Here is a 56387-nt window from a genome sequence, read left to right as displayed (position 1 = left end):
CCATTTCACGAAAGCGACATGCAATCAGCTTAATCGCCGGACCATGCGCCCCGACAGGACCGGGGCCGGGGCCGGTCCGGGGGGATCGGCCTCGACGCCGACCAGAACCGCCGGAGGGGCTAGCATGGTCACCGAAACCGACACCGAGATCCGCCGCTATCGCTCGATCTTCATCAGCGACGTCCACCTGGGCACGCGCGGCTGCCAGGCCGAACTGCTGCTGGACTTCATCCGCCACATCGAGTGCGACAAGCTGTACCTGGTGGGCGACATCATCGACGGCTGGAAGCTGCGCAGCGGCTGGTACTGGCCCCAGAGCCACAACGACGTGGTGCAGAAGATTCTGCGCCTGGCGCGCAAGGGCGTCGAGGTGATCTACGTGCCCGGCAACCACGACGACCGGGTCCGCGACTTCTGCGGCGTGCACTTCGGCGGGGTGGTGGTGGCCCGCGACATGATCCACGAGGCGGCCGACGGCAAGCGCTACTTGGTGGTGCACGGCGACGAGTTCGACGGGGTGGTGCAGCACGCCAAGTGGCTCGCCTTCCTGGGCGATTGGTCCTATAGGACCATCCTGATGCTGAACACCTTGCTCAACCGCGCGCGCCGCAAGCTGGGGTTCGGCTACTGGAGTCTTTCGGCCTATCTGAAGGTCAAGGTGAAGAACGCGCTGCAGTTCATCGAGAATTTCGAGGCCGCGGTCGCCGACGAGGCCCGCCGGCGCGGCGTCGACGGCGTGATCTGCGGCCATATCCACAAGGCCGAGATGCGCGAGATCGACGGCGTGCTCTATGTGAACGACGGCGATTGGGTGGAAAGCTGCACCGCGCTGGTGGAACATATGGACGGACGGCTCGAAATCCTGGAATGGTCCAAGCTTAGGTCCTGGTCGGTGATCGACCGGGCGCGGGCGCTCATCGTCGAGCCCCCCATTGCGGAGCCTGCCGCCGCCTGATGCGGATACTACTCGCCACAGATGCATGGGAACCGCAGGTCAATGGCGTGGTTCGGACCCTCACCAAGGTGATGGCCGAGCTGAAGGCCATGGACCACGAGGTCGACGTCGTCAGCCCCGACCAGTTCCCCACCTTCCCGCTGCCGACCTATCCGGAGATCAAGCTGGCCATCGGCGCCTACGAGCCGGTGATGGAGCGCTTCAAGTCGTTCGAGCCCGAGGCGATCCACATCGCCACCGAGGGCCCGATCGGCCTGGCCGCCCGCCGCATCTGCCTGGAATGGAAGCTGCCGTTCACCACCAGCTACCACACGCGCTTTCCGGAATACGTCTCGGCCCGCCTGCCGCTGCCGCTGTCGGCCGGCTACACCTACATGCGCTGGTTCCACAAGCCGTCGGGCCGGCTGATGGTCGCCACCCCGACCATGCGCGACGAGCTGATCCGCCACGGCTTCCGCAACATCTCGCCCTGGACGCGCGGCGTCGACACCGACGTGTTCCGGCCCCGCCAGGACGGCGAGCCGGACGTGTTCGAGGGCCTGGCCCGGCCGATCTTCCTCAATGTCGGCCGCGTGGCCGTCGAGAAGAACATCGAGGCCTTCGCCAGCCTGGACCTGCCCGGCACCAAGGTGATCGTCGGCGACGGCCCCCAGCGCGAGGAGCTGGCCGAGAAATATCCCGACGTGGTGTTCGCCGGTGCCAAGTTCGGCGAGGAGCTGGCCCGCTACTTCGCCTGCGCCGACGTGTTCTGCTTCCCGTCCCTGACCGACACCTTCGGCCTGGTGATCCTGGAGGCCATGGCCGCCGGCGTGCCGGTGGCGGCGTTCTCGGCCCCGGGGCCGATCGACATCATCCCGGGCTCCGGGGCCGGCGTCCTGGCCCCGGGCCAGACCGACGGCCTGCGCGAGGCCTGCCTGGCCTGCCTGGACATCGACCACGGCGCGGTCCGCAAGTTCGCCGAGGGCTTCTCGTGGCGCGCCTGCGCCGAGGAGTTCTACAAGAACCTGCAGCCCTATCCCGAACCGGAAAAGACCCGCTTCTGGCGGCGGCTGCGGCGGCTGGCGCGGCTGCGCAGGAAGCCGGCGGCTTAGGACTTCACTCTTCCCTCCCGTTTATGGCGGGGTGATCGCTATGGGTTCACAGCCAAAGAAGCTGTCATCCCGGACAAGCCCGGCGTAGCCGGGCGCAGATCCGGGACCGCCGCAAGCTCTGAGTTCACGCCCCGATCCCGGATCTTCGCGCTGCGCGCTCGTCCGGGATGACAGTCGTATTTGGGCATACGCGATAGTTCCCCATGCAAGGAGAGGGAAAACACCTCTGCTAATCCCTCACGGACGATGCATGTCGATGATCCGGCAACGCACGCTCCAGCCCTCGCCGCCGCGGTCGGTGAAGTCGGTGACCACCAGTTCGTAGACCTCGCCGTCCTGGCTGAGCGTGCACAGGTCGCCCACCCGCATCGGCCGGGCGTGGCGCGAGCGGATATGGGCCTCGCGCAGGGTGATCAGGTTGTCGCACGACAGCTCGTAGTCCTGCGACCCGAACGGCGAGACCGGAACCGGCGCGCGCTTAGCCATCGGATTGGGCCATCAGGTTTGAGCCATCAGAGGCGCGACTTGCGGGCCGCGTACTTGGCGTCGCGCTTGTCCTTGGCCTCGGCCGCGGTCGGGGCCTTGGCCCGCTTGCGCGCGGCCTTCAGCTCGGCCAGGGCCAGGGCGCCGGCGGCGGCGGCGTCGACCGCCGCCTTCCGGACCGCCCGCACCGCCTGGCGCTCGGCGCGCACGGCCTTCAGTTCGGCGGCGGCCTCGACGCCGCGCTCGGCGAACAGCGGGTCGGCCGCCGCCGGCCGAGGCTTGAACTTGGCGAGCAGCGCCTGCTTGGCCTCGGCGGCCGTCTTCAGGCGGTCGGCCAGCCTGGCGCCCTTGGTCTCGTTCATGGCGGTCAGGTCTTGGTGCCGCGCAGGGCGTCGGGATCGATCGGCCGGGGCCGCGAGGGCTGGCTTCCGGTCGAGCGCGGATCGTTCAGGCCCTTGGGGCCGCCGGGCCGGGTTCCGGGATAGGTCTTCATGGGGCTACTTCCTCTTGGCGGCCAGCGGGGCCAGCAGGGTCGGCGGCGCGGCGGCGATCACCTTGGGCTTGACGGTCTTGGGCTTGCGGACTTCGCGATTGCCTTTGGACAAGGGGCGTTCCTTTTCGAGGGAGGGGACGCGCGCGATCGGGCGCCCGAGCCGGACGGCTCGACGCGACACGCGCGGCGGAGGGCGGTGTCAGGGCCGCGAAGGGCGCTGGTCGTGGCGATTGACGGTCATGCGACCCCTTCCCGGGGTGCGTCGAGACGGTCCGCCAAGCGGACCGGAACTCGCCGGCGGCGCGTCCTAGCGCCTTGGGAGCACCTTAGCACGTTCGCGGGGGCGGCCGGTGGAAATACGTCGCCCCCCAACGCCTGTCATCCCCGCCGGAACAGCGCCGAGCGCTTGGCCATGAACGCCGCCACGGCCTCGCGATGGTCGGCGCTGGCCACCAGGGCCGGCAGCTCCTCCTCGACATAGGACCGGCCGTCGACCACCCGCTTGGCGGCCTCCACCGCCAGGGGCGCGCGCGAGGCGATCCATTCGGCCAGGTGGAAGGCCTCCGGCAGCAGGCGCTCGGGCGGGTGGACGGCGGTGACGATCCCGTCGGCCAGGGCCCGCTCCGGCCCGAACTGGGCGCCGGTCAGCAGGTGGGCCTTGGCCCGCGCCGCGCCGATCAGCCGGGGCAGGCGGACGACCGAGGCCAGCAGCCCGATATTGACCCCCGAGGCGGCGAACGCCGCGCGGTCGCTGGCCAGGCGGATGTCGCAGGCCAGGGCCAGCTCCAGCCCGCCGCCGAAGCACCAGCCGTCGATCGCGGCGATCAGCGGCACGCGCAGGGCCTCGATCCAGTCCATCAGCCGGTTGAAGTTCTCGACCGCCGCCAGGGCGTCCGGCGCGGTGCGGCCATGGGCCTCGCGCAGGTCATCGCCGGCGCAGAACACCCCGCCCCGGCCGGTCAGCACCACCGCGCGGACGTCGTCGTCGGTAGCGATCTCGTCGAGGATCTTCACCAGCTGGGCCCGCACGGTCAGCCCCAGGGCGTTGGCCGGCGGGGCGTCCAGCTCCAGCAGCAGGATCGAGCCGGTGGGGCGGCTGACGTGGATCATCGCGCTCATCGGGCGAACGTGGCCGATGGGGGAGGATTTGGAAAGCTGAGCCATTCCTTCCTCCGCTCATCCCGGTGAATGCCGGGACCCGGATCCCAAAGCTGGGAGGCTGATTGGGGAAGCGCGCCGAGCGCTTGGCGACCACCATACCGGCTTTCCATCTGGGTCCCGGCATTCGCCGGAATGAGCGGAATGAAAAGAACGGTCGTTTCACGTGCAACCATGCTGCGCCGCAGCAGATTCCCCCTTGCCAGAGTCAAACGCTTGTCACAGCCTAGGCCGGCTGCGGGACGAAAGACCACCGCCCCGGAGCGCAGAACGATGGATCGACGCCGGGTTTTCACCCCCCGGCGGAACGAGCCACGGAGCGCAGGAAGCCGTTCGGGCGTTTGTGTTGCAGCGCCGAAGAGACCGGGGAGCGAGATGAGCACCGACACGCCGGACACGGCCGGGGACAGGCCCGAGCTGAAGGACCTTTACGAGATCGGCGAGATCCCGCCGGCCTTCCACGTGCCCAAGACCATGTACGCCTGGGCCATCCGCCAGGACCGCCACGGCAAGCCGTCCGACGCCATGCAGGTCGAGGTGGTGCCCACCTGGGAGATCGGCGAGGACGAGGTTCTGGTCCTGGTGATGGCCGCCGGCGTCAACTACAACGGCGTCTGGGCCGCCTTGGGCGAGCCGGTCAGCGTGCTGGACGTCCACAAGCAGCCCTACCACGTGGCCGGGTCCGACGCGTCCGGGATCGTCTGGAAGGTGGGCGCCAAGGTCAAGCGCTGGAAGCTGGGCGACGAGGTGGTCATCCACTGCAACCAGGATGACGGCGACGACGAGGAGTGCAACGGCGGCGACCCGATGTTCTCGGCCAGCCAGCGGATCTGGGGCTACGAAACCCCGGACGGCAGCTTCGCCCAGTTCTGCCGGGTGCAGTCGCGCCAGCTGATGTCGCGCCCCCGCCACCTGACCTGGGAAGAGGCCGCCTGCTACACCCTGACCCTGGCCACCGCCTACCGCATGCTGTTCGGCCACAAGCCGCACGAGCTGAAGCCCGGCCAGAACGTGCTGGTCTGGGGCGCCTCGGGGGGCCTCGGCGTCTTCGCCGTGCAGCTGGCCGCCGTGGTCGGGGCCAACGCCATCGGCGTGGTCAGCGACGACGACAAGATCGACTTCGTGCGGAGCATGGGCGCCAAGGCGGTGCTGAACCGCAAGGAATTCAACTGCTGGGGCCAGCTGCCCAAGGTCAACGGCCCCGAGTTCGCCGACTACATGAAGGAAAGCCGCAAGTTCGGCAAAGCCATCTGGCAGGTCACCGGCAACCGCGACGTCGACCTGGTGTTCGAGCATCCGGGCGAGTCGACCTTCCCGGTCAGCGTGTTCGTGGTCAAGCGCGGCGGCATGGTCGCCATCTGCGCCGGCACCAGCGGCTTCAACCTGACGATGGACGCCCGCTTCCTGTGGATGCGTCAGAAGCGCGTCCAGGGCAGCCACTTCGCCAACCTGATGCAGGCCAGCGCCGCCAACCAGCTGGTCATCGACCGCCGGGTGGACCCCTGTCTGTCGGAGGTCTTCCCCTGGACCGACATCCCCGCCGCCCACGAGAAGATGCTGGCCAACCAGCACCTGCCGGGGAACATGGCGGTGCTAGTCAGCGCCCAGCGGCCGGGCCTGCGGACGTTCGACCAGGTGGTGGAGCTCAGCGAGGGGCGGTAGGGGCGGCCGTGGTCCGCGGCCCTGTTCCTGGTCCACGCGGCTTGGCGTCGGCAGGCTTGCCGGCGGTCACCTTGGCCGTGGGCGCCTGGCTCTTGATCGCCGCCACGGCCTCGCCCAGCCCGCCATAGAAGGTGAGCGGGATGGAGCCGTTGGCCCGGAACAGGGGCTCGACCTGCCTCCACGTCTTGGCCGAGCAATGGCGGCGGAGCGTGGCCATCAGGTCTTCGCTGGTCGCATAGGGCGCGCCCTTGAAGCGGTGGGCGGCGAGAAACTCGCGCAGGGCCTCGTGCAAGGCCGCCTCGCCCATCATGTCGCGCACGCTCTCCAGCACCAGGGCCGAACGGTAGTAGGCGACGAAATTCTGGTCCGTGACCCGCGCCAGCGACTGCTCGGGGCCGGTGCGCTGGGCGACGCCCTGCTGATAGAGCCTGTACTCGTTCCACAGGCCCTTGTTGGCCATAAGCTCCCCCTGCAGCCGACTTTGGGCCATGAAGGCGCTGTACTCGGCCAGGCCCTCCGACAGCAGCCGCGCGCCCTTGGCGTCGGCCCCGATCACCTGGTGCGCCCACCACTGGTGGGCCAGCTCGTGCAGGGTGACGTTGGTCACATAGTCGAAGTGGCTGGGATCGCGCATGTCGGCGACGAAGCCGATGTTCTCGGAAAATGGGATCGTGCCCGCGAAGGCCTGGGCGTAGTCGCCATAGGCCGGGAACTCGACGATCCGCAGATAGTCGAACTGATAGGGTCCGAACTGCGCCTGGTAGACGTCCAGGCCGCCCTCGACCGCCTTGATCATCCGCTCGACATTGGTCTGGTGGCCCGGGTGATAATAGACCGCGACGGCCACCCCGCCGTGCTGGACGCGGCGCACGGCGTAGCGCGCCGACTGGATCGAGAAGGCCGTCAGGATCGGCCGGTCCGAGACGAACCGGGCCGTGCGCCGCCCGCCCGCCACGCTGGTGGACACCAGGCGCCCCGGCGCGATCGGCGTCTGGTCGGCGTCGGTGACGACGGTGATGTCCGCCGTCGCCCAGTCGGCGTGGACGTCGTTGCGGCGGGGGGCGCGCGGGTCGGAAGGCTCGAACTCGGCGCGTTCGGCCGGAAGGCGTTGACGGCGACGGGCGTCCGCGTCGGTCAGGAATCCCTGGGTCCGCACGCCCAGGCTGGGGGCGAAGAGCCAGCTCTGCAGAAAGGTCCCGTTCTCGACGATGGCGGTCTGGCCGCCGTCGTCGCCGAAGCCGCGCGGCGTGATCTCCGACCGGAACCGCAGACGCCGCCGCTCGCCCGGCGCCATGGGCCGGTCCAGGCGCAGCACCGCCAGGTCGTAGGGGTTGGACACCTGGGTCGCGCCGTCGACATCGAGGGTCCACCGATCCAGCCCTCCCGGCATGTCGACATGGATCGTCTTCAGCGCCTGGCCCGTACGGTTCTCGATCAGATAGGTCCCGGTGGCGATCAGGCTGGGGCGACGCGGCCGAATGTCCACGCGCAGGTTCACCGCGACGATCACGGGCTCGGGCAGGCCGATATAGGGCCGCGCCGCGCGTTCCCAATCGGCCCTGTCGGCCTCGGCCTGTTGCTTGGTGGTGTAGTGATTCCAGACATTGACGTTCAGGAAGACAAACCCGCCGACCGCCAGCAGGGCCGCCGCCAGGCCGCCCGCGATCCAGCCGCCCGGGCCGCGCAGACGGCGCAGGGCCTGGTCGCGGCGCGCCCGCCACGGCGCTGGCCGGCCGCGCGGCCAGATCAGCCAGGCGGCCAGCAGCGCCAGGCCCATCCACAGCGACCAGTAGAGATTGATCCAGTCGCCGGCGTGGGTCCCGTCGCCGGCCGTGTTCATCTCGGACAGGCTGTTCGAAGGCCCCGCCAGGAGCACCAGCAACGGATGATCGACGCCGTAGCTGGATGTGACGAACGCGGCGCCGATCACCACGCCCGCCACGCCCCAGGCGACATAGCGATTGGGCGAGAGCGCCGCCGCCGCCACCGAACCGGCGACCAGCACCATCAAGGCTCCGCCGATCGGCAGCACCATCATCGACAAATAGAGACCGGGATGGCCGTCAAAATAGCCCTTGGCCACCTGCACGGCGATCGCCGACAGCACGCCCGTCGCGCCGAGCAGCAGCACCACCACGCCCATGGCCAGCAGCTTGGCCGCCATCAGCCAGGCGTCGGGAACCGGCGACACGTCGATCATCTCGCCGGCCTGAAGGTCCCGGTCGCGCCAGACGAGCTCGCCGGCATAGAAGGTGCAGGTGATCAGCCCCATCATGGTGAACCACTTGCTCAGATCGGCCGCCAGGATGCGGGTGGCCGGCAAGGCCGGGACCTCGTTGATCTCACCCGCGCTCCACAGGCTCCAGACCGACAGCGCGGCCGACAGCGCCAACAGGATCAGCAGGGATGGACTGCGCAGCAGCATCCGCAGCTCCCAGGCGAGACGGGCGCGGAGCTGGATCAGCCGCGCTCCCGCGTCGAACCGAGGCGCGACCCGCGGCCAAGCCAGCGGCGCGGTCATTGGCGAGGTCGCGGCGGGCGAGCGCCGCAGCCGGGCGATGTCGTCGACGCGCTCGAACAACAGGGCCAAGCCGACCAGCCCGGCCGACAGTGCGGCCCAGGCCAGACGGTTGCCGATCAGGTAGCCGCCCGATCTCACGGCCGCCATGGCCTGCACGACGGGATCCAGGTCGCCGAGATCGGCGCGCAGGGCGATCAGGCCGAACGGCTCGAACAGGGCGACGGCGGTGAACGGCCATCCGTGCAGTTGCTGCGACAGGCTGACGGCCTGCAGGGCGAGCACCCACAGCACGATCACCGTCACATAGACCGCCGCGACCGAACGCAAGCCGGCCGCCAGGGCGAAGCACAGCGAGGTCAGGGCCGTCACGGTCGGAATCGCCACGACGACGACCACCACCAGGGTCTGGACCCCATTGAACGGACCGACGGCGGCCTTGTCGACCCAGGGCGCGAACACGCCGGCCGCCAGGCCGGACAGACCGATCAGGAAGGCCAGGTTGGCCGCGACCTGCGCGCCGATCCAGCGGCCCAGCAGGTGTTCGAACCGCCGCACCGGCGTGGCGCGCAGGATGGGCTCGAAGCCGCTGCGGGCGTCGCGCAAGGCGGCGTCGCCCGCCATGGCCACGATCACCGCCAGGTAGAAGATGCTGAGGATGACGACGGCCTTGGACAGCTCCGACGGGGCGTTGCGCGAGGTGACGGCCGAGCCCAGGAGCCCGTGCATCGACATCAGCATCAGGGCGAAGGCGAAGAACAGCGCTCCGGCCGCCCAGAACAGGGGCTGGCGGGTCTGCCGGCCGATCTCGAACAGGGCGACGTGGATCACGCGCCATGCGCTGGTCCGCGCCGCGCGCGCCCCGGACCTCGCGGCCTCTCGCAAACCAGACGGATCGACGCGCCCCACACGCTCAACCTAAGGGCGGGAGACCCTCGCCGCAACTGAATTGACCCTGACCATCGGACCGATCAGGCTGGCGCCGCACAGGGCGTCACCGCCCCATCTCGTCCGCCACCGTCCGGGCCAGGGCTTCCTCGAAGTCGGTGACCTCGGCATAGCCCAGGCGCCGGCGGATCCGGGCGTTGTCGACGAACAGCGGGTAGCCGAGGTCCAGGCCCGAGACCGCCTTGGCCAGAGCGCCGCGCGCCACGTCGGGGTGGGCCAGCTGGACGTCGCCGGGCCAGTTCAGGTGCTCGGCGAAGGTCGCCGCCCAGGCCAGGTTGGTCGGGGTGTTGGCGCGGCCCAGGTTGAAAGTCTCGCCGCCGGCCCGGGGGTGGACGGCGGCCAGGGCGATCCCCGCCGCCACGTCCTCGACATAGCCGAAGGTCGCCCGCCAGCTGGCCCATGGATGGGGGATCACCAGGCGCGGCCGGCCCTGGGCCATCGGCCGGATCGCCCACGAGAACCGCCGCTGGCGGTCGCCGGGCCCGAAGACCATCGGCAGGCGCAGGATGGTCGCCTCGAACCCACGGGCGGCCCGCGCCGCCTCTTCAAGAGGGATCTTGTCGTAGTCGTCCATCCAGGCCTGCGGGTCGCCGGCTGGGCGGGGCCGGGCCAGGCGGTAGGGGAAGCGGCTGGCGCGCAGTTCCGCGTCCTCGGTCAGCCGGTCCCAGATCGGCGTCGGCCGGCCCTTGCGGTGCAGGCCCTCGTAGTTGCGGTAGACGTCGACCGAGCTGACCAGCACGTAGCGGGCGATCCGGCCGGACAGGGCGTCGAGCAGCGGCAGGGTGTCGGCCTGGGTGTAGGCGATCAGATCGACCACCGTGTCGGCGCCCAGCGCGCGCACGGCGGCCAGCACCGCCGCCGGGTCGCGGCGGTCCAGCACCACCGACCTCGCCCCGGCCGCGACCGGGCGCGTCCCGTGATGGGCGACCGCCGTCTCGACGCCGCCGGCCAGCAGCCGCGCGGCCAGGGGGCCGCCGATGAAACCCGTCCCCCCAAGAACCAGGACGCTCATGCCGCTTCTCGAAACTCCGCACTCGTCCGGCCAGCCTATGCGCGAGCCGGGGTCGCAAGGCAAACGGGCGATGCGCGGCGCTCCCCCGAACTTGCCGGTTGGCACGGCCCGCGACCCGTCGCACAGTCGCGCCCAAACAAACGTTCGGGGGAATGGCTATGGGCTGGAAGAGCAAGGCGGCGCTGACCGCCGCGGGCCTGGTGCTGGCGGTGGGCGCCGTGGTCGCGGCGCGGACGGCGACGTTCAAGGCCCCGGCGGTGGTCGACGTCGCCAGCGTCCGCCTGGCCCCCGCCCGGCCGTTCGACGCCGGCCTGGCCGCCCGCCACCTGGGCGAGGCCGTGCGCTTCCGGACCGTCAGCCACCAGGATCCCGCCGAGGACCAGCCGGCCGAGTGGGACAGGCTGCACGCCTGGCTGCAAGCGACCTATCCCGACGCCCACCGGGTGATGGCCCGCGAGGTCGTGGCCGGCCACGCCCTGGTCTACACCTGGCGAGGAACCGATCAGACCCTGGCCCCGATCGTGCTGATGGCCCACCAGGACGTGGTGCCGGTCACCCCCGGCAGCGAGGGCGCCTGGACCCACCCGCCGTTCGACGGCGTGATCGCCGACGGCGCGGTCTGGGGCCGCGGCTCGATCGACGACAAGGGCAGCCTGGTCGCCCTGTTCGAGGCCCTGGACGGCCTGGCCAGGGCTGGCTTCGTCCCCAAGCGCACGGTGATCCTGGTCAGCGGCCACGACGAGGAGGTGCGCGGCGGCGGTGCGCGCGCGGCGGCGGCCCTGCTGAAGGCGCGCGGCGTCGAGGCCCAGTTCGTGCTCGACGAAGGCATGGTGGTGGTCGAGGACCATCCGGTGACCAAGAAGCCGGTGGCGCTGATCGCCACGGCCGAGAAGGGCTACGCCACCCTGACGGTGACCGCCCCCGCCGTCGGCGGCCATTCCTCGGCCCCGCCGGCCCAGACCGGGGTGACCACCCTGGCCAAGGCCGTGCTGGCCATCGCCGACCATCCGTTCCCGATGAAGTTCTCCGGCCCCGGCGCCGACATGCTGAAGAGCCTGGCCCCGCACAGCTCGACCACGATCAGGATGGCGGCGGCCAACACCTGGCTGTTCTCGCCGCTGCTGGTCAGCCAGACCGCCAAGACCCCGGCCGGGGCGGCCATGCTGCACACCACCATCGCCCCGACCATGCTGAAGGGCTCGCCCAAGGAGAACGTGCTGCCGCAGGACGCCACGGCCTGGATCAACTACCGCATCGCGCCCGGCGACACCTCGGCCGCGGTGATGGCGCGGGCCAGGGACGCGGTCGGCGAGCTGCCGGTCAAGTTGGCCTGGGTGAAGACCCCGGACGAGCCCAGCAAGGTCTCGTCGACCACCTCGGAGGGCTGGAGGACCCTGGCCGCCCTGGCCGGCGACGAGAGCCGCGCGCCGGTCGCGCCGGCCCTGATGACCGCCGCCAGCGACAGCCGCTACATGGGTCCGATCGCCGACGACATCTACCGCTTCCAGCCCCTGGTGCTGTCGGTCGACGCGACCAAGATGATCCACGGCACCGACGAGCACGTCTCGGTGGCCAATGTCGAGCGCATGGTGCGGTTCTACCAGCGGCTGGTGGAGACGGCGGCGAGCCGGTGACGCACCCTTTCCCAGCCAGAGACAGGGCGATCGCATATGCCCAAATACGACTGTCATCCCGGACGTAGCGCGTAGCGCGAAGATCCGGGACCGGGGCGTGCGCTCAGCGCTTGCGGCGGTCCCGGATCGGCGCCCGGCTTCGCCGGGCTTGTCCGGGATGACAGCTTTTTGACAGTGCGCCCATATGCGCTCCTCCTGCAGCGGGAGGGGTTCTCGGCCGACACAAACTTTTCACGGGACCGCGGCCTCGCGATCGGGCCTACTGCCGTTCTGGGACGGCGCGCGGGGGCGTGCTGAGGGGCGAACGGCGAACATGGCGGACGACGCGCAAGGGCTGGCCGCGCGGCCGGCTTCGAAAGCCGTGAAATTCGGCGAAGGCTTCGTGCTGGACGCCTGGTACGTGGCGGCCCTGTCGCCCGAGCTCAAGCCGGGCAGGATGGAGAGCCGCGAATATCTGGGCGAGCCGGTCGTGATCGGCCGCACCAAGGCCGGGGCGGTCTATGCCCTGCGCGACGTCTGCCCGCACCGAGCCGCCAAGCTGTCGGCGGGCAAGGTCCGCGCCGAGGCCCCCAATGGCGAGACGGGCGGCGGCGAGACCCTCGAATGCCCCTATCACGGTTGGCGGTTCCGCACCGACGGGGCCTGCGCCAGGATCCCGTCCCTGACCGCCGACAACCCGCTAGACATCTCCAAGGTCCGGGTCCGGACCTATCCGCTGGTCGAGGCCCAGGGCCTGGTGTGGATCTGGATGTCGGCCGACCCGCGCTTCGAGGGCCCGCCGCCCGAGCCGCCGCCGACCATCCCCGGCGTGGTCGGCGGCAAACCCAAGCTGGTCGACCACCTGGACTACGACATCCATATCGACCACGCGGTGCTGGGCCTGATCGACCCGGCCCACGGCCCGTTCGTCCACCAGCAGTGGTGGTGGCGCACCAGCGCCAGCCAGCACGAGAAGAAGAAGGCCTTCGCCCCGTCCGAGGCCGGCTTCACCATGACGCGGCACGAGCCAAGCAAGAACTCCAAGGCCTACGCCATCCTCGGCGGCGAGCCCCTGACCGAGATCACCTTCCGCCTGCCGGGCCTGCGCTGGGAGCATGTGAAGGTCGGCGACAAGCAGGTGCTGGCCCTGTCGGCCATGACCCCGATCAACGCGAACAAGACCCGGATGAACCAGATCATCTGGTCCGACCACCCGGCCTTCACCGCCCTCTATCCCGTGATCCGCCTGGCGGCGCGGGCTTTCCTGCGCCAGGACGGCAGGATCGTCGAGGCCCAGACCCGGGGCCTGCGGGACAACCCGGCCCTGATGTGGGTGGGCGACGCCGACCAGCAGGGCCGCTGGTACCACCAGCTCAAGCGCGAATGGCACGCCAGCCGCCGCGAGCGCCGGCCGTTCAGCAACCCGGTGGAGGCGACGACGCTGAGGTGGCGGACCTAGGGGGGTGGTGAGGAGCGTCGCAGGCGCCGTCTTATCCGTTCGCCCCGTCCGGGATCACGACCGTCTCCATCCGCCCCTCGAAGCGCCAGCCCAGAACCTCATACAGCGCCCGCCCTTCCGGCGTGGCGACCAGCACGCCCTGGTCAGCGCCCAGCGCCCGGGCCTGTTCGCCCAGGACGCCCATCACGACCCGTCCAAGTCCACGCCGCTGGTGCGCCGGGTCGGTGATGATCTTGTCGAACACGGCGCAGCTTCCGGTCAGGGCGGCGCGGCCCGAGGCGGCCAGTTCACCATTCGCGTCATGGATCTCGACGACCAGCACCGCCCCCTCGGCGCGGAACCGCTGAACATAGCCGGCGGCCGGCGCGGCCGGCGACGGAACGGCGGCGAGATCGACGGCCATCAGGTCGCCGGACGCCTGCGGGCTCCAGCGCGCATCGACGGCCGCCAGCAGCGCTTCGGGCGCGCAGAAGGCCTTCAGGAAGATCCCGGGCGCGGTGATCCTCGCCGCCAGAGTCGACAGGGCCGCCGCGTTCAGGGTCGGGAAGACAAAGCGCTCGGCGTGTCCGGGCTCTCCCACCACCAGCCGGTGCCCCCCCGCCACCGGGATCGGCGCGGCGACGCTTCGCGACAGCGCCCAGCCGTTCACCCAGGCCTCGACCAGCGCCGCATCGGCCGATCCGCTCATGCGCCCCTCGATCCGCCTATTTGCGATCGGACAGTCTGGTGATCGCCAGGAGACATAGCCCGCCAATGAGGAAGACGGCTGCAAGCTGAAGCCAAGTCGAAAGATCGACTCCAGCTTCCTGCGCCCACTCCCGCGCGGTCTGATGTCGATTGCCGAAGGCCCATAGAAACATGCCGACGCCGGTGAGCACCAAGATGGACGCCACCCAATCGCCGATCTTTCTCGTCAGGCTCTTCATCGACGCGGGGCGCCTTCATCCAACAGGCTCACCCCTACTCCCCCTTCGGCACGCACCGCAGGATCACCTTGTCGATCCGCGAGCCATCCATGTCGACGACCTCCGCGTCGAAGCCGCCCAGCTCGACGATCTCGCCCTCGCGGGGGATCCTCCCCAGCCGATCCAGCAACAGCCCCGCCACGGTGTGGTAGCCGCCCTCGGCCTCGAAGGCCTCGCCCAGGGCGTCGTTCAGCTCCTGGATGTCGAGACGGGCGTCGACCAGCCAGCTGCCGTCCTCGCGGCGCAGGATGCGGCTGTCGCTCTCGTCGTGGTCCTCGGGGAAGTCGCCGGCGATCATTTCCAGCAGGTCCAGCGGGGTGATCGCCCCCTGGATCGAGCCGAACTCGTCGACCACCAGGGCCATGTGCAGCGGCGTCTGCTTGAACACCGCCATGGCCCGCAGCAGCGACATGGTCTCGGGGATGGCGATCGGCTGCTGGACGTGGCTGCGGATGTCGATCGTCTCGCCGCCCAGGCAGGCGTCCAGCAGGTCCTTCTTCAGGATCACGCCGATGTCGCCGTCCAGGTCGCCCTCGCTGGCCACCACGATGCGCGAATAGGGGCAGTCGCGGATCTCTTTCAGGATCTCGTCCTGGCTGTCGGTCAGCGAGATCCAGAACAGGTCGCGGCGCGGGGTCATCGCGACTCGCACAGGACGGTCGCCCAGGCGCAGCACCTCCTGGATCATCGAGCGCTCCTCGGGCTCGATCAGGCCCGCGTCGGCGCCCTCGGCCAGGACGGTCTCGACCTCCTCGGCGGTGATGTCGTTGGTCCGCTCGTCGCGCACGCCCAGCAGCTTGAGGATGCCGGCGGTCGAGACGGTCAGCAGGGTGACGAACGGGCGCAGGATCGTGGCCACCACCGCCAGGAACGGCGACATGCGGCGGGCGATCACGTCGGGGAACAGCAGGGCCAGGCGCTTGGGCACCAGCTCGCCCAGGATCACCGAGACATAGGTCAAGCCGATGACGACGATGGTGGTGGCGATCGCCTCGGAATGGGCGCCGATCACCGGGAACGGCTTGAGATAGGCGTCCAGCGCGCCGGCGATCGTCGCCTGGCCGTAGGCGCCGGCCAGGATGCCGATCAGGGTGATGCCCACCTGCACCGCCGACAGGAACCGCGTGGGGTGCTCGGCCATGGCCAGGGCCAGCTTGGCGCCCTTGTCGCCCCGGTCGGCATAGGTCTGGAGCCGGGCGCGGCGGGCCGAGACCACCGCCAGTTCGGACATGGAAAACACCCCGTTCAGCAGAACGAGGAGCAAGACGACGGCGAGCGCGAGGAGGATCATGGCCCTTCAGGGTTGGCGCGACCCAGGCGGGCGCGGTTCGCCCACTATACAAAAGAAAACGCCGCGGCCCACTGGGGACCGCGGCGTCGTCCTTTTTCGACGGGGTGTCGGGCTTATTGGGCCGGACGCGGCATCGTCGTCTTGTTGGCCGCGACTTGCTTCTGGGCGTCGTGCTGGCCGGGGGGCAGCGGGATCAGGCCGCGGCCTTGCAGATAGCCGCCACGCCCGCTGGCCGCGTCGGAGGTGAACTCCTGCACGAACTCGGCCAGGCCCGGCGTCACGCCGATATTGGCCTTCTTGACGTAGATGAACAGCGAGCGCGACAGCGGATAGGAGCCGTCGGCGATCGTCTGGGCCGAGGGACGCACGCCGTTGACCGAGGCGCCCTTGATCTTGTCCATGTTCTCTTCGAGGTAGGACCAGCCGAAGACGCCCAGCGAGCCGGGGGTCTTGGTCAGGGTGCCGACGATGGCGTTGTCGTTCTCGCCGGCGTCGATCCAGCCGTCGTTGCGCAGCGGGTCGACCAGCGACTTGAACTTCTTCTCGTTGTCCGAGCGGATGGCGTCGGCGGTCGGGAACTTGCGGGCGCCGGCCTCGATGGCCAGTTCCACGAAGGCGTCGCGGGTGCCCGAGGTGGGCGGCGGGCCGTAGACGTTGATGCGGTTGCCCGGCAGGCCCGAACCGATTTCGTCCCAGGTCTTGTACGGGTTGGCGACGAACTGGCCGCCCTTCAGCACTTGCTTGGCCAGGCCCAGGTACAGGTGCTCGGTCTTGAAGTTGTAGTCGGCGCCGTCCTTGTCGGTGGCCACGACGATGCCGTCGAAGCCGATCTTGATCTGGACGATGTCCTTGACGCCCTTGGCGGCGCAGGCGTCGAATTCCGACTTCTTCATCGGACGCGAGGCGTTGGCGATGTCGGGGAAGCCTTCGCCGGCGCCCGAGCAGAACAGCTTGATGCCGCCGCCGGTGCCGAGGCTTTCGACCTTCGGAGCCTTCTTGCCGGTCTTCTTGGCGAAGTTTTCGGCGGTGCGGGTGGCGAACGGGAACACGGTCGAGGAGCCGGCGGCCCAGACGTAGTCGCGGGCGGCGTGGGCGGGGGCGGCGGCGAGGCCCGAGAGGGCGACGGCGGCGGCCGCGCAGGAAAGCAGCTTCTTCATGGAGGACTCCTGGAGTCTCTGGAGCGTTGCGAGAAGGTCGGGCCGCCTCGGCAGGGGCGGCCCGCGGGTCTTAGAAGTCCAGCTGGGCGCGCAGCTGGAATTGCTTGATGTCCGTGCCGCGGCCGACGACGACCGGGTCGACCGAGCCGTCGGTGTAGTTGGCCTGGAAGCGGACGTAGGCGGTCGGGTAGTAGTTCACGCCCAGGGTCCAGGCGGTGTACTTGCCGGCGTCCTGCGACAGGGTCTTGCTGGCCGGGGTCGAGGCGGTCTTGTAGGCCTCGGTCAGGTCGGCGTAGTCGTAGCGCAGGGCCAGTTCGACGCCGCCGAAGCCGCCGGCGGTGATTGGGTTCAGGATCTTCGGACGCTTCATCTCGCCGGCGACCGGATCGTAGTTGCGGGTCTCGCCCGTCGGCCAGAAGCTGACGAAGGCGTAGCCGACCTTGACGTCCGGGTTCGAACCCGGAGCCGTGGTGGCCAGGCGCTCGACCGAGATGTTCGAATATTCGCCCTGGACCGAGAACGGACCATGGATCCAGGCGCCTTCGGCGGCCAGGGTGGTGTCGCGGTCGGCGATGGCGCCGGTCTTGTAGTACAGGCCGTTGGTGCCGTAATTGGTGTCCGGACGGCCTTGATAGTTGAAGGCGCCTTCGTTGCCGTGGTTGCGGTAGCGGGCCGAGACGGCCAGGTGGACCTTGTCGGTGTCGCTCAGCAGCGGCGCATAGTGGACGCGGCCGGTGAAGCCCAGACGCTCCTGGGAGTTCTGGTTGGTGTTGGCGGCCGACGAGGTGTTGTTGATGTCGGCGTTGTTGATGCTGTCGCCCTGGACGGCGCCGGTGACGCTCCAGTTCGGACCCTGCACCTTGCCCACGACGCTCAGCAGATAGCTGTCGACGCCGAAGTCACCGTACGGACCGCGGTCCATGAAGGTGGTGAAGCGGGTCGAGGTCAGGTTTTCCAGGCCGGTGGCCTTGACGTTGCCGATCAGGATCGAGGTGGTCTCGGTCGGCTTGATCTCGATGACCACGTCGTCCCAGGTCGGGTTGCCGCCGTTCACCCAGCCGCCTTCGGCCTTGTAGGCGATGTAGTTGTTCAGCTTGCCCTCGATGCCGAGGAACACCTGGCGGCCGCGGATGTTGCTGGTCTTGTAGTCGGTGGCCGCGCCTTCGCGGTCGACGTCCTGGAACACGCCGTCCACCAGGATCCGGCCGCGGACCTTGAAGTAGACGTCGTCGTTCGTCCACTGCGGAGCGCCCTTCCAGGCGATCGTGTTGTCTTGCGCGTGAGCCGCGACGCCGAGGCCGCAGGCCAGCATGGCGCCCAGCGCCGCGCCGCAGACCAGCGAGGTCTTGTTCCGCATGTGAGAATTCCCCTTAAGGCTTTGCCCCCTGCCCGTTGGTCCGGATCAGGTAGGAGCGCTTTACGGGGGACCCGTGACGGTTCCGCCACTCTTTGATGACAGACCGATGACAAGCCTTTTCAAGGCGTTAATTGTGGCCCGAAGGTCACAGAAACGGTCCTTAAAGCAGACGTGTGCGGATGATCTGGGACAACAGGTCAATCAGAGATACGGCCACCACGATCACCAGGACGATGCAGCCGGTCTGGTCGTACTGGAAGCCGTTGATGGAATCGAGCAGCACCTGGCCCACGCCGCCGGCCCCGATCAGACCCAGGACGGTGGCCGACCGGCTGGACGACTCGAAGCGGTAGAGCGCGTAGCTGGTCCACAGCGGCGCGACCTGCGGGATCACCCCCCAGACCACTTCGGCCAGCTTGACCGCGCCGGTGGCCCGCACGCCCTCGACCGGGCCCTTGTCGATCGACTCGACCGCCTCGGCGAACAGCTTGGCCAGCACCCCGCCGGTGTTGAACATCAGGGCCATGACCCCGGCGAACGGGCCCAGGCCCACGGCGGTGATGAAGATCAGCGCCACCACCAGGTCGGGGATCGAGCGGATCAGGTCCAGCAGGCGGCGGACCGGCTGCTGGATCCACCACGGGCTGATGTTGCGCGCGCCCAGCAGGCCCAGCGGGATAGCCACGACGATGGCCAGGGCCGTGCCCCACAGGGCCATCTGGATCGTCTGCCACATCTTGCCGACGTACAGCCCCCAGTCGGCGGCCATGAACGCCTTGGGGTCGCCGAACGGCGAGAAGAAGCCGCTGGCGAAGCCCTGCATCTTGCTGGCGTCGGTGAACAGCTGCGGGAACTTGTCGATCTCGGCCGGCTTGAAGCTGACCACCAGCAGGGCGATCACCCCGCCCCACAGCAACAGATCGAAGGCGCGGGCCGAGATCGGCTTGCTGGGCGGGGGCGGGATGACGTCGCTCATGAGAGACTCGGGCGTCGTCAGTTGGCCGGCGCGGCGAGGCCGGCCTTGCCCTCGGCGGCGACGCGTTCGGCCTTGATGCCGGCGAGGTTCTTCTCGGCCGCGGCCAGCTTGGCCTGGTCGCCGGACTCGCGGGCCAGGCCCACCTGCTCCAGGGCCTCCATCTCGCGCACCACCAGCAGGTGGGTGTCGTCGGCGGCCTTGAAGCCGCCCATCGACAGCCGGGCCAGGTTCTTGCGCTGCTGGGCCGCCACCGGCGTGTCGCCTTGGCCGTAGGTCAGGAAGAACTGGCGCACCTTCTCCTTCACGACGGGGTCGAGGTCCTTGCGCCAGACGATCGGATCCTCCGGCAGGGTCGGCGACTCCCAGATCACCTTGACCTTCTTGGCCTGGGCGCCGCCCTTGGCGTACTCGTTCAGGCGCAGGGCCGTGGTGTTGTTGGTCGCCGCGTCCAGCTTGTGGTTGGCCACCGCGAACAGGTTGGCGTCATGGCTGGCGCTGAGCACGGTCTTGAAGCAGGTCTCGGGCTTCTTGTCGGCCGGGATGAACAGATAGGTCATCGGGGCCAGGGTGCCCGAGGTCGACTTCTTGTCGCCGATGCCGAAGTTCAGTGTCCTGTCGCACTTCAGCAGCCCCTCGACCGTCAGCTTGCTGTCGGCCGGGACGATGATCACCGACTTGTAGCCGTCGACCCCCGAGGGGTCGAAGGTGCGGGCGAAGACCTCGCCGCCCGAGCGGCGCACGGCCTCCAGGCCCGAGGCGTTGGAGAACCAGCCCACGTCGGTCTGCTTGGCGCCCATGGCCACGATCAGCGACGAATAGTTGGACGAGAAGAACGGCTTCACCTTCAGGCCGGTCGACGCCTCCATGTCGGCCAGGATGGGCTTCCAGTAGCTCTCCATGTTCTGGGCCGACTCGGTCGACAGGATCGAGAACACGATCGTGTCCTTGGGCGCGGCCGGGCCGGCGGCCTTGTTTTCCGAGCACCCGGCCAGGGCCAGGACCACGGCCAGACCGGCGGCGGCGACAGCGAAACGACGGCGGATCATTGCGGGGCTCCTTCCCAGAATACGTCCTCGAATTCCGGGCCGTAGATGTCGATGAGTTTGTCGCGGCCCAGGCCGCTGGTCGGGCCGTCATAGACCTTCCTGCCGGCCTTCAACGCCACCACCCGGTCGCAGTAGCGCAGGGCGTAGTCGACCTGGTGCAGGGTGACGACCACGGTCAGGCCGTCGGTCTTGTTCAGATCACGGAGGATCTCCATGACCTTGCGCGCCGAGACCGGGTCGAGCGAGGCGACCGGCTCGTCGGCGAGGATGATCTTGGCCTTCTGGACCAGGGCCCGGGCGATGGCGCCACGCTGCTGCTGGCCGCCCGACAGGGTGTTGGCGCGCTGGGCGGCGTAGTCGGCCACGCCGACCCGGTGCAGGGCGGCCATGGTCGCGGCCTTGGTCTCGGCCGGCCAGGCCCCGAACAGGCCCCGCATCGTGCCGATCCGCCCCAGCGAGCCGAGGGCGACATTGGTGAACAGGGTCAGGCGGCCAACCAGGTTGAACTGCTGGGCGATGAAGCCGATGCGGATGCGCGCCTTGCGCACCTGGTCGCTGACCCGCCCCTTGGCCTGGACAGGGCCGCCGAAGGCGGTGATCACGCCCTCCCCCTCGTCCACGGTCTGCAGGCCGTCGATCGAGCGCAGCAGGGTGGACTTGCCCGAGCCCGACGGGCCGATGAGCGCGATCATCTCGCCGCGCCCCACGTCGAGCGAAACGGCGTCCAGCGCCCGGCGCGACCCGAAAGTCTTGGAGGCGGCGCGGATCGAGAGAACAGGGTCCGACGTCATGGTCGGGGCGAATCCTTACCGAGGTTTCAGGCGCTGGGGAATGCGTTCAACGGTTTGGGGCACGGACGCAACGGATTTGTGACGGACTGTGGATCGTTTCTCCCGCCCGCCCCGGCCGACGCGGAACGCAAACTGCGCCGGAAGCTTGGCCGGAATGCGGCTTGCCCCCATGGGAACCCCGCGTCCAAAAGACTCTTTACATCGCCGGGGTATGACCCTATTTCGCTCGCTCCGGCGGACCCGAAGTCCTCATAAGCGCTGCTAACGCCGGCCTGGGTTTAACTTCTGCAGGGGTCTACGTGAATTGCACACGTACCATACTCCCCTGGACCTGGTCCGTGAGCGGTCACCGGAACGTCCCGTCGCACTCGTGCGGCCCGACGCGGTTTCCGTAGCGGCGCGCTGGTTCCAGGCTGAATTCAAAGGCGACGTCTTTTACGCGGTGAAGGCCAACCCTTCGCCGTGGGTGATCCGCGAGCTGGCGGACGCCGGCGTCCGGTCCTTTGACGTCGCCTCGCTGAACGAGGTCGAGCTGGTTTCCCAGCACGCCCCCGGTTCGCGCATGGCCTTCATGCACCCGGTGAAGAGCCGCGTGGCGATCTCGGCCGCCTATTTCGATCACGGCGTGCGGACCTTCTCGTTCGACACCCACGAAGAGCTGGCCAAGATCCTGGACGCCACCGGCCAGGCCAAGGACCTGAACCTGATCGTCCGCATGGGCGTGCAGGCCGAGGGCGCGGCCTACAGCCTGTCGGGCAAGTTCGGCGTCGAGCCGCACAACGCCCCGGCCCTGCTGCTGGCGGCCCGCCGCTCGACCCAGGACCTGATGGGCGTGTCGTTCCACGTCGGCAGCCAGTGCATGCGCCCCACCGCCTACCAGGCGGCGATGGCCCAGGCCAGCCGCGCCCTGGTGCGCGCCGGCGTGCTGGCCGACGTCGTCGACGTGGGCGGCGGCTTTCCGTCGATCTATCCCGGCATGGTCCCGCCCGACATGTCCGAATACCTGGCCGCCATCGACCGGGGCTTCTCGGACATGATGGTCCACGAGACCACCGAGCTGTGGTGCGAACCCGGCCGGGCCCTGGTGGCCGAGGCCTCGTCCCTGCTGGTCAAGGTCGAGCTGAAGAAGGGCGACGCACTGTATCTGAACGACGGTTCGTACGGCTCGCTGTTTGACGCCGCGCACATGAAGTGGCCCTTCCCGGTCAAGCTGTACCGCAAGAACGGCGAAGTAGTGGAGGAAGGCCTCAAGCCGTTCCGCTTCTACGGCCCCACCTGCGACAGCGTCGACCACATGCCCGGCCCGTTCTACCTGCCGGAAAGCGTCGACGAGGGCGACTATATCGAGATCGGCATGCTGGGCGCCTATGGCGTGGCCATGTCGACCCGGTTCAACGGCTTTGGGGAGACCGACATCGCCCAGGTCTCGGACGCCCCGATGGCCTCGATGTACGGCCTGGCCAAGCGCTCGATCCCGACCCCGCGGCCCGAGGCCGAGGAACGCAAGATCGTCCGCTTCTCGCGTCCCAAGGGCGCGGCCGGCAAGAAGCGCCGCCGTCGTTGATACGCAGTGCGCCCTTCGAGGCTCGCCTTCGGCTCGCACCTCAGGATGAGGACCGTTTTCTGAGTCCCTCATCCTGAGGCGCCCGCGCAGCGGGCCTCGAAGGACGCACGACGCGAAATCGTCACTAAGCGTCACGACAAATCTGAGTTAAACCGCGCGCCGCATCCAACGCTCGAGCGTTTGGATACGAACCGCATTTCACGTTTGCCCCCACCGGTCGCTCCGTCCCGGTGGACGGCCCCTATCAACGACGGGCGTCCAAAGTCAGGGAAACCGAAGCGATGAACGCTCCCGTTCCGAACAACCAGAAGGCCGAGCTCCTCCAGACCGTCGTCGAGCACATCGACATCACGTCGTTCGACGCCCGTCCGATCATCGACTCCATGCGCAAGATGTCGTTCAGCTCGCGCGACACCGCCCGCGCCGCCGACATCCTCAACATGGCCCTGGCCGACAAGGGCTGCTCGCCCTGGCTGATCCTGGCCGGCTCGACCTCGGCCGGCGGCTGCATGCACGTCTACCGCGACATGGTGAAGAACGGCATGATCGACGCCGTGGTCGCCACCGGCGCCAGCATCGTCGACATGGACTTCTTCGAGGCCCTGGGCTTCAAGCACTACCAGGCCGCCGGCCCGGTCGACGACAACGTGCTGCGCGACAACTACATCGACCGCATCTACGACACCTATATCGACGAGGAAGAGCTCCAGAACTGCGACCACACGATCCTGGAGATCTGCAACCGCCTGGAGCCGCGCGCCTATTCCTCGCGCGAGTTCATCTGGGAAATGGGCAAGTGGTTGTCGGAAGGCAACGCCAAGAAGCCCGGCTCGCTGATCCAGACCGCCTACGAGGAAGGCGTGCCGATCTTCTGCCCGGCCTTCGTCGACAGCTCGGCGGGCTTTGGCCTGGTCAAGCACCAGAAGGAGCGCATCGCCGCCAAGCAGCCCTATCTGATGATCGACGCGGTCGCGGACTTCCGTGAACTGACCGACATCAAGATCGCGGCCGGCACCACCGGCCTGTTCATGGTCGGCGGCGGCGTGCCCAAGAACTTCGCCCAGGACACCGTGGTCTGCGCCGAGATCCTCGGCGTCGAGGCCGACATGCACAAGTACGCGATCCAGATCACCGTGGCCGACGTGCGCGACGGCGCCTGCAGCTCCTCGACGCTGAAGGAAGCCGCCTCGTGGGGCAAGGTCTCGACCACCTACGAGCAGATGGTGTTCGCCGAAGCCACCACCGTGGTGCCGCTGATCGCCTCGGACGCCTATCACCGCGAGCACTGGAAGGGCCGCGAGAAGCCGCGCTGGAACAAGCTGTTCGGCAAGTAGGCTTGATACGGACGAACTGAGACTGCAGGGTCCCCGAAGTTGCTTCGGGGACCCTTTTTCATGCGCGTCTGGTTGATGATCGGGATGACGGGCCTGGTGCTGGCGGGCTGCGCCAGCCTGACGGGATCGCAGGCCGTTCCGTACCTCGCCAGGGGCACCTATGACGCGCGCCAAGCCGTGCCGCCGCCCCCGCCGCCCGGCTCGGCGACCGCCGAACAGGATCGCGCCGTCTTCCTGGCCACGCGCCGGTTGAAGGACACGCCGCGCTGGTCGCTGGCCAAGCAGGACGCCCGCGAGGCCAGGATCATGGACGCCTACGCCTGCGCCCTGGGCGTGACGCCCAGCCGCCAGGCCACGCCCCGGCTGGCGGCCATGCTGCAGCGGCTCGGTCGCGACGCGCGTCCGGCCATCTCGGCCCCCAAGCGGCTCTACGACCGCAAGCGCCCTTACCAGACGGCGCCCGGCGCGATCTGCGTGCGCAGCGGCCTGATCACCGCCCTGACCCCGGACTATCCGTCCGGCCACGCCACCTGGGGCTGGACCATCGGCCTGGTCCTGGCCAAGGCCCAGCCGCAACGGGCCCAGGCCATCCTGGCCCGGGCCAGGGCCTATGGCGAAAGCCGCGTGGTCTGCGGCGTGCACAACGCCTCCTCGGTCGAGGCCGGGCGGATCAACGCGACCGCCCTGGTCGCGGCCCTGGACGCCTCGCCGGCCTTCGCGACCGACCTGGCCGCCGTCGGCCGCGAGCTGGACGCCGCCCGGGCGGCGGGGCCGGCCCCCGACCCGGCCCGGTGCGAGGTCGAGAGGGCGACGCTGGCCCAGCCGCCGTACTGACGGCCCTCCCCCATGGGGGAGGACCGGGTTGCGTGCGGCCGCTCGGCCCTCTACCTGTTGGCCATGGCCCATCATGCCGCGTGCGACCACGATCACCACAACCACGGCGTCGCCGGTTCCGCCCTCGAAGCCGAGCTGGCCGCCGCCGAGGCGCGCTGCGCCGCCGCCGACCAGCGCCTGACCGCCCCGCGCCGCCGGGTGCTGGAACTGCTGCTGACCGCCGGCCAGCCGGTGAAGGCCTACGACCTGATCGCCAGCTTCGCCATTGATGGTCCGCCCGCGAAGCCGCCGACCGTCTACCGGGCGCTGGACTTCCTTGAAAAACAGGGCTTCGCCCACCGCATCGAGAGCCTCAACGCCTATGTCGCCTGCCGCAGGGAGGCCGACGGCCACGCCGCCGCCTTCCTGATCTGCGACTGTTGCGGCGCCACGCGCGAGATCGAGCCCAAGGCCAGCGCCGAGATCATCGCCGCCGGCGCCGCCGCCGGCTACGCCCTGACCGGCGTGACGATCGAGGCGCACGGACTGTGCGCGGATTGCCGGGGCTAAGAGACCCCCTCTCTCCAAGAGAGAGGGATTCAAACGTCCCCACGGGTCATTGTCCAACCGCCGCGAACCCCGCTAGGGTTCGAACAATCGTTCACCCCATCCCGGACCTCCGCCCCATGACGCCCACCGAGCCCCTTCCCGGCGTCGAGATCTGGCGCGGCGGGGTCAACACCTGGGACTGCGACGAGATGGGGCACATGAACGTGCGCTTCTACGTCACCCGGGCCATGGAGGGCTTGGCGGGGCTGGCGGCCGAGCTGGGCCTGCCGCACGCCTTCTCGCCCTGGGCCAACGCCACCCTGGTGGTCCGCGAGCAGCACATCCGCTTCCTGCGCGAGGCCCATGCGGGGGCGGCCCTGCACATGCTGGGCGGGGTGATCGCGATCACCGACACCGAGGCGCGGGTGCTGCAGCTCTTGGTCCACACCGCCACCGGCCGGCTGGCGGCGACTTTCCAGACCACGATCGCCCACGTCACCCCGCGCGAGGGCGAGGCCTTCCCCTGGCCGAGGGTCGTTCACGAGCGGGCGGCGGCCCTGAAGGTCGAGGTTCCCGAACAGGCCCGGGCCCGGAGTCTGGACCTGTCGCCGTTCGAACCGACCGCGGGCCTGGCCCGCGCCGACGCCTTGGGCCTCAAGCGGATCGGCCTGGGCGCCCTGTCGCCGGTCGATTGCGACGTGTTCGGACGAATGCGGGCCGAGCAGTTCATCGGCCGGGTCTCGGACGGCATCGGGGCCTTCATCGGCCCGTTCCGCGACGTCGTGGTCGCCCAGGCCGAGCCCAGACCGGCGCGGGTCGGCGGGGCGGTGCTGGAATACCGCCTGGTCCAGCTGGCCTGGCCCCGGGCCGGTGACCGGGTCGAGCTGCGCTCGGGTCTGGTCGGGACCGAGGGCCAGGCGATGCGGGTGGTCCACTGGATGCTCGATCCGACCACCGGCCAGCCCTGGGGCACGTCGGAGGCCATGGCGATCACCTTCGACCTCGACGCGCGCAAGGTCGTGCCGATCAGCGCGGCGGCGCGGGCGGAACTGGGGAAGGCGGCGGTGGCGGGACTGGCGCTTTAAACCCTCTCCTATTGGGGGAGGACGCTCTGCCCCGCCGCCATCTCGAAGATCGCCTCCCGCGCCAAATCCGGTCGCTCCATCGGCAGGAAGTGGCCGGCGCCGGCCACCGTCTCCACACGGATCGACGGATGCCGCCGCATCAGGCCCGCGCCGTCGCCGACATGGGCGGTCGAGCCCTTCTCGGCCTTGAGCAGCCGGGCCGGGCAGCGGATGGCGCCCATGGCCCGCCAGGGGTTATGGGCCTGTGCGCTGTAGTTGGAGGCCTCCCAGGCCGGGGCGCAGGCCAGCTCGACCTTGCCGTCGTCGCGATCCTTGAAGCCGCCGCCGACATAGTCGGCCAGCATCGTCTCGGGCCAGGTCCTGAACGCCCCCCGCCCGCGATAGGCGCTGAAGGCGGCCTCGCGATTGTCGAACACCGCCCGGCGGCGCAGGGCGCCCTGCACGAGCGGCAGATGCCGCCACAGCGCCCCGGAGGTCCAGGGCATGTGGGCGTAGAAGGCCATGATCCGCGGCATGATCACCGGATCCAGCAGGACGAGGCCGCGCACCGCTCCAGGCGCGGCTGCGGCGGCCAGCAGGCTGACCGTGCCGCCCATCGAATGGCCGGCCAGCACCACCGGCCCCTGGTCCAGGGCGGCCAGCAGGGCCAGCAGGTCGTCGCGCAGGTCCAGCCAATTGCGGCGATGGTCGGGATCGGCCGCCAGGCGGCTGGAGCCGTGGCCGCGTTGGTCGACCGCCAGGATCCGCAGGCCGGCCGACAGCGGGGCCAGCAGGGCGCGGTAGGTCTGGCCGTTGAAGCCGTTGGCGTGGACGAAGACCACGTCGACCGGCCGGTCGGCGGGACCGAACTCCAGAACCGCCATCTCGCCGGCCCCGGCGCGGCTGGCGATCGGGATGAAGCGTCGGCGGGGTTCTCGGAAGACGGCCGCGTCCATGGCGATCAGGCTCCTGTTGCGGCTGCTGGCGCCTAACGTAGGCGCGACCGCGGCCGTTTGGGAGTCCGCACTTGCCCCCACCGGACCGCTTCGCGGTCGTCCGCCCCCACAGGGGGCGGAGCCTCGCGCTTCAGACTCTTCCCCCTCTGGGGGAAGACGGCCGAAGGCCCGTAGGGGGCAAGTGGGACGTCGCCTCTACGCCGCCGTCAGCTGCCACTCGCCGCGATCGTCCTTGCAGGCGCTGTAGCGCTCGGTGGTCGGGCGGTCGTTGCGGGTGCTGATCGAGGCGTTGATGACCCGGCAGCTGGCTTCCGGGCCATAGCCGCTCTGGTTCAGCAGCGCGGCCGAGACATAGCCGACGCCGTAGCCGTTGCGGCCCACCAGCAGCCAGTTGCTGTTCGGCGCGCCGCCCAGCACCTCGACCCGCTCGCCGGCCGACAGCTTGCCGACCACCTTGCCGGTGGTCGAGGGGCCCGAACGCAGGTTGGCGGTCCCGCGGGCGGTGTAGTCGCCGCCGACGGCGTCGTAGCTGCGCAGCACCTGGACGCCGCGTTCGAAGCGCAGCTGGTCGCCGCTGATCGGCGGGCCGTAGGACGAGGACACCACGTCGATGCGGCCCGAGGCGCCGGTCCGCGAATTGCTCCAGGTCTCCGAGCGGCCGCTGTCCAGGGCGCGCTTGGTGGCCTGCTGGGCCATGGCCTGGTCGGTCGACTGCATGCGGCAGCCGATATAGGCCCCGGCCGCCGCCCCGGCCGCCGCGCCCAGCACGGTGCCCAGGGTCTTTTCATTCTTGCTGACCGCGCGGCCGACCAGGGCGCCGGCCGCGGCGCCGATCAGGGCCCCGCCTTCCTGCTTCTTGCCCGAGCCCTCGCAGCCGAACAGGCCGCTGATCCCCTTGGACTGGGCCGCCGCCGGCAGCGGCGCGGCGACCAGCGAGGCGAGAACGGCGCCGACCGACAGGGTGGTGGCGATGGAATGTCTGACCATGGGGGAAGGTCTCCTTTGCGAGGCGGCGGGCCTTCGAAGAAAGCCCGTAAAAGCAAGACTTCCGGCCTTCGGATGAAGGCCGGTTGGCGTCCGACGCCCCCGTGATACAAAGTGATCAACGATAAGGGAGAAACGAGCGTGCGGGACAAACCAGACTATAGCTGCTTCGATGTCGAGATCGAGACAGGCGTCGCGCATCTGCGCCTGAAACGCCCCGAAGCTCTCAACACCATGACCCGGGCGTTCTGGAACGAACTGCCGGCCATCGTCCGCGACATCGACGACAACGCCCGCGCCCGCTGCATCGTCATCTCCTCGACCGGCAAGCATTTCTGCGCCGGCATGGACCTGTCGGTGTTCACCGACGGCGAGGGCGTGACCGGGGGCGAGCCCGCCGACCGCTTCGTGGCCGCCGAGAGCTTCCGCCGCCACGTCCACCACCTGCAGGACACGTTCAGCTGCCTGGACGAGGCGCGAATGCCGGTGATCGCCGCCATCCAGGGCGGCTGCATCGGCGGGGCGGTCGACCTCACCAGCGCCTGCGACATCCGCTACGCCAGCGCCGACGCCTTCTTCACGATCCACGAGATCAATATCGGCATGACCGCCGACGTCGGCACCTTCCCGCGCCTGTGCAAGCTGATCCCCGAGGGCTGGGTGCGCGAGCTCGCTTATACGGGCCGGCGGCTTCCAGCCGCGCGGGCGCGTGACATCGGCCTGGTCAACGAGGTGTTCGACACCCACGAAGAGGTCGTCGCCCACGCCCTGGAAACGGCCCGCGAGATCGCCGCCAAGTCGCCTCTGGCCGTGGCCGGCAGCAAGGTGATGATCAACTACGCCCGCGACCACTCGATCAAGGACGGGCTGGACTACATCGCCACCTGGCAGACCGGCATGTTCTCGCCGCCGCACATGATGGAGGCCTTCCAGGCCAAGGCCCAGGGCCGAGAACCGGTCTATCCGGACCTCGTGCCGCTGAAGAAGCGGATGTAGGGGCGCGGGCTCGAGGCTTCCGGGATGACACCGAACTTGGGTCGTCGATATGGCTGGGAGCCCTACCCCTCGAACCCCTCGGGCAACTCGGCGCTCGTCAGGTCGCACCCTTCCAGCCGGCACCGCGTCAGGTCGGCGTCGATCAGGCGCACCCGACGGGCGCTGGCGCCGGTCAGGTCGGCGCCATGCAGGGCGGCGCGGCTGAGGTCGGTGCGCAGGACGCGGCCCGGGGCGATGGTCAGCGGCCCCAGCTTCGCGCCGGACAGGTCGGCCCGCGACAGCTGGGCGCCCACCAGCCGGGCGCCACGCAGGTCGGCCCCGCGCAGATTGACCCCGCGCAGGTCGGCCTCCGCCAGGTTGGCGCCCTGCAGCTGGACGGTCTCCAGGTCCATGCCGAAGAAGATCGCGCCCGGGGCCGACAAGCCGGCCAGCCGCCGGCCGCGCAGCCGCTTCAGCGGCCGGAAGTCGACCGCCGGAGCCCGGCCGATCGCGCCGTCGCGCCCGTCGCTGGTCACATACAGTTCGTGCGCCTCGAGGATCTCGTGCAGGGGTTCGTCGTCGACATAGACGATGGGCGGCGGCGCGCGCAGCACCTGCGTCAGGTCGGCGCCCTCGAAGGTGGCCCCGGCCAGGTCGGCGCCGGCCAGCACCGTCCGGCGCAGCGAAGCGCCGCCGAGGTCGGCGTTGTAGAGATTGGCCTGGGACAGGTTGGCGCCGTCCAGCGTCGCGCGGTTCAGGCGGGCGCCCTTCAGGCTGACCCCGGCCAGGTCGGCGTCGGTCAGGTCGGCGACCCGGGCGAAGGCGTCGCCGACCTGGGCGCCGTCCAGCCGCGCGCCCTGCGTCAGGGCGTGCTCCAGCTCGCCGCGCCGGGTCCGGTGCTGCAGGATCCTGAAGCCTTCAAGGCTGTTCTGGGTGGCGATGACGCCTTCTCTCAGGTCGCAGTTGGAAAGGTCGGCGCCGCCAAGATTGGCCCCACGCAGGCAGGCGCCGCGCAGGTCGCTGCGCGACAGGTTCGCCTGGCGCAGGTCGGCGTCGCGCAGGTCGGCCCCATACAGCGTGGCCCGCGCCAGGGTGGCGCGTGACAGCAGCGCGCCGGACAGGCGCACGCCGGTCAGGTCGGCCTCGGAAAGGTCGACGCCCTCCAGATCGGCGTTGTCGAGATCCACATAGGAGAGGTTGGCGCGCGCGCCCCCCGGCAGCCCCTTCAGGTAGCGCAGATGCGCCTCGACCACGACCTTCAGCGCGCGCGGCGCAAGGGTGCGGATCAACGCGGCCTGGGCGGATGGACGGGACAGGGCGGGGGCGGACATGAGACGGCGCTCTTTTTCGGCGAACCGTGTCACGCCATCTTTAAGGAAACGTTCAGTTTATCCCGAAAATCACAGCCAACCGCGCCGCTTGAACCACAGCAGCGGCCCGGCCGCGGCGACGACCATCAGGGCCAGGGCGAACGGGTAGCCGTGCAGCCAGTTGAGCTCGGGCATGTGGGCGAAGTTCATGCCGTAGATCCCGGCCACCAGGGTCGGCGGCAGGAACATCACCGAGAACACCGAGAAGATCTTGAAGATGGCGTTCTGCTCGATGTTGATCAGGCCCAGGGCCGCGTCGAGCAGGAAGGTGATGTTGCCCGACAGGTAGCCCGAATGGTCGGTGATCGACTGGACGTCGCGCTGCAGCGACTTGAGGTGGTCGCGCAGCTCCTTGTCGCCCTCGAACTGGTCGGCCAGCGAGGCGAAGCTGAGCAGGCGGGCCAGGCTGACCAGGCTGTCGCGGGCCTTGGAATTGATGATCTGGGCCCGGCCCAGTCGGTTGAGGATCGCCTCGAACGCCGCGCCGCGCGGCCGGCTGAAGATGATCCGCGACTGGGCCTCGACCTCGCTGGAGGTGCGCTCGAGGATGTCGGCGGTGCGGTCGATCACCGCGTCCAGCAGGCCCAGGAACGTCTGGGCGCCGCCGGGGCACAGGCTGGGCTGGCGCTCGGCCTGGGCGGCGAACACCGCGAACGACTTGGGCTCGACATAGCGGATGGTGACCAGCCGGTGGCCGGTCAGCACGAAGGTCACCGGCGCGGCGGTCGGCAGGTCGCCCTCGGCGTTGACCAGCACCGTGGCGGTCATGAACGTGCCGCCGTCCTCCTGGTAGAGGCGCGAGGAGGCCTCGATCTCGGCCATCTCCTCGCGGGTGGGCAGCAGCAGGCCGATCGACTTCTCGACCGCCACCTCCTCGGCGCGGGTGGGGCTGACCAGCTCGATCCACACCGCGTCGGCGGGCAGCGCCCAGTCGGGCGTCAGGCCGCCGGGCTCGAAACCCGGCGCGCCGTGGCGCAGCACCCTCAGCATGTGGAATGAGCCCTGTTCACGCCCTGGGCATGACCCAGAGCGCGCACGGCGTCAACGCGGAGCTTGCGTCTTGTCGGCGTCTTGCGACGGGCCCGGGGACTGGGACTGCGCGATCAGGGCGGCGATGCGGTCGGTCGAGTCGGCGGCCTGGTTGATCATGTCCAGCGGCGAGCTGACCCGCACCGAGGCGGCGACCTGGTTGGCGGCGGACTTGGCCAGCGAGACGGCGGCGTTCTGGGCCAGGGCCAGCTTGCTGGTGGCGGCGGCGATCGTGACCGCCTGGTTGTTCTGGTAGATGAAGCCGTGGGTCGGATAGACCGTGGTGCCCAGGTCGCGGATCGGGTCGTACCAGACCTTGACCTGGCTCCAGTCGCCGGCCGGCGAGACGTCGACGACGGTGACATCCTTCTCGATCTGGCCGCGGCCGCCGTCGATGATCGACCAGTTGGCGTGGGTCACCTGGATCACGCGGTCGGTCAGCACCTGGCTGACGAAGGCGACGTGGCCGAGGTTCATGCGGGCGGTGGGCTTGAAGCAGAGCACGGCCCCGGCGCGGGGCACGAAGCCGGTGTCGTACTTGCCGACCGCCTGGCTCCACCAGGTGCGGGCGTCGCCGAAGATCTGGATTCCCGACATCAGACGCGCGAACGGGACGCATTGCCAGTACCCGTCGGCCACCGCGCCGGACATCGGCACGAGGCTGATCATGGCGGCGGCGGCCAGGGAACCCCAGAGGGTTCTCGTCCGTTTCGTCATGCTGTGGGTACTCCCCCGCGTCACTGGGCTAAGGGATAACCCTGACGGGGAAAGATGAAAAGTCTGTTTATCAGGCTTTCGCCGTGGCAGGTCGCCGCTCTCGCCAGCCTTTCGCCCAAGCTTTCATCCGCTCGCGCGCCGGCTTTTCGATGATGTGATACGACATCGCCGACAGCGGGACCAGTGCAGCGACGATCAACAGCCAAGCATAGAGCGGCAGCTGATCGCCCTCGATCTTCAGAAGCTTGAGCGCGGCATTGACCGCCAGGATCTTCCACGGGATGCAGATCATGTAGGTCGAGTAGCTGATCTCGCCCAGATACACGAGCGGGGCCTGAGTCGCAAAGCTCGACCCGGTCGCGGCCAGGGCCGCCAGCATGACGATCAGCCCCCCCAGGGTCATGACGATAACCTGGTCGGGCGCCCCGAAATGCACGGCCAGCAGCACGGCGGCGCCCGCCAGACAGGCGCCAAGCCCCGAGAAGCGGCCGGTGACCGCGCCCGAGCGCCACAGGGCGTGCAGGGCGCAGCCGTAGGCGAAGCACGACACGATCCGCAGGAAGCCCCAGCGGATGGTCGCCTCGGTCAGCGGGAAGCCCGCCAGCGCCTGGAAGACCGGATAGAGGGCGGCGATCAGGGCCAGGGCCAGGCCCACGGCCAGGCGCGGCCGCTCGCGCAGCCGCCAGGCGGCCCAGGCGAAGGCCGGAAAGCTGAGATAGGCGAACCACTCGGCCGAGATCGACCACGACGGATGGTTCCAGCCCGAGACCGGCGCGAAACCCCAGGCCTGGACCAGCAGCAGGTTGGCCGGCAGGGCGCTCCAGGCCAGCATGTTCTGGTCGACGGCGATGCCGGCCAGGCCGGCCGCGGCGGCCATCAGCCCCACGCCCGCCAGGGTGACCAGGTGCAGCGGATAGACCCGCGCCAGCCGGTTCCACAGGAAGCCGCCGTAGCGGAACGTCCCGCTCCCCACGCCCTGCAGATAGACGTGGCAGAGGATGAAGCCCGACAGGGTGAAGAACGCCTCGACCCCCAGATAGCCCTTGCCGATCATCGCCGGCGGGACCGCCGCCGAGAGGTTCGGCCAATAATGGTACATCACCACCCAGAAGGCGGCGAAGAACCGCAGGGCCGTCAGGGGCTTGATATTGGCGGCGTCGGGCATCATCTCGACTCTCGGTTTGGCGAAGCCTGGGGGCTTCCGTCGCGTTCCTTGCATGAACGGCGCCTGCGGAGGGGCAGGCGATGACGCGTTTTCCAGACCGGAACCTTAGATCGGTACGATGAACGAACTCCTTCACCTCGTCGCGGACCCCGCCGCCTGGGCCGCCCTGGTCACGCTGATCGTCATGGAAGTCGTGCTTGGCATCGACAACCTGGTGTTCATCTCCATCCTCTCCAACAAGCTGCCGCCCGAACATCGCCAGAGGGTGCGTCGGATCGGCATCTCCCTGGCCCTGGTCATGCGGCTGGTCCTGCTGTCGACCATCGCCTTCATCGTCGGCCTGACCGCCCCGGTGTTCGACCTGGGCCTGACCGGCCCGCTCTCCCACGGAGAACCCAGTTTCGAGACCGCCTTCTCGTGGCGCGACCTGATCCTGATCGCCGGCGGCCTGTTCCTGATCTGGAAGGCCACCAAGGAGATCCATCACGCCGTCGACCCCAACGCCGACGAGGCCGCGCCGGACGTCAAGACGGCGGCGATCTCCAACGTCGGCGGGGCGATCTTCCAGATCATCCTGCTGGACATCGTGTTCTCGATCGACTCGATCCTGACCGCGGTGGGCATGACCGACCACCTGCCGATCATGATCGCCGCGGTGGTCGTGGCGGTGACCGTGATGCTGCTGGCCGCCGACCCGCTGGGCAACTTCATCAACGACAACCCCACCGTGGTCATGCTGGCCCTGGGCTTCCTGCTGATGATCGGCGCCGTGCTGATCGCCGAGGGCTTCGGGGTGCACGTGCCCAAGGGCTACATCTACGCCGCCATGGCCTTCTCGGCCGGGGTCGAGGGGCTGAACATGCTGTCGCGCAAGAAGCGCGCGAGGAAGGATTGACGCGGCCGGGGACAGGCGCACGCGCCTGTCCCCGATCCTGCCCCGCGTCCTACAGAAAACTGTACGGGTCCACGTCGAACACCACCCGCACCGAGTTCGGAACCTTGGCCCGGGCCCGCCACGCCGCCAGGAAGCCCTGCAGGTCCACCGACCGCTCGGCCCGCACCAGGAAGCGCTTGCGCCGCCGTCCGCGCACCAGGCCCAGGGGCGCGTCGGCCGGGCCGAACACCTCCACCCCCTCGGCGTTGGGCGTCGCCGCCGCCAGGGCGTTGCAATAGGCCTCCAGGGCCGCGGCGTCCGGACCCGAGGCGATCACCGCCGCCAGGCGTCCGAACGGCGGCAGGCCCGCCTCCTGGCGCATGGCCATCTCGGCCTCGACGAAGGCGTCGCGGTCCTGGGCCTTGAGGGCCTGCAGCACGCCGTGCTCGGGCGCATAGGTCTGGAGCAGGGCGCGGCCCGGCTTCTCGTGCCGTCCGGCCCGGCCCGCCGCCTGGGCCAGCAGTTGGAAGGTCCGCTCGCCGGCCCGCAGGTCGCCGCCGCGCAGGCTAAGGTCGGCGTCGACCACGCCCACCAGGGTCAGGTTGGGGAAGTTATGGCCCTTGGCGGCGGCTTGCGTCGCCACCAGGATGTCGATCTCGCCGGCCGCCATGCTGTCGACCAGGGCCCGCGCCCCGGCCGCGTCGAACACGGTGTCGGACGAGAACACCGCGATCCGGGCGTCGGGGAACAGGTGGCGCGCCTCCTCCTCGACCCGCTCCACGCCGGGGCCGATCGAGGTCAGGCTGTCCTTGGCCCCGCAGTGCGGGCAGGCCTCGGGCTTCTTCATCGAAAAGCCCGTCAGGTGGCAGACCAGGCGGCCGGTGTAGCGGTGCTCGACCAGCCAGCTGTCGGTGTCGGGCGACTTCATCTTCTCGCCGCAGGCCCGGCAGAGGACCAGCGGCGCATAGCCCCGGCGGTTCAGGAACAGCAAACTCTGCTCGCCGCGCGACAGGGCGACCGACACCGCCTTGACCAAGGGCGGCGACAGCCAGCGGCCCGGCTCGGGCGGGGTCTCGCGCATGTCGATCAGGCCGATGTCGGGCAACTGGGCCGCCCCGTGGCGGGCGCTCAGGCGCAGCCAGCGATAGCGGCCCGCTTGCGCGTTCCATAGGCTTTCCAGCGACGGCGTGGCCGAGGCCAGCACCACCAGCGCCCCCTCGATCTTGGCGCGGGCCACGGCCAGGTCACGGGCCTGGTAGATGAAGCCCTCCTCCTGCTTGAACGAGCCGTCGTGCTCCTCGTCGACCACCACCAGCCGCAGCTTACGGAACGGCAGGAACAGGGCCGAGCGGGCCCCGACCACGATCCGCGCCGCGCCGGTGGCCACGCCCTCCCAGGCCCGACGGCGCTTGGGCGGCGACACGGCCGAGTGCCACTCGACCGGGGCCGCGCCGAACCGGGCCTCGAAGCGGGCCAGCACCGCCTGGGTCAGGGCGATCTCGGGCAGCAGGATCAGCACCTGGCTGTCGGGATCGGCGGCCAGGGCGGCGGCCACGGCCTCCAGATAGACCTCGGTCTTGCCCGAGCCGGTCACCCCGTCCAGCAACGCCGCCTGGAAGCCGCCCGCCGCCAGCATCTCGGCCAGGACGTCGGCCGAGGCCTGCTGGCTGGGATTGAGGGTCTGGGGCGGCAGCGATAGGTCCGGCTGGGGGAAACTGGTGTCCGGCTCGATCCAGGTGACGGCCAGAGCGCCCTCGTCGACCAGGCCCTTGACCACCCCGGCCGAGACGCCGGCGGCGGTCGCCAGGGCGCCGGACGCCATCGGCCCCTGTTCGGCGGCCGCCAGCACCTTCAGCCGGGCGGGGGTCATCCGGGCCGGCGGGGTTCCGGTCAGGGCCAGGGCCTTGTCGGGCTTGGCGGCCGGATGGCGCAGGCCGCGCAGGGCCATGGCCAGGGGCCAGCCGGGAACGTCGACCGAATAGCGCGCCGCCCACTCCACGAAGGTCAGGACGCCGGGCGGCAGCGGCGGGTCGTCGACCCGCTCCAGCACCGGCTTGAGCGGCCGGTTGCCGCCCGTCCCGTCGCGCAGGCCCGTCACCACGCCGCGAATCACGCGAGGCCCCAGCGGCACGGTCACGTGATCGCCCAGCGCCAGGCCCAGGCCTTCCGGCTCGGCGTAGTCGAACGCCTCGGGCAGCGGCATGGGCAGCAGGACGGAGGCGATGCGGGGCATGGGACCAGACATGGGGACGATCGGGTTCTGCCTCGGAAACGTCCCCAGGTCGAGAGGCGGCGCGGCGGCCCCATCAAGCCGCTGTTAACCGAACTGAGGCTTCATCGGGGACGCCCCGCTGCGGTTGGATATGGGGACGAAGAGTGGATGGAGTAGTCAGACCATGACCGACGCGACCCAGGCGATGCTGCCCTATCCGGTCGACGCCGACGCCGTCCGCGACTTCCTGCGCGCCGAGCCCGACTTCCTGCACCAGGATCCCGACCTGCTCAGCGACCTGGGCCTGCGCCCGGACGCCAGCAACATCGTCGACTTCGGCCCCGCCGCCCTGGCCCGGGTCTCGGCCGCCCACGAGCGCGAGGCCCTGGTCCGCCGCCAGATCGAGGCCACCGCCCGCGCCAACTTCTCGGCCCAGGCCCAGACCCACGCCGCGGTGATCGACCTGCTGGACGCCCGCAACCATTCCGACCTGGCCCGCCGGGTCGACGAGATGGCCATCCTGCGCTTCGGCCTGGCCGCCGGGGTGGTGGTTCTGGAAGGCCCGGGCCGCGTGCCCGCCGGCTGGCACGCCCTGATCGCCGGACAGATCGACATGACCATGGGCGACCACGGCGTCGCCCGCATGGGCTTCCACGCCCCGGCCCTGGGGCTGTTTGGCGAGCGCATCCAGGACATCCAGAGCATGGCCCTGGTCCGCATGGCCCTGTGGGAGCCCTCACGCCAGGGCCTCCTGGCCTTCGGCTCGGCCGATCCCGAGGGCTTCACGGCCGACATGGGCTCGGAGCTGGTGGCCTTCCTGGCCCGCGTCGTCGAGCGCACGGCCGAGCGCTGGCCGGTGCTGTGATGTCCCGCCTCCCCCTGAAATGGGGAGGACGCACACAATGCGGCTGTCATCCCCGACAAGCGCGAAGCGCGCCGATCCGGGACCGCCGGAAGCGCTTGCGTTCACGCGTCGGTCCCGGGTCTTCGCTTCGCTGCGCCCAGGATGACAAGGGTTTAGGGAGGTGAAGAGATGAACGCCCGCGCCGCCCTGACCGCCTGGCTGGACCACCTGACCCACGAGCGGCGCGCCTCGCCGCGCACCGTGCGGGCCTATGGCGACAACGTCCTGGCCTATCTGAACTTCCTGGAACGCCATCGCGGCGAAGCGCTCTCCGTGTCCGACCTGGGCGGGATCGCCGCCGCCGAGCTGCGCGCCTACCTGGCCTTCCGGCGCGAACCGCCGCCCTCCCAGAACGGCGGCGGCGACGAAGGTCTGTCGCCGCGCTCGCTGTCGCAGAGCCTGTCGTCGATCCGGGCCTTCCATCGCTATCTCGACCACCGGCTGGACACGCCCAACGCCGCCATCGACCTGGTGCGCGGGCCGCGCATCAAGGTCGGGGCGCCGCGTCCGGTGTCCGAGGACCAGGCCCACGGCCTGATCGCCGAGCTGTCCCTCGACCCCGACCGCGAGGACTGGGAGGTGGCCCGCGACGAGGCGGTGCTGACCCTGCTGTGGGGCTGCGGCCTGCGGATCTCCGAGGGCCTGTCCCTGGCCCGCCGCGACGCGCCGCTGGGCGACAGCCTGCGGATCACCGGCAAGGGCGGCAAGACCCGGATCGTGCCGGTGCTCGATATCGTCCGTGAGAGGATCGATACCTATCTGGCCGCCCTGCCCTTCGCGCTGGAGGCCGACGATCCGCTGTTTCGCGCCAAGCGCGGCGGGCCGCTGTCGCCGCGCCACGTCCAGGCGACGATGCAAGCCTTGCGAAGCCGCCTGGGCCTTTCGGACCGCGCCACGCCCCACGCCCTGCGCCACTCGTTCGCCACTCACCTGCTGGGCGCCGGCGCCGACCTGCGGTCGATCCAGGACCTGCTGGGCCACGCCTCGCTGTCGACCACCCAGCGCTATACCCAGGTGGACGCCGCGGGCCTGCTGGCGGCCTACGGCAAGGCCCATCCGCGGGCTTGAGCGAAGGTCCCTTCTCCCCTTGCGGGAGAAGGTGTCAGCGAAGCCGACGGATGAGGGGTCGCGCCGACGGCGCCCCACACCCTTCAAGTCAAAGCGGATAGGGTCATCGCCCCCTCATCCGACCTCCTTCGGAGGCCACCTTCTCCCGCAAGGGGAGAAGGAATTTACAAATCCCTTGCCTCCAGCCGCGCCAGCAGCACCGCCAGCCGGTCGGCCTCGGTCTGGACCGCGGCGGCCACGAACGGCGACGGCAGGTCGGCGCGGGCGGTCGGCGGCGACCGGGTCACCTGCGCCAGATTGACCGCCTCGTTGGGGTCCAGCTTCAGGTCGTACATTTCCCACTCCTGGGGTACGTGGCCGGAGGGATCGAAATAGCGGCTGAGCTTGTAGCGGTCGGTGCGCACGCAGCGCACGTGGTTGGGCTGGCGCACCGGACCCGGCGCCAGGTTCACGGCCGGATGCTCTTGGTTCACCGTGTCGACCACCCGTTTGTAGACCTCGAACTCCTTGTCGCACTTGAGGTTGGCGGGATCGTCGTTCGAGGCCGACGGGGCGGTGATCTCGTCGTCGGTGATGAACAGCACGCCCTGGCGCTCGCCGCCATCCGGCTCGACCACCCTCTGGGTCTCGCCCTTCAGCAGGCCCGACAGGTCCACGCCCGGCAGCGGCGGCACGGGGCGATGGCGGCCCAGGGTCTGCGCGATCGCCGCCCGCTGCTCGGCCGTCACCCCGGCCAGGCCCAGCACGGTGGGCAGAATGTCGATATGGCTGGTCAGGGCGTCGATCTGGCGCGGCGTGAAGCCCAGCGGCCCCTCGCCCGCGCCCGGCTCGTTCTCGACCACCTGCGTCGACGGCGGGAAGCGCACGATGACCGGCACGTGCAGGGCCTCCTGGTAGGCTGTGTGCCACTTCTCGATCATCATGCCGTGCGCCGCCCCGTACTCGCCGTGGTCGGCCAGGAAGATGACGATGGTGTTGTCGGCCTGGCCGGTCTCCTCCAGGGTCTTCAGGACCGCCGCCACATGGGTGTCCACGATCGAATGGAGCCAGGCGTAAAGCTGCAGGAATCCCAGGGCGTAGCGCTCGGGCTCCTCGCTCAGCTGGAACGGCAGCACGCCGTTCAGCGCCTGCTGGACCGCGACCTGCATCGACCGCTCGTCGCCCAGCAGGTCGGGGCCCGGCAGGTTGGGGAACCTGTCGTCGACCTTGGTCTTGACCGTGTTGACGAGGTTGAAGCCGGTCTTGGCGTTCAGGGCCAGGCCCACCTTGTAGGCGTAGTCGTGCTGGCAGCTGGGCTTGTCGGCCAGGGACTCGTTCTGGGTCGGCGAAGGCCTGGCGCAGTCCTGCGGGAAGCCCAGGGCGTTCAAGGCGATCTGGATCGTGCCGGCGGTCGGCGGCGGGGTCTTCTGCCCGATCGTCGGAATCGTCAGCGGACCGAAGATCGACTGCGTACCCGAATTGTCCGGAGTCGGCAGGGCCTGGCCGATCACCGCCGGATAGGTGGCGATGTCGTGGGGGTTGGCGAACGAGGCGACCGCGAACCAGGGCGGGATGTCGTCGACATCGGGACCCGAGGCGTAGGGGTCCTGGGCCTGCTCGATCGCCTGGGCGCGGTTGTAGTTCAGGGCCAGGGCCTTGCGGCGGATGAAGGCGCAGGCCTGGTCGGTGAAGCCGGCGTCGCGATAGACGCCCAGATTGTTGATCGCCGCCCCGTGCGGTTCGGGATAGGACTCCTCCCAGTCGTCGAAGCCGTAGCGGTCCAGCGAGTGCTCGGGCGGGTTGCTGACGTGCCACTTGCCGAAATAGTGGGTGGTGTAGCCGGCCTCGCGCATCCAGGTCCCCAGGGTGGGAATCCCGTCCGCCGCCAGCCAGGGAAAGTTGTAGGAATCCCCGCTCTTGAACAGGCCGTCGGTCTGGGTGACGCCGGTCCTGGTCCCGTACTGGCCGGTGTAGATCACCGCCCGGCTGGGCGTGCAGGCGCTGGCGGCGATGGTGTGGTTGCGCAGCAGCGCCGCGTTCTCGCGCAGGGCCAGCAGGCCGGGGAAGAAGGGGGCGTAGGGATTGTCGGCGTCGTCCTCGCACTGGAAGCCCAGGATCCGCTTCAGCGGCTCGTCGAACCCCGCCTCCGCCCCGTAGGAGAACCGGGGAAACCGGTACTGGTCGCACGTGATCAGCAGGATGTTGGGCCGGCTCGCCTGGGTCATGGTCCCCCCCTCGCATGCGGCATGGGCGCTCGCCCCGCATGGCGCAGCTTGGAGAATACACGACAAGGTTGTTGAGTCGATTCATCATTACCAAAGGGCGCACGACACCTCGGAGGCGCTCACCTTGGCCTGTGACATTCCGTCGCCGCAGACGGCAAAAACCCCGCGATTAACCGTGCTTTTACGGCGCGGGCGGCCATCTGGATCCAAGACCGGAACCGTCCGCCCTTTCGGGCGCAACCGGATATGGGGCCAAGCGATGAAGTTCGACGACCTGAAGATCTCCACCAAGGTGGCCCTGCCGGCCATCATCCTGACCGTGGTCGCCCTGGCGATCACCGGCATCGGTGCCTGGCAGTCGCAGGTCGCGGAAGCCGCCACCAAGGTGCTGGTCGAGCAGCGCGCGCCGTCGGAACTGGAAGGGGCGCGGTTCAACCGTCGCGTCGCCATCATCGGCTACGCGGCCTATCGCACGATCGCCTACGACGCCGCTTCGCCCGAGGCCAAACAGGCCAGCGCCGATATCGACACCGCCTACCGTGAAGGCAAGGTCGCTCTCGACAAGGTCAAGCGCACCGATCCGGCCAGCGCCAAGAAGCTGGCCGACTTCGGCGTCCGCCTGGACCGCGTCTATTCCAGCGCCCGCCAGGGCGCGGACCTGGGCCTGCAGAACGCCAACGACGCGGCCAGGATGGTCATGGGCGTGATCGACCCCGACATCGCCAGCCTCAGCAAGGATGTCGCGGCCTACACCAACAGCCATGCCGACGAGACCCACGCCATGGTGGAGCAAGCCGCCAAGCAGGCCAGGGCCGGCACGCTGATGACGATCCTGTTCGGCCTGATCGCCTCGGCCGCCGCCCTGGTCCTGGCCCTGTGGATCGGTCGCGCGAAGATCGCCGCCCCGCTGGCCGGCGTGGCGCGCACCATGGACGTCCTGGCCCAGGGCTCGGTCGACGTCGAGGTGGTCGGCGCCCAGCGCAAGGACGAGGTCGGCGTCATGGCCCGCTCGGTCCAGGTGTTCAAGGACAACGCCCTGGCCCTGCGCACCGCCGAGGCCGCCCAGCAGCGCGCCAACGCCGAGACCGAGGCCGAGCGCCGCCGCGCCCAGGAGGCCGCCGAGGCCGCCGCCCGCGAGCAGGCCTTCGTCATGGAGCACGTCGCCACGGGCCTGAATCGCCTGGCCGAAGGCGACCTGACCTATCGCGTCGAGGCCGACTTCCCGCAGGCCTATCAGCGGCTGCGCAGCGACTTCAACGGCGCCATCGCCCAGATGGAAGAAGCGATGCGCACCATCGTCCACGCCGCCAACAGCATCGGTTCGGGCTCGGACGAAATCGCTTCGGCCGCCGATGACCTGTCGCGCCGCAGCGAGCAGCAGGCCGCCAGTCTGGAAGAGACCGCCGCCGCCCTGGACCAGATCACCGCCACGGTGAAGCGCTCGTCGGCCGGCGCCGTCGAAGCCTCGCGCGTCGTCACCTCGACCCGGTCCGACGCCGAGCGCTCGGCCGTGGTGGTGCGCGCCGCCGTCAACGCCATGAACGAAATCGAAAAGTCGTCGCAGTCGATCAGCCAGATCATCGGCGTGATCGACGAGATCGCCTTCCAGACCAACCTGCTGGCGCTGAACGCCGGGGTCGAGGCCGCACGGGCCGGCGACGCCGGCCGCGGCTTCGCGGTCGTCGCCCAGGAAGTCCGGGCCCTGGCCCAACGCTCGGCCGACGCCGCCAAGGAGATCAAGACCCTGATCTCGACCTCCTCGCAACAGGTCAGCCAGGGGGTGTCGATGGTCGGCCAGACCGGCGAGGCCCTGCAGGCCATCGTCGGCAAGGTGGGCGAGATCGACGGCCTGGTCAGCGAGATCGCCGCCTCGGGCTCGGAACAGGCCACCGGCCTCAACCAGGTCAACGCCGCCGTCAACCAGATGGACCAGACGGTCCAGCAGAACGCCGCCATGGTCGAGCAGTCGACCGCCGCCAGCCACGCCCTGAAGGGCGAGGCCAACGGCCTGATGCGGATGATCGGGCGGTTCCAGGTCAGCGGCGCCCAAGCGGCTCAAGGAGGCGCCGCCGTGGGTTCCGCCCCCCGTCGCGCCTCGCCGCCAACCCAGGTGACCCGCCCGGCTCCGCGTCCGGCCGTCGCTCCGGCCACCGCCGCCAGCCGCCCCGGCGCCAACCCGGTCCGCGCGGCCCAGGCCAAGCTGGCCGCCTTCGCCGACTCGGCCCAGCCCAGCAGCGACGACTGGGAAGAATTCTGAAGTTCAGTAAGCGTACCGCCTTCGCGTGACGGAGGGCGTCCCCTCCCCTCGGGGACAAAGCGTAGCGTAGGCCCCGCCGGATTCGCCCCCGGCGGGGTTTTTGCGGACGCTACGGTCGACGCAGGGCGACGCCGATGACGTTCGGACGCGAATATATGCACCCGTCGACGGTCAGTTGGACTTCGGCGTTCGTCGCCTGGGCCGTGATCAGCAGCGACCAGAACAGCTGGGCGCCGGACAGCGTCGGATCGATGAAGTAGCCGTCGGGGATCGCGCAGCCGGCGGGATTGTAGAACTGGCCGGTGGTCTGCACCCGCAGGCCGGCCGACGTCCATCCGCCGATGAGGGCGTTCACCCGAGTCCAGGGCGTTTCGGCCGGCGTGGCGCCGGCCGCGCCAGCCGACAGCGACAACGCCGCGGCGAGCGCCGTGGCCAGGCCGGTTCGCAAGCGTTCCCGCGCCATGGTCAGTTGGATCCCCGCAAGGTCACGCTGATGACCCGAGGACGCTCCAGGGCGCAGCCGTCCAGCACCAGCTTGACCTCGCGATTGGTCGAAAAGGCCGTCAGCAGCATCGAGGCGAACAACTGGGCGCCAGGCAGGCTGGCGTCCACGACATAGCCGTCGGAGTTCGAACAGGATTCGGGATTGGAGAAGGTCGCGGTCGTCTGGACCCTGACGTGGGCCGCCGTCCAACCGCCGGCGATGTAGTTGACGCGGGCCCATGGCGTTTCGACCGGCGCGGCCATGGCCGCGCTCGACGCCAACACGAACGCCGCGCTCGTCGCCGCCCAAAGCCTTGGTTTCACATCCATCCCCCGATGCGCCGACGAGACCCGGCTCCATAGCCAAGCTTCGTCCATAGCGACGCGGCGACGCCGGCGCAACCCGTGATGGCGGGCGGCGACGCCCTCGCCCGGCGCCGCTACCGCCGCGCCGGCAGGTCGACGTTGTAGCGGATGGTCGACGACACCGGGCAGCCGTCGATGCTGCGCAGCACGGTCAGGGTGTGGTTGGCCGGCGCCAGGTCGCCTAACTTCTTCACCTCGGCCCGGGTCGTGGACGCGGCGTTGACCGCGAACTCGACGCCCGACATCTGGCAGCTCGCTCGCGCCTTGAGAACGGCGCGAACCTCTTCCGTGGAATGACCGAATGTCGTCTGGCTCGCGGCGATCTGATCACCCGACGTGGACGGGGCCGGCGTCGGCGCGGCCTGGACGGCGGCGAGCAGCAGGGCGGACAAGAACATGGCGGGGCTCCGTTGCCGAAACCCCGCCACTCTATGTCCAGTCGAGCGCGAACGCCCGTTAATTCCATGACCGGCCGTTTAGGCCTGCATCGTCCAGCCTTCGACGCCCATGGCCGCCTGGCGGAAGGCCTCGGCGCGGGTCGGGTGCGGATGGCAGGTGCGGGCCACGTCTTCCGACGACCCGCCGAACTCCATGGCCACGCAGATCTCGGCGATCATGTCGCCGACGTTGGGGCCGACGGCGTGGGCGCCCAGGATGCGGTCGGTTTTGGCGTCGGCCAGCACCTTCACGAAGCCGTCGGTCTCGTGGTTGATCTTGGCCCGGCTGTTGGCCAGGAACGGGAACTTGCCGACCTTGTAGGCGACGCCCGCGGCCTTCAGGTCCTCTTCCGTCTTACCGACGGTGGCGACTTCCGGCTTGGTGTAGATGACGCCCGGGATGATGTCGTAGTTCACGTGGCCGGCCTTGCCCGCGATCAGCTCCATGCAGGCCACCGCCTCGTCCTCGGCCTTGTGGGCCAGCATCGGGCCGCTGGTCACGTCGCCGATCACCCAGACGCCGGGGGCGGTGGTCTTGTAGTGGTCGTTGGCGATCACGCCGCGCTTGTCCGGAACGATGCCGACCGTCTCCAGGCCCAACCCTTGCGTGAACGGGCGGCGGCCGATGGCCACCAGCACGTAGTCGGCCTGCAGGGTCTCGGCGTCGCCGCCGGCCACGGGCTCCAGCGTCAGCTTGACCTGCTTGTCGCCGGCGGCCGCGCCGGTGACCTTGGAGGCCAGCTTGAACTTGAAGCCCTGCTTGCCCAGGATCTTCTGGAAGGCGTTGGCCACTTCGGTGTCGGTGCCCGGCAGGATGCGGTCCAGGAACTCGACCACGGTCACCTCCGCGCCCAGGCGCTTCCAGACCGAGCCCAGCTCCAGGCCGATGACGCCGGCCCCGACCACGATCAGGCTCTTGGGCGCCTCCGGCAGCGACAGGGCGCCGGTCGAGTCGACGATGCGCTGATTGTCGACGGTCACGCCGGGCAGCGGGGTGGGCTCCGAGCCGGTGGCGATGACGATGTTCTTGGTCTCGAGCACGGTTTCCGTACCGTCCTCGGCCTTCACGACCACCTTGCCGGGTCCGTCGATACGGCCCCAGCCCTTGATGTAGTCGACCTTGTTCTTCTTCATCAGGAACTCGACGCCCTTGGTGAGGGCTTCGACGCTCTCGGCCTTCTGGGCCATCATCTGGGAAAGGTTCAGCTTGGGCTTCACCTCGATGCCCAGCTTGGCGAACTCGCCGCCGCTGGCGGCTTCGAACATTTCCGAGGCGTGCAGCAGCGCCTTGGACGGCATGCAGCCGACGTTCAGGCAGGTGCCGCCCAGCTTGCCGCGTCCTTCGACGATGGCCGTCTTCAGGCCCAGTTGCCCGGCGCGGATCGCGCCGTTGTAGCCGCCGGGGCCGCCCCCGATGATGACGACGTCGTATTGAGCCATGGATCTTCGCCTTGAGACGCGCCGCGTTCGGCGCCGGACAGAAAATGGGGCCTGTCCCCCGGTTTCCCAAGGATGACTTGGAAAGGTGACTGGGCGCGCGGGTACTCCTAGCGCCTCTGCCTCAAGGATCAACCCAACAGGTGGATCAAAGGCTCAGTTCGTCGGGGTTTTGCGCATTTCAGCCACGGGTCGCGACCGCCAATCAGGGCCAGGCCGGCGTCGCGCCGATCCCGGCATAGGTCAGCCAGGTCCAGATCATGGCCAGCAGGCTCAGGCCGCTGATCACGGCCAGCACCACCATGACGCCGGTGACGGCGGCGGGCCGGCGGCGGTCGATGACCAGGAAGCCGGCCGCCCAGCCGAAGACCAGGGTCAACAGCAAGGCCAAACCCGTCCGCGCCAGGCCGGCGAGGGGCGCGGGCCGGGACGGCGGCGGGACTGGCTCCTCGTCATCGTCCAGGTCCAAGGGCGGCGGGGCGGCGGCGCGCAGTTCGCCGATCAGGGCCTTGGCCTCGGCCGCCTCGCTTTCCGGCGCCCACAGGCGAAAGCCGCCCATGGCGATGGTCATGATGAAGTCGGCGCCGCCCCAGTATTCGTTCTGAACCAGCACCTGGACGCCCTCGGCCCTCAGGCGCGAGGCGGCGATCTGGGCCTCGGCCAGGTCGGCGAAACGGGCGATTTCCTTCAGGCTCATGGACGCCTCCGGACCCCGAGCCTGACCGAGAAACGCCGCGACCTCAAGGATGCGGCGGCGAGACCCCATGGCGGGCGGCCAGCACGCGGGTGATCGGGCCTTCGTCGGTGACGAACCAGACGCCGTTCGCCTGCTGGAGGTCGCCCTCGCGTAAGTCCGGATGCTCGAACGGCGCGGACAGGATCAGGGTCGGCAGGTTCTGGTGCGCTTCGCCCAGCAGATCGACCACCGGATGGCGCGGGCGGGCGTAGGGCAGGTAGGCGACATCGAGCGCCTCGCGCACCGCCGGATAGTAGCCGAGGAAGCCCTCGACGGCGGCGCAGGCCATGCAGAACCACGGCCGGTCCTGGTCGATCCAGTCGGGCCGCAGGAGAAAGAGGCGGTCGCGGGCGACGGTCATGGCTGGCTCCAGTCCTGGATCTCCAGACCCTCGATCCGCTCGAATTCACGCACGTTGGACGTCACCAAGGTCCAGCCCCGCGCCAAGGCTTGGCCCGCGATCAGCACGTCGTAGGCGCCAATAGGGTTTCCGTAGGGCCTGAGCTTAGCTCTAGTGCGAGCAGCGGCCGTCACGTCGTCTTCGTTCAATGGCTCAATAGCGACCTCTTCCAGGACCTCGGCAACATTCAAGGCTTCCCCGACCGGATCGCTTCTGAGCGCAATGCCGAACTGCAGCTCGTGATAGACGATCAGTGACGTCGCCAGGTTTTCACCCGCCAAGATCGCCTTGTCCCACCGCTGACGAATGATCGCCTTACGCCCTCGGATGAGGTCAATGAAGACGTTGGTGTCCAACGCCAGGGTCACCAGAACTCCCGTTCCTGTTCCGGCGGCTGTTCCCGATCCGGAAAATCAGCCCCGCCTCGCGCGTCGATGCGAGCCCACATGGCGTCGAGATCGGCCTGCGTGCGGGGCGGCTTGGCGGCGACGGGCTCAAGGATCACCGCCTCGCCCTCGCGGCGCACGGTCACCTCAACGCCTTCGAACCGAAAGGCCTTAGGCAGGCGGACGGCCTGGCTGCCGCCGTGGGTGAAAAGCTTGGCGCGGGGCAACTGGATATCGAGCTTGGTCATGGCGACCTCGATGTATCTACAGACTATAGATACACGAAAGCCGCACGCGCCTCAACGACGCTTCGCCGCCACGAAAAAAGGGGCCGCTTTCGCGGCCCCTTTCCGATCGATCTCTCGAAGCCACTACAGCTCCAGCAGCAGGCGCTGCGGATCTTCGAGGGCTTCTTTGACCTTCACGAGGAAGGTCACCGCGCCCTGGCCGTCGACCACGCGGTGGTCGTAGCTGAGCGCCAGGTACATCATCGGGCGGACCTCGATCTTGCCGCCGATCACCATGGCCCGCTCCTTGATCGCGTGCATGCCCAGGATCCCCGACTGCGGCGCGTTGAGGATCGGAGTCGACATCAGCGAGCCGTAGATGCCGCCGTTGGTGATCGTGAAGGTGCCGCCCTGCATGTCCTCGATGGACAGCTGGCCGTCGCGGGCCTTCCGGCCAAGGCCGCCGATGGCCTTCTCGATCTCGGCCAGGCTCAGGGCGTCGGCGTCGCGGACCACCGGGACGACCAGGCCCTTGTCGGTGCCGACGGCCACGCCGATGTCGTAGTGGTTCTTGTAGACGATGTCCTGGCCGTCGATCTCGGCGTTGACGTCGGGCACGGCCTTCAGGGCGGCGACCACCGCCTTGGTGAAGAACGACATGAAGCCCAGCTTCACGCCGTGCTTCTTTTCAAAGACGTCCTTGTACTGATTGCGCAAGGCCATGACCGCCGTCATGTCGACCTCGTTAAAGGTCGTCAGCATGGCGGCGTTGTTCTGGGCTTCCTTCAGGCGGCGGGCGATCGTCTGGCGCAGGCGCGTCATCTTCACGCGCTCTTCGCGCTCGTGGATCGGACGCGGCGCGGCCGGGGCGGCGACCGGCGCCGGGGCGTTGGCGCGGGCTTCCAGGGCGGCCAGGGCGTCGCCCTTGGTCACCCGGCCGTCCTTGCCGGTGCCGGCGACCTTCGACAGGTCCAGGTTGTTCTCGGCGGCGATGCGGGCCGGGGCCGGGCTGACCGGGGCGGCCGCGGCCGGGGCCGGCGCAGCGGCGGCCGGAGCGGGCGCGGGAGCCGGGGTCGGGGCGGGAGCCGGCGCGGCGGCGGCCTTCGGCGCGGGAGCGGCCGGGGCGGCGGTCGCCGCGCCGCCTTCGGTCACCACGCCCAGGACCGTGCCCGGAACCACGGTGGCGCCTTCCTCGGCGCTGATCGAGGCCAGGACGCCGTCGGCCGGCGCCACGACCTCGAGGCTGACCTTGTCGGTTTCCAGCTCGACGAGCAGTTCGTCCTTCTTCACCGCCTCCCCGGCCTTCTTGGTCCAGCGGGCCACCGTCGCTTCGGTGACGGATTCGCCGAGGGCGGGGGTCATGATGTCGGCCATGTGGGGTTCCGATGTCTCTTGTTTGGTCCGGGCGGGTTCAGTTCAGGGTCTGGGCGAAGCGATCAGGCGAAGGCTTCGCTCAGGAAGGTCTCGAGTTCTCTCAGGTGGCGGCTCATCATGCCGGCGGCCGTGGAGGCCGAGGCCGGACGGCCGACATAGCGGGCGCGCTTGGCCTTGACGTCCAGCTTGGCCAGGCTCAGCTCCAGCCACGGATCGACGAAGGTCCAGCCGCCCATGTTCTTGGGCTCTTCCTGGCACCAGACCAGCTCGGCGTTCTTGAACCGTCCGAGCACCGCCAGCACCGACTTCAGCGGCCACGGATAGAACTGCTCCAGGCGGACGATGTAGACGTCGTCGCGGCCGGCCTTGGCCCGGGCGTCGATCAGGTCGAAATAGACCTTGCCCGAACAGGCGATGACGCGGGTGATCTTGTCGTCGCTCTTCAGGGTGATGCCGCCGACGTCGCAGCCGGCTTCGGCCCCGTCGATCATCACGCGGTGGAAGCTGGAGCCCTCGGCCATGTCGGCCAGGTTCGAGACCGCCTTCTTGTGGCGCAGCAGGCTCTTGGGCGTCATGACGATCAGCGGCTTGCGGAACTCGCGGTGCATCTGGCGACGCAGGGCGTGGAAGTAGTTGGCCGGGGTCGTGCAGTTGACGACCTGCATGTTGTCTTCCGCGCACGACTGCAGGAAGCGCTCGAGGCGCGCCGAGCTGTGCTCGGGGCCCTGGCCTTCGTAGCCGTGCGGCAGCAGCATGGTCAGGCCGCTCATCCGCAACCACTTGCGCTCGCCCGAGCTGATGAACTGGTCGATCACCACCTGGGCGCCGTTCACGAAGTCGCCGAACTGGCCTTCCCACAGGGTCATGGTGTTCGGGTCGGCCAGCGAGAAGCCGTATTCGAAGCCCAGCACCGCCTCTTCCGACAGGGCCGAGTCGATGACCTCGTAGTGGGCCTGGCCCGGGCGAATGTTGTTCAGCGGCGTGTAGTGCTCTTCGGTCGTCTGGTCGATGATGTCCGAATGGCGCTGGGTGAAGGTGCCGCGCACGCTGTCCTGGCCGGACAGGCGGACAGGGAAGCCCTCGTCGAGCAGGGTGGCGAAGGCCAGGTGCTCGGCCGTGCCCCAGTCGATGTTCTCGCCCTTCTCGATCGCCTCGCGGCGGTTCTCGACCACGCGCTTGACAGTCTTGTGGGCGTTGATCCGATCGGGGATCGTGGTGATCTGGCGGCCCAGCTCCAGGAGCTTGGTCCTGGCCACCTCGGTCTTGCCCTTGCGCTCTTCGTCGCCGGGCAGGGCCAGGCCCTTCCACTTGCCGTCCAGCCAGTCGGCCTTGTTGGCCTTGTAGGTCTTGCCGGCGTCGAATTCCTGGTCGAGGAAGCTCTCGAACTCGCCGACCCAGCCGTCCACGTCGCCCTGGGTCGCCACGCCTTCGGCCACCAGGCGGCGGCTGTAGAGCTCGCGGGTCGAGGGGTGGTCCTTGATCTTGGCGTACATCAAGGGCTGGGTCATCGTCGGGTCGTCACCTTCGTTGTGACCGAACCGGCGATAGCAGAACATGTCGACGACCACGTCCTTGCCGAACATCTGGCGATATTCGGTGGCGACCTTGGCCGCGAAGACCACGGCTTCGGGATCGTCGCCGTTGACGTGGAAGATCGGGGCCTCGACCATCAGCGCCACGTCCGAGGGATAGGGCGAGCTGCGCGAATAGCGCGGGTTGGTCGTGAAGCCGATCTGATTGTTGACGATGAAGTGGATGGTGCCGCCCGTGCGGTAGCCCTTCAGGCCCGACAGGGTGAAGCACTCGGCCACCACGCCCTGGCCGGCGAAGGCCGCGTCGCCGTGCAGCAGCAGCGGCAGCACGTGGCCGCGGCCGGCGTCGGGCTGCTCGCGCAGGGTGAAGGCCTGCTTGGCGCGGGCCTTGCCGATCACCACCGGGTTGACGATTTCCAGGTGCGAGGGGTTGGCGGTCAGCGACAGGTGGACCTTGTTGTCGTCGAACTCGCGGTCCGACGAGGCGCCCATGTGGTACTTCACGTCGCCCGAACCCTCGATGTCCGAGGGCACCGACGAGCCGCCCTGGAACTCGTGGAAGATCACGTGATAGGGCTTGCCCATCACGGCGGCCAGGGTGTTCAGGCGGCCGCGGTGCGGCATGCCGATGACGATTTCCTTCACGCCCAGGGCGCCGCCGCGCTTGATGATCTGCTCCAGCGCGGGGACGGTGGCCTCGCCGCCGTCCAGGCCGAAGCGCTTGGTGCCCGGGAAGCGCTTGTGCAGGAAGCGTTCGAAGCCCTCGGCCTCGATCAGCTTCTTGAGGATGGCGACCTTGCCCTCCTTGGAGAACACGATCTCCTTGTCGCGGCCCTCGATGCGCTCCTGCAGCCAGGCCTTCTCGGTCGGGTCCGAGATGTGCATGTATTGCACGCCGACATTGTCGCAGTAGGTGCGGCGCAGGATCGACAGGATCTCGCGGATCGTCGAGGTCTCCATGCCGAGCACGAAGTCCAGGAAGATCGGGCGGTCGTAGTCGGCTTCCGAGAAGCCGTAGGTCGCCGGATCCAGCTCCGGCGCCGGGGGCTTGGGCTCCAGGCCCAGCGGGTCGAGGTTGGCGGCCAGGTGGCCGCGCATCCGGTAGGCCCGGATCATCATGATGGCCCGCAGACTGTCCAGCGTGGCGGCGCGGACGGCTTCGGCCGAGGAGCCGGGGGCCTTGGCCTCGATGGCCTTGGTCATCTTGGCTTCGACGGCGGGGGCCACGGTCGGCCACTGGCCGTCGATGGCCGACAGCCATTCGGGACGGACGGCCGGCGCCTGGCGCGGCGTCCAGGCCGGGTCCTGGGCGGCGCGCTTGACCTGGTCGGCCTGGTCCGAGAGCGTGGCGAAGAAGGCGGCCCAAGAGGGCTCGACCGATCCGGGGTTCTCCGCCCACCGGGCGTAGAGATCTTCCACGAAGGCCGCGTTGGCCCCGTAGAGGAACGAGGTCTCGGTCAAGACCTGATTGATGATGCCTGCGTCGTCCGCCATCGTCTTTGCCTTAGGATCCTTTTACGCCACCGCTAACGGCGTTGCGTAAATATAGTCTCTCAATCACCGGACGCCCGTGTAACGAACGGGGCCCAGGTGATTTTTTCGGATCGTCGACTGGCGGTCGCAAAAAACCTGGGCCCCGCGCGGGGCGGGGTTTCGGTGTCTAGTTAGCCCTTGAGCACCTCGAGCAGGGTCTCGCCCAGCTTGGCCGGCGACGGCGAGACGCGGATGCCCGCGGCTTCCATCGCCGCGATCTTGTCTTCCGCGCCGCCCTTGCCGCCCGAGATGATCGCGCCGGCGTGGCCCATGTGACGGCCGGGAGGGGCCGTGCGGCCGGCGATGAAGCCGACCATGGGCTTCTTGCGGCCGCGCTTGGCTTCGTCGGCCAGGAACTGGGCGGCTTCCTCCTCGGCCGAGCCGCCGATCTCGCCGATCATGACGATCGACTTGGTGGCTTCGTCGGCCAGGAACAGCTCCAGCACGTCGATGAACTCGGTGCCCTTGACCGGGTCGCCGCCGATGCCGACGGCCGTGGTCTGGCCCAGGCCGGCGTTGGTGGTCTGGAACACGGCTTCGTAGGTCAGGGTGCCCGAGCGCGACACGACGCCGACCGAACCTTCCGAGAAGATCGAGCCCGGCATGATGCCGATCTTGCACTGGTTCGGCGTCAGGACGCCGGGGCAGTTCGGGCCGATCAGGCGCGACTTGCTGCCTTGCAGGGCCTTCTTGACCTTAACCATGTCCAGCACCGGGATGCCCTCGGTGATGCAGACGATCAGCGGGATTTCCGCGTCGATGGCTTCCAGGATCGAGTCGGCCGCGAAGGGCGGCGGGACATAGATCACCGAGGCGTCGGCGCCGGTGGCTTCCTTGGCTTCGCCGACCGTGTCGAACACCGGCAGGCCGATGTGGGTCTGGCCGCCTTTGCCCGGGGTGACGCCGCCGACCATCTTGGTGCCGTAGGCGATGGCCTGTTCGGAGTGGAACGTGCCCTGGGCGCCGGTGAAGCCCTGGGTGATGACCTTGGTTTCAGAACCGATGAGGATGGACATGAGAGTTACGCAGCCCCTTTGACAGCGGCGACGATCTTCTCGGCCCCGTCCGACAGGTCGTTGGCGGCGATGACGTTAAGGCCGCTTTCCGAAATGATTTTCTTGCCGAGTTCGACGTTGGTGCCTTCCAGGCGAACGACCAGCGGAACCTTCAGGCCGACTTCCTTGACGGCGGCGATGACGCCTTCGGCGATGATGTCGCAGCGCATGATGCCGCCGAAGATGTTGACCAGGATGCCTTTGACGGCCGGGTCGGCGGTGATGATCTTGAAGGCCGCGGTGACCTTCTCCTTGCTGGCGCCGCCGCCGACATCCAGGAAGTTGGCCGGCTCGGCGCCGTACAGCTTGATGATGTCCATGGTGGCCATGGCCAGGCCGGCGCCGTTGACCATGCAGCCGATCTCGCCGTCCAGGGCGATGTAGGCCAGGTCGTACTTGCTGGCTTCGATTTCCTTGGGGTCTTCTTCGCTTTCGTCGCGCAGGGCGCGGATGTCCGGGTGGCGGAACAGCGAGTTGCCGTCGAACGACAGCTTGGCGTCCAGGACCCGCAGGTGCTCGTCTTCCGTGACGATCAGCGGGTTGATTTCCAGCATGGCCATGTCCTTGGCCAGGAACGCCGTATAGAGCTGGCCCAGCAGGGTCGCGGCTTCCTTGGCCAGGCCGCCGGTCAGGCCCAGGGCCTTGGCCAGGGCGCGGGCGTGGGTGGGCCACACGCCGGTCGCCGGATCGATCGAGAAGCTATGGATCTTTTCGGGGGTGGCGTGGGCCACGTCCTCGATGTCCATGCCGCCTTCGGTCGAGGCGACCACCGAGACCATCGAGGTCTCGCGGTCGACCAGCAGCGACAGGTAGAATTCCTTGGCGATCGCCGCGCCTTCTTCGATGTAGAGGCGGTTGACCTGCTTGCCCTTGGGGCCGGTCTGGTGGGTCACCAGCACGCGGCCGAGCATCTCGGCGGCGTTGGTCTTGACGTCTTCCACCGACTTGACCACCCGGACGCCGCCCTTGGCGTCGGGACCCAGGCCCTCGAACTTGCCCTTGCCGCGACCGCCGGCATGGATTTGGGACTTCACGACGAACACCGGTCCGCCCAGCTTTTCAGCGGCGGCGACGGCCTCCTCGACGGTAAAGGCGGGATAGCCGCGCGGAACAGGGGCGCCGAACTCTGCGAGGACGGCTTTGGCTTGGTGTTCGTGGATGTTCATGAGGGACCGGTCTCGACGACGGCTTCTGAAAATTGTGGGCGGGTTATAGGAGTGTGATTTCTCAGGCGCAACCGCGCTTGGACCGATTGTTCGGCGAAGTGAAAAAGTGGGCCGGTCTCGCGTGACCCCGGAAGCCATTGGACTTTTTCACCGAACGCCGACGTCCCAAAGGGTCGGGTCGACCCCCGGTCGGCGGAAAAAAGGTACCGCTACCATTCGCAAGGGCGAATGACAGCCTTGTCATGCTCGCGAGCCCCGCCGCCGACTGCTCACCAAGCGCCCACCCGGCGCCCGCTATTTAAGCGTCGCCGTGGCGCGCCGCTCCAGCTTGCCCCAGCCCACGCGCCCGCCGCGCGCCGCGGTCAGCACCGATTTGACGACCACGTAGTACATCAGCTGCCGATAGCCGAAGCGCTGCACGGGCAGGTACGGCAGGTCGGCCCAGGGCGCGCGCTTCTCCAGGGCCATGCCCAGGGCGCCGGCCGACAGGTCGACCAGGATGAACACCCCCCAGTAGAGCAGGCCGCGGATCGTGTCGTCGGGCGACCACTCCACCGGATGGGCGACGGCGCCGTAAAGGCCCGAGACCAGGCTCCAGACCACGGCCAGATCGACCAGCGGCGCGGCGACGGCCAGCAGGATCTGGAACAGCCAGATCTGCGGCAGGGCCACGAATCCCAGGGCGGGCGTCTTGGGATTGAACAGCGCCGCGCGGTGCTTCCACACGCACTGCAAGGTGCCGAACGACCAGCGGAAGCGCTGCTTGAGCAGGCCGGTCACCGTGTCGGGGGCCTCGGTGAAGGCCTGGGCGGCGGGGTCGAAGGCCACCTTCCAGCCTGCCCGCTGGCAGGCGATGGTCAGGTCCTGGTCCTCGGCCAGGGTGTCGGACGGATAGCCGCCCAGCGCGTCCAGCACGCTCTTGCGCCAGGCCCCGACCGCGCCCGGCACCACGGTCACCGCGCCCAGAGCCGCCAGGGCCCGGCGCTCCAGGTTCTGGGCGGTGACATATTCCAGGGCCTGCCAGCGGGTGACGATGTTCAGGCGGTTGCCGACGATGGCGTTGCCGGCCACCGCCCCGATCGCCGGATCCTGGAACCAGCGAACGAGGCGCCCGATGGTCTTCGGCGGAAACAGCGTGTCGGCGTCCAGCGCCACGACATACTCGCCCTTGGCCACCGCCAGGCCGCGGTTGACCGCTCGCGCCTTGCCGCCGTTTTCGAAGCTCAGCAGGGTCACGCGCGGATCGGATCCGTGGGCGCGGCGCACCGCCTCGGCGGTTCCGTCCTTGGAGCCGTCGTCGAGGACCAGGACCTCGATGTTCTTCCACTCCGACTCCAGGATCCGCGACACCGAGGCGGCGATCACCTTCTCCTCGTTGAAGCAGGGGATCAGCACGCTGACCAGCGGCCCGGTCTCGGGGTCTAGGTTTTGGGGGCTCTGGTGCGTCCAGCGATGGACCAGGGCCAGGCCAGCCAGGAACACCAGCCGCGCCAGGCCCAGGGCGATGGCGGTGATGAACAGCGCGCCCAGCAGGAACTTCACGCCGCGGAACAGGCCGAAGCCCACGCGATCCAGGGCCAGGGCCACCGGATCGCGGTCGCTGACCGGCATCGCCTGGGCTGGGGTCATGCCGGCCAGTTCCCCGATGGTGACCAGGCGATAGCCCCGCGCCCGGATGGCGTCGATCAGGCCCGGCAGGGCCGCCACGGTGCGCGAGCGGTTGCCGCCGGCGTCGTGCAGCAGCACCACCTGCCCCGGCCGGTCGCCGGGATGGTCCAGGCGCTCCAGCGTGCGGTCGATGATCGTCTGCGGCGTGGGCTTCTGCCAGTCGTCGGGGTCGATGCGCAGGCCGACGATCAGGTAGCCCAGCTCCTGGGCGATCACCAGCGGGGCCACCTCGTGCGGGGTCGACGGTTCGGCGTCGCCGAAGAACGGCGGCCGGAACAGTCGCATCGAGCGGCCGGTGATCACCTCGAACAGGCGCTGGGTGGCGTTCAGCTCGACGTCGGTCTGGGCGATCGGGATTTCGCCGATATTGGGGTGGGTCCAGGTATGGCTGCCCACGTCGTGGCCCTCGGCGACCTCGCGCTTCACCAGGTCGGGCCGGGTCTGCATGTTCTCGCCGATCACGAAGAAGGTGGCGGGCGCCTTCTTCTCCTTGAGGATGTCGAGGATCTTCGGCGTCCAGCGCGCGTCGGGGCCGTCGTCGAAGGTCAGGGCCACCAGGCCCGGCTTCTGGCC

Annotated in this window: 50 protein-coding genes (1 of these 50 cut by a window edge); 15 read left to right on the top strand and 35 right to left on the bottom strand. The window is 69.2% G+C overall.

The annotated features are described in order from the left end of the window. Window positions 1-124: 124 nt before the first annotated feature. Together BM066_RS10035 and BM066_RS10030 are read left to right on the top strand one after the other, a co-directional pair. Window positions 125-955, top strand: coding sequence for a UDP-2,3-diacylglucosamine diphosphatase (locus BM066_RS10035; protein WP_089926929.1), 831 nt, complete (start codon window positions 125-127; stop codon window positions 953-955). Continuing rightward, window positions 955-2046 carry a glycosyltransferase family 4 protein gene (locus BM066_RS10030; RefSeq protein WP_089926925.1) on the top strand — a complete coding sequence of 364 codons (1092 nt, stop codon included), beginning with the start codon at window positions 955-957 and terminating at the stop codon, window positions 2044-2046. Before BM066_RS10035 ends, BM066_RS10030 begins: the two co-directional genes overlap by 1 nt. Window positions 2047-2283: 237 nt before the next feature. Here BM066_RS10030 and BM066_RS10025 read toward each other — a convergent pair whose 3' ends face one another. From BM066_RS10025 to BM066_RS10010, 4 genes are all read right to left on the bottom strand, one after another. After that, window positions 2284-2532 carry a hypothetical protein gene (locus tag BM066_RS10025; RefSeq protein WP_089926922.1) on the bottom strand — a complete coding sequence of 83 codons (249 nt, stop codon included), beginning with the start codon at window positions 2530-2532 and terminating at the stop codon, window positions 2284-2286. Between the two features lie 26 nt (window positions 2533-2558). Next, on the bottom strand, window positions 2559-2891 hold the full coding sequence (locus tag BM066_RS10020; protein WP_089926918.1) for a DUF6481 family protein: 333 nt from the start codon (window positions 2889-2891) through the stop codon (window positions 2559-2561). Between the two features lie 5 nt (window positions 2892-2896). After that, the gene (locus tag BM066_RS10015; protein WP_089926915.1) at window positions 2897-3022 is read right to left on the bottom strand and encodes a hypothetical protein; all 126 of its coding nucleotides are present in this window, start codon (window positions 3020-3022) and stop codon (window positions 2897-2899) included. 378 nt (window positions 3023-3400) lie between these two features. After that, window positions 3401-4132, bottom strand: a complete 732-nt coding sequence (locus BM066_RS10010) for an enoyl-CoA hydratase/isomerase family protein (protein WP_177218428.1) — start codon at window positions 4130-4132, stop codon at window positions 3401-3403. 423 nt (window positions 4133-4555) lie between these two features. Between BM066_RS10010 and ccrA the strand changes: the two genes are divergently transcribed. Beyond that, window positions 4556-5842 carry a crotonyl-CoA carboxylase/reductase gene (gene ccrA / locus BM066_RS10005; RefSeq protein ID WP_089926882.1) on the top strand — a complete coding sequence of 429 codons (1287 nt, stop codon included), beginning with the start codon at window positions 4556-4558 and terminating at the stop codon, window positions 5840-5842. On the opposite strand, the gene BM066_RS10000 is transcribed toward ccrA, so the two are convergent. Both BM066_RS10000 and BM066_RS09995 read right to left on the bottom strand, forming a co-directional pair. Next, window positions 5826-9191 (bottom strand): M1 family aminopeptidase, encoded by a 3366-nt coding sequence (locus BM066_RS10000; RefSeq protein ID WP_089926878.1) that lies wholly within the window; start codon window positions 9189-9191, stop codon window positions 5826-5828. The two genes, ccrA and BM066_RS10000, sit on opposite strands and share 17 nt — an antisense overlap. 163 nt (window positions 9192-9354) lie before the next feature. Further along, window positions 9355-10320, bottom strand: coding sequence for an NAD-dependent epimerase/dehydratase family protein (locus tag BM066_RS09995; RefSeq protein WP_089926874.1), 966 nt, complete (start codon window positions 10318-10320; stop codon window positions 9355-9357). Between the two features lie 158 nt (window positions 10321-10478). On the opposite strand from BM066_RS09995, the gene BM066_RS09990 reads away from it, so the two are divergent. Both BM066_RS09990 and BM066_RS09985 read left to right on the top strand, forming a co-directional pair. Continuing rightward, entirely contained in the window at window positions 10479-11954 is a 1476-nt protein-coding gene (locus BM066_RS09990) for a M20 family peptidase (protein ID WP_018113243.1), read from the top strand. Window positions 11955-12267: 313 nt separating this feature from the next. After that, window positions 12268-13392, top strand: coding sequence for an aromatic ring-hydroxylating oxygenase subunit alpha (locus BM066_RS09985; RefSeq protein ID WP_018113244.1), 1125 nt, complete (start codon window positions 12268-12270; stop codon window positions 13390-13392). 31 nt (window positions 13393-13423) lie between these two features. On the opposite strand, the gene BM066_RS09980 is transcribed toward BM066_RS09985, so the two are convergent. The 8 genes from BM066_RS09980 to phnC form a co-directional block, all read right to left on the bottom strand. Further along, window positions 13424-14080, bottom strand: a complete 657-nt coding sequence (locus BM066_RS09980) for a GNAT family N-acetyltransferase (protein ID WP_018113245.1) — start codon at window positions 14078-14080, stop codon at window positions 13424-13426. A 16-nt stretch (window positions 14081-14096) separates the two neighbouring features. Further along, complete coding sequence (locus tag BM066_RS09975) at window positions 14097-14318, bottom strand: hypothetical protein (protein WP_018113246.1); 222 nt, start codon at window positions 14316-14318, stop codon at window positions 14097-14099. A gap of 34 nt (window positions 14319-14352) precedes the next feature. After that, the gene (locus BM066_RS09970) at window positions 14353-15648 is read right to left on the bottom strand and encodes a hemolysin family protein (protein WP_018113247.1); all 1296 of its coding nucleotides are present in this window, start codon (window positions 15646-15648) and stop codon (window positions 14353-14355) included. 113 nt (window positions 15649-15761) lie between these two features. Then, the gene (locus tag BM066_RS09965) at window positions 15762-16805 is read right to left on the bottom strand and encodes a substrate-binding domain-containing protein (RefSeq protein ID WP_018113248.1); all 1044 of its coding nucleotides are present in this window, start codon (window positions 16803-16805) and stop codon (window positions 15762-15764) included. A gap of 70 nt (window positions 16806-16875) precedes the next feature. Further along, window positions 16876-18162, bottom strand: coding sequence for an OprO/OprP family phosphate-selective porin (locus tag BM066_RS09960; RefSeq protein ID WP_018113249.1), 1287 nt, complete (start codon window positions 18160-18162; stop codon window positions 16876-16878). A 160-nt stretch (window positions 18163-18322) separates the two neighbouring features. Then, window positions 18323-19138, bottom strand: a complete 816-nt coding sequence (gene phnE, locus BM066_RS09955) for a phosphonate ABC transporter, permease protein PhnE (protein WP_018113250.1) — start codon at window positions 19136-19138, stop codon at window positions 18323-18325. Between the two features lie 17 nt (window positions 19139-19155). Beyond that, a complete protein-coding gene (phnD, locus tag BM066_RS09950; protein ID WP_018113251.1) occupies window positions 19156-20184 on the bottom strand; it encodes a phosphate/phosphite/phosphonate ABC transporter substrate-binding protein in 1029 nt (342 codons plus the stop codon). Then, window positions 20181-20975, bottom strand: coding sequence for a phosphonate ABC transporter ATP-binding protein (gene phnC, locus BM066_RS09945; protein WP_018113252.1), 795 nt, complete (start codon window positions 20973-20975; stop codon window positions 20181-20183). Before phnC ends, phnD begins: the two co-directional genes overlap by 4 nt. 304 nt (window positions 20976-21279) lie before the next feature. Between phnC and BM066_RS09940 the strand changes: the two genes are divergently transcribed. The 5 genes from BM066_RS09940 (at window position 21280) to BM066_RS09920 (ending at window position 26320) form a co-directional block, all read left to right on the top strand. Then, window positions 21280-22539 (top strand): type III PLP-dependent enzyme, encoded by a 1260-nt coding sequence (locus BM066_RS09940; RefSeq protein ID WP_029589468.1) that lies wholly within the window; start codon window positions 21280-21282, stop codon window positions 22537-22539. 281 nt (window positions 22540-22820) lie between these two features. Beyond that, window positions 22821-23873, top strand: a complete 1053-nt coding sequence (locus BM066_RS09935; RefSeq protein ID WP_018113254.1) for a 1,9-bis(guanidino)-5-aza-nonane synthase — start codon at window positions 22821-22823, stop codon at window positions 23871-23873. 60 nt (window positions 23874-23933) lie between these two features. Continuing rightward, the gene (locus BM066_RS09930; RefSeq protein ID WP_018113255.1) at window positions 23934-24707 is read left to right on the top strand and encodes an acid phosphatase; all 774 of its coding nucleotides are present in this window, start codon (window positions 23934-23936) and stop codon (window positions 24705-24707) included. A 63-nt stretch (window positions 24708-24770) separates the two neighbouring features. After that, a complete protein-coding gene (locus BM066_RS09925) occupies window positions 24771-25256 on the top strand; it encodes a Fur family transcriptional regulator (RefSeq protein ID WP_029589469.1) in 486 nt (161 codons plus the stop codon). 116 nt (window positions 25257-25372) lie between these two features. Continuing rightward, window positions 25373-26320, top strand: coding sequence for a thioesterase family protein (locus BM066_RS09920; RefSeq protein WP_018113257.1), 948 nt, complete (start codon window positions 25373-25375; stop codon window positions 26318-26320). A gap of 8 nt (window positions 26321-26328) precedes the next feature. Here BM066_RS09920 and BM066_RS09915 read toward each other — a convergent pair whose 3' ends face one another. Both BM066_RS09915 and BM066_RS09910 read right to left on the bottom strand, forming a co-directional pair. Further along, on the bottom strand, window positions 26329-27255 hold the full coding sequence (locus BM066_RS09915; protein ID WP_018113258.1) for an alpha/beta fold hydrolase: 927 nt from the start codon (window positions 27253-27255) through the stop codon (window positions 26329-26331). 195 nt (window positions 27256-27450) lie between these two features. After that, complete coding sequence (locus tag BM066_RS09910; protein WP_018113259.1) at window positions 27451-28242, bottom strand: SH3 domain-containing protein; 792 nt, start codon at window positions 28240-28242, stop codon at window positions 27451-27453. Window positions 28243-28380: 138 nt separating this feature from the next. On the opposite strand from BM066_RS09910, the gene BM066_RS09905 reads away from it, so the two are divergent. Next, window positions 28381-29235, top strand: coding sequence for a crotonase/enoyl-CoA hydratase family protein (locus BM066_RS09905; protein ID WP_029589470.1), 855 nt, complete (start codon window positions 28381-28383; stop codon window positions 29233-29235). Between the two features lie 62 nt (window positions 29236-29297). On the opposite strand, the gene BM066_RS09900 is transcribed toward BM066_RS09905, so the two are convergent. The 4 genes from BM066_RS09900 to BM066_RS09885 form a co-directional block, all read right to left on the bottom strand. Then, window positions 29298-30545 carry a pentapeptide repeat-containing protein gene (locus BM066_RS09900; RefSeq protein ID WP_089926868.1) on the bottom strand — a complete coding sequence of 416 codons (1248 nt, stop codon included), beginning with the start codon at window positions 30543-30545 and terminating at the stop codon, window positions 29298-29300. 69 nt (window positions 30546-30614) lie between these two features. Further along, the gene (locus BM066_RS09895; protein WP_018113264.1) at window positions 30615-31574 is read right to left on the bottom strand and encodes a magnesium transporter CorA family protein; all 960 of its coding nucleotides are present in this window, start codon (window positions 31572-31574) and stop codon (window positions 30615-30617) included. A gap of 51 nt (window positions 31575-31625) precedes the next feature. Next, on the bottom strand, window positions 31626-32330 hold the full coding sequence (locus BM066_RS09890) for a CHAP domain-containing protein (protein ID WP_049801622.1): 705 nt from the start codon (window positions 32328-32330) through the stop codon (window positions 31626-31628). 70 nt (window positions 32331-32400) lie between these two features. Next, a complete protein-coding gene (locus tag BM066_RS09885; protein WP_029589471.1) occupies window positions 32401-33495 on the bottom strand; it encodes an acyltransferase family protein in 1095 nt (364 codons plus the stop codon). A gap of 118 nt (window positions 33496-33613) precedes the next feature. Between BM066_RS09885 and BM066_RS09880 the strand changes: the two genes are divergently transcribed. Next, entirely contained in the window at window positions 33614-34390 is a 777-nt protein-coding gene (locus tag BM066_RS09880) for a TerC family protein (protein WP_089926865.1), read from the top strand. A 49-nt stretch (window positions 34391-34439) separates the two neighbouring features. Here BM066_RS09880 and BM066_RS09875 read toward each other — a convergent pair whose 3' ends face one another. Further along, window positions 34440-36602: a primosomal protein N' gene (locus tag BM066_RS09875; RefSeq protein ID WP_089926862.1), complete on the bottom strand. Its 2163-nt coding sequence runs from the start codon at window positions 36600-36602 to the stop codon at window positions 34440-34442. A 163-nt stretch (window positions 36603-36765) separates the two neighbouring features. On the opposite strand from BM066_RS09875, the gene BM066_RS09870 reads away from it, so the two are divergent. Beyond that, window positions 36766-37446: a DUF484 family protein gene (locus tag BM066_RS09870; RefSeq protein WP_089926859.1), complete on the top strand. Its 681-nt coding sequence runs from the start codon at window positions 36766-36768 to the stop codon at window positions 37444-37446. Between the two features lie 168 nt (window positions 37447-37614). Further along, window positions 37615-38553, top strand: coding sequence for a tyrosine recombinase XerC (locus tag BM066_RS09865; protein WP_089926854.1), 939 nt, complete (start codon window positions 37615-37617; stop codon window positions 38551-38553). 164 nt (window positions 38554-38717) lie between these two features. On the opposite strand, the gene BM066_RS09860 is transcribed toward BM066_RS09865, so the two are convergent. Then, a complete protein-coding gene (locus tag BM066_RS09860; protein WP_089926851.1) occupies window positions 38718-40757 on the bottom strand; it encodes a sulfatase-like hydrolase/transferase in 2040 nt (679 codons plus the stop codon). 259 nt (window positions 40758-41016) lie between these two features. Between BM066_RS09860 and BM066_RS09855 the strand changes: the two genes are divergently transcribed. Further along, on the top strand, window positions 41017-43014 hold the full coding sequence (locus BM066_RS09855) for a methyl-accepting chemotaxis protein (protein WP_089926848.1): 1998 nt from the start codon (window positions 41017-41019) through the stop codon (window positions 43012-43014). Between the two features lie 109 nt (window positions 43015-43123). On the opposite strand, the gene BM066_RS09850 is transcribed toward BM066_RS09855, so the two are convergent. The 13 genes from BM066_RS09850 to BM066_RS09790 all read right to left on the bottom strand — a co-directional run. Then, a complete protein-coding gene (locus BM066_RS09850; RefSeq protein ID WP_089926845.1) occupies window positions 43124-43477 on the bottom strand; it encodes a hypothetical protein in 354 nt (117 codons plus the stop codon). A 2-nt stretch (window positions 43478-43479) separates the two neighbouring features. Next, entirely contained in the window at window positions 43480-43782 is a 303-nt protein-coding gene (locus BM066_RS09845) for a hypothetical protein (protein ID WP_143093705.1), read from the bottom strand. Between the two features lie 155 nt (window positions 43783-43937). After that, entirely contained in the window at window positions 43938-44261 is a 324-nt protein-coding gene (locus BM066_RS09840) for a hypothetical protein (RefSeq protein ID WP_089926839.1), read from the bottom strand. 78 nt (window positions 44262-44339) lie between these two features. After that, window positions 44340-45740 carry a dihydrolipoyl dehydrogenase gene (lpdA, locus tag BM066_RS09835; protein WP_089926836.1) on the bottom strand — a complete coding sequence of 467 codons (1401 nt, stop codon included), beginning with the start codon at window positions 45738-45740 and terminating at the stop codon, window positions 44340-44342. A gap of 202 nt (window positions 45741-45942) precedes the next feature. Next, window positions 45943-46434 (bottom strand): putative signal transducing protein, encoded by a 492-nt coding sequence (locus BM066_RS09830; RefSeq protein WP_177218426.1) that lies wholly within the window; start codon window positions 46432-46434, stop codon window positions 45943-45945. A gap of 43 nt (window positions 46435-46477) precedes the next feature. Further along, entirely contained in the window at window positions 46478-46834 is a 357-nt protein-coding gene (locus BM066_RS09825) for a DUF3088 family protein (protein WP_089926828.1), read from the bottom strand. Beyond that, entirely contained in the window at window positions 46831-47241 is a 411-nt protein-coding gene (locus BM066_RS09820) for a type II toxin-antitoxin system VapC family toxin (protein ID WP_177218425.1), read from the bottom strand. The genes BM066_RS09825 and BM066_RS09820 overlap by 4 nt, the downstream gene beginning before the upstream one ends. Next, complete coding sequence (locus tag BM066_RS09815; protein ID WP_089926822.1) at window positions 47238-47507, bottom strand: antitoxin; 270 nt, start codon at window positions 47505-47507, stop codon at window positions 47238-47240. The genes BM066_RS09820 and BM066_RS09815 overlap by 4 nt, the downstream gene beginning before the upstream one ends. Before the next feature lie 123 nt (window positions 47508-47630). Then, window positions 47631-48860, bottom strand: a complete 1230-nt coding sequence (gene odhB / locus BM066_RS09810; RefSeq protein WP_089926819.1) for a 2-oxoglutarate dehydrogenase complex dihydrolipoyllysine-residue succinyltransferase — start codon at window positions 48858-48860, stop codon at window positions 47631-47633. Window positions 48861-48922: 62 nt separating this feature from the next. Next, window positions 48923-51886, bottom strand: a complete 2964-nt coding sequence (locus BM066_RS09805; RefSeq protein ID WP_089926816.1) for a 2-oxoglutarate dehydrogenase E1 component — start codon at window positions 51884-51886, stop codon at window positions 48923-48925. A 170-nt stretch (window positions 51887-52056) separates the two neighbouring features. Continuing rightward, window positions 52057-52941: a succinate--CoA ligase subunit alpha gene (gene sucD, locus BM066_RS09800; RefSeq protein ID WP_089926813.1), complete on the bottom strand. Its 885-nt coding sequence runs from the start codon at window positions 52939-52941 to the stop codon at window positions 52057-52059. 5 nt (window positions 52942-52946) lie between these two features. Further along, complete coding sequence (sucC, locus tag BM066_RS09795; RefSeq protein ID WP_089926810.1) at window positions 52947-54146, bottom strand: ADP-forming succinate--CoA ligase subunit beta; 1200 nt, start codon at window positions 54144-54146, stop codon at window positions 52947-52949. Window positions 54147-54440: 294 nt separating this feature from the next. Then, a protein-coding gene (locus tag BM066_RS09790) for a glycosyltransferase (RefSeq protein ID WP_089926806.1) crosses the window boundary here: on the bottom strand, window positions 54441-56387 show its 3' portion. The gene runs 1407 nt beyond the window's last position; 1947 of the gene's 3354 nt are visible here — the last part of the coding sequence; its start codon lies off the right edge, out of view — the gene reads right to left on this strand; its stop codon occupies window positions 54441-54443.

The organism is Caulobacter sp. UNC279MFTsu5.1, assembly GCF_900114015.1.
Lineage (GTDB): Bacteria > Pseudomonadota > Alphaproteobacteria > Caulobacterales > Caulobacteraceae > Caulobacter.
This window is presented reverse-complemented; position numbering and strand designations above follow the sequence as displayed.

What these genes read in the sequence shown, in the direction of transcription:
- BM066_RS10035 (WP_089926929.1), top strand. Translation starts at nt 125, where the DNA reads ATGGTCACCGAAACCGACACCGAGATCCGCCGCTATCGCTCGATCTTC.
- BM066_RS10030 (WP_089926925.1), top strand. Translation starts at nt 955, where the DNA reads ATGCGGATACTACTCGCCACAGATGCATGGGAACCGCAGGTCAATGGC.
- BM066_RS10025 (WP_089926922.1), bottom strand. Translation starts at nt 2,532, where the DNA reads ATGGCTAAGCGCGCGCCGGTTCCGGTCTCGCCGTTCGGGTCGCAGGAC.
- BM066_RS10020 (WP_089926918.1), bottom strand. Translation starts at nt 2,891, where the DNA reads ATGAACGAGACCAAGGGCGCCAGGCTGGCCGACCGCCTGAAGACGGCC.
- BM066_RS10015 (WP_089926915.1), bottom strand. Translation starts at nt 3,022, where the DNA reads ATGAAGACCTATCCCGGAACCCGGCCCGGCGGCCCCAAGGGCCTGAAC.
- BM066_RS10010 (WP_177218428.1), bottom strand. Translation starts at nt 4,132, where the DNA reads ATGATCCACGTCAGCCGCCCCACCGGCTCGATCCTGCTGCTGGAGCTG.
- ccrA (WP_089926882.1), top strand. Translation starts at nt 4,556, where the DNA reads ATGAGCACCGACACGCCGGACACGGCCGGGGACAGGCCCGAGCTGAAG.
- BM066_RS09995 (WP_089926874.1), bottom strand. Translation starts at nt 10,320, where the DNA reads ATGAGCGTCCTGGTTCTTGGGGGGACGGGTTTCATCGGCGGCCCCCTG.
- BM066_RS09990 (WP_018113243.1), top strand. Translation starts at nt 10,479, where the DNA reads ATGGGCTGGAAGAGCAAGGCGGCGCTGACCGCCGCGGGCCTGGTGCTG.
- BM066_RS09985 (WP_018113244.1), top strand. Translation starts at nt 12,268, where the DNA reads ATGGCGGACGACGCGCAAGGGCTGGCCGCGCGGCCGGCTTCGAAAGCC.
- BM066_RS09980 (WP_018113245.1), bottom strand. Translation starts at nt 14,080, where the DNA reads ATGAGCGGATCGGCCGATGCGGCGCTGGTCGAGGCCTGGGTGAACGGC.
- BM066_RS09975 (WP_018113246.1), bottom strand. Translation starts at nt 14,318, where the DNA reads ATGAAGAGCCTGACGAGAAAGATCGGCGATTGGGTGGCGTCCATCTTG.
- BM066_RS09970 (WP_018113247.1), bottom strand. Translation starts at nt 15,648, where the DNA reads ATGATCCTCCTCGCGCTCGCCGTCGTCTTGCTCCTCGTTCTGCTGAAC.
- BM066_RS09965 (WP_018113248.1), bottom strand. Translation starts at nt 16,805, where the DNA reads ATGAAGAAGCTGCTTTCCTGCGCGGCCGCCGCCGTCGCCCTCTCGGGC.
- BM066_RS09960 (WP_018113249.1), bottom strand. Translation starts at nt 18,162, where the DNA reads ATGCGGAACAAGACCTCGCTGGTCTGCGGCGCGGCGCTGGGCGCCATG.
- phnE (WP_018113250.1), bottom strand. Translation starts at nt 19,138, where the DNA reads ATGAGCGACGTCATCCCGCCCCCGCCCAGCAAGCCGATCTCGGCCCGC.
- phnD (WP_018113251.1), bottom strand. Translation starts at nt 20,184, where the DNA reads ATGATCCGCCGTCGTTTCGCTGTCGCCGCCGCCGGTCTGGCCGTGGTC.
- phnC (WP_018113252.1), bottom strand. Translation starts at nt 20,975, where the DNA reads ATGACGTCGGACCCTGTTCTCTCGATCCGCGCCGCCTCCAAGACTTTC.
- BM066_RS09935 (WP_018113254.1), top strand. Translation starts at nt 22,821, where the DNA reads ATGAACGCTCCCGTTCCGAACAACCAGAAGGCCGAGCTCCTCCAGACC.
- BM066_RS09930 (WP_018113255.1), top strand. Translation starts at nt 23,934, where the DNA reads ATGCGCGTCTGGTTGATGATCGGGATGACGGGCCTGGTGCTGGCGGGC.
- BM066_RS09925 (WP_029589469.1), top strand. Translation starts at nt 24,771, where the DNA reads ATGGCCCATCATGCCGCGTGCGACCACGATCACCACAACCACGGCGTC.
- BM066_RS09920 (WP_018113257.1), top strand. Translation starts at nt 25,373, where the DNA reads ATGACGCCCACCGAGCCCCTTCCCGGCGTCGAGATCTGGCGCGGCGGG.
- BM066_RS09915 (WP_018113258.1), bottom strand. Translation starts at nt 27,255, where the DNA reads ATGGACGCGGCCGTCTTCCGAGAACCCCGCCGACGCTTCATCCCGATC.
- BM066_RS09910 (WP_018113259.1), bottom strand. Translation starts at nt 28,242, where the DNA reads ATGGTCAGACATTCCATCGCCACCACCCTGTCGGTCGGCGCCGTTCTC.
- BM066_RS09900 (WP_089926868.1), bottom strand. Translation starts at nt 30,545, where the DNA reads ATGTCCGCCCCCGCCCTGTCCCGTCCATCCGCCCAGGCCGCGTTGATC.
- BM066_RS09895 (WP_018113264.1), bottom strand. Translation starts at nt 31,574, where the DNA reads ATGCTGAGGGTGCTGCGCCACGGCGCGCCGGGTTTCGAGCCCGGCGGC.
- BM066_RS09890 (WP_049801622.1), bottom strand. Translation starts at nt 32,330, where the DNA reads ATGACGAAACGGACGAGAACCCTCTGGGGTTCCCTGGCCGCCGCCGCC.
- BM066_RS09885 (WP_029589471.1), bottom strand. Translation starts at nt 33,495, where the DNA reads ATGCCCGACGCCGCCAATATCAAGCCCCTGACGGCCCTGCGGTTCTTC.
- BM066_RS09880 (WP_089926865.1), top strand. Translation starts at nt 33,614, where the DNA reads ATGAACGAACTCCTTCACCTCGTCGCGGACCCCGCCGCCTGGGCCGCC.
- BM066_RS09875 (WP_089926862.1), bottom strand. Translation starts at nt 36,602, where the DNA reads ATGCCCCGCATCGCCTCCGTCCTGCTGCCCATGCCGCTGCCCGAGGCG.
- BM066_RS09870 (WP_089926859.1), top strand. Translation starts at nt 36,766, where the DNA reads ATGACCGACGCGACCCAGGCGATGCTGCCCTATCCGGTCGACGCCGAC.
- BM066_RS09865 (WP_089926854.1), top strand. Translation starts at nt 37,615, where the DNA reads ATGAACGCCCGCGCCGCCCTGACCGCCTGGCTGGACCACCTGACCCAC.
- BM066_RS09860 (WP_089926851.1), bottom strand. Translation starts at nt 40,757, where the DNA reads ATGACCCAGGCGAGCCGGCCCAACATCCTGCTGATCACGTGCGACCAG.
- BM066_RS09855 (WP_089926848.1), top strand. Translation starts at nt 41,017, where the DNA reads ATGAAGTTCGACGACCTGAAGATCTCCACCAAGGTGGCCCTGCCGGCC.
- BM066_RS09850 (WP_089926845.1), bottom strand. Translation starts at nt 43,477, where the DNA reads ATGGCGCGGGAACGCTTGCGAACCGGCCTGGCCACGGCGCTCGCCGCG.
- BM066_RS09840 (WP_089926839.1), bottom strand. Translation starts at nt 44,261, where the DNA reads ATGTTCTTGTCCGCCCTGCTGCTCGCCGCCGTCCAGGCCGCGCCGACG.
- lpdA (WP_089926836.1), bottom strand. Translation starts at nt 45,740, where the DNA reads ATGGCTCAATACGACGTCGTCATCATCGGGGGCGGCCCCGGCGGCTAC.
- BM066_RS09830 (WP_177218426.1), bottom strand. Translation starts at nt 46,434, where the DNA reads ATGAGCCTGAAGGAAATCGCCCGTTTCGCCGACCTGGCCGAGGCCCAG.
- BM066_RS09825 (WP_089926828.1), bottom strand. Translation starts at nt 46,834, where the DNA reads ATGACCGTCGCCCGCGACCGCCTCTTTCTCCTGCGGCCCGACTGGATC.
- BM066_RS09815 (WP_089926822.1), bottom strand. Translation starts at nt 47,507, where the DNA reads ATGACCAAGCTCGATATCCAGTTGCCCCGCGCCAAGCTTTTCACCCAC.
- odhB (WP_089926819.1), bottom strand. Translation starts at nt 48,860, where the DNA reads ATGGCCGACATCATGACCCCCGCCCTCGGCGAATCCGTCACCGAAGCG.
- BM066_RS09805 (WP_089926816.1), bottom strand. Translation starts at nt 51,886, where the DNA reads ATGGCGGACGACGCAGGCATCATCAATCAGGTCTTGACCGAGACCTCG.
- sucD (WP_089926813.1), bottom strand. Translation starts at nt 52,941, where the DNA reads ATGTCCATCCTCATCGGTTCTGAAACCAAGGTCATCACCCAGGGCTTC.
- sucC (WP_089926810.1), bottom strand. Translation starts at nt 54,146, where the DNA reads ATGAACATCCACGAACACCAAGCCAAAGCCGTCCTCGCAGAGTTCGGC.